This window comes from Bradyrhizobium sp. ma5 (assembly GCF_042258955.1).
Lineage (GTDB): Bacteria > Pseudomonadota > Alphaproteobacteria > Rhizobiales > Xanthobacteraceae > Bradyrhizobium.
This window is the reverse complement of the sequence record NZ_CP170156.1, coordinates 7,014,095-7,070,505: the sequence shown is the minus strand read 5'-3', so window position 1 is coordinate 7,070,505 and position 56,411 is coordinate 7,014,095. Positions and strand designations below refer to the sequence as shown.

At 65.3% G+C, this 56,411-nt stretch carries 51 protein-coding genes and 1 pseudogene (2 of these 52 running past the window's edge); 27 read left to right on the top strand and 25 right to left on the bottom strand.

From position 1 onward, the window contains the following. Both ACE103_RS33350 and ACE103_RS33345 read left to right on the top strand, forming a co-directional pair. Positions 1-2,072: the 3' portion of a cytochrome c1 gene (locus ACE103_RS33350; RefSeq protein WP_375776485.1), read on the top strand. 1 nt of this gene lie to the left of the window's left edge; 2,072 of the gene's 2,073 nt are visible here — the last part of the coding sequence; only part of the start codon is in view: it crosses the left edge, with 2 bases visible at positions 1-2; the stop codon is at positions 2,070-2,072. A gap of 198 nt (positions 2,073-2,270) precedes the next feature. Beyond that, positions 2,271-2,945, top strand: a complete 675-nt coding sequence (locus ACE103_RS33345; protein ID WP_223969411.1) for a dienelactone hydrolase family protein — start codon at positions 2,271-2,273, stop codon at positions 2,943-2,945. A gap of 150 nt (positions 2,946-3,095) precedes the next feature. Here ACE103_RS33345 and ACE103_RS33340 read toward each other — a convergent pair whose 3' ends face one another. After that, a complete protein-coding gene (locus tag ACE103_RS33340) occupies positions 3,096-4,091 on the bottom strand; it encodes a VOC family protein (RefSeq protein ID WP_375776484.1) in 996 nt (331 codons plus the stop codon). A gap of 343 nt (positions 4,092-4,434) precedes the next feature. Between ACE103_RS33340 and ACE103_RS33335 the strand changes: the two genes are divergently transcribed. Beyond that, positions 4,435-6,600: an anthranilate synthase component I gene (locus ACE103_RS33335; protein ID WP_375776483.1), complete on the top strand. Its 2,166-nt coding sequence runs from the start codon at positions 4,435-4,437 to the stop codon at positions 6,598-6,600. Positions 6,601-6,614: 14 nt separating this feature from the next. Beyond that, entirely contained in the window at positions 6,615-7,154 is a 540-nt protein-coding gene (locus ACE103_RS33330; protein ID WP_223969405.1) for an adenine phosphoribosyltransferase, read from the top strand. A 129-nt stretch (positions 7,155-7,283) separates the two neighbouring features. Here ACE103_RS33330 and ACE103_RS33325 read toward each other — a convergent pair whose 3' ends face one another. The 9 genes from ACE103_RS33325 to ACE103_RS33285 all read right to left on the bottom strand — a co-directional run bounded on the left by ACE103_RS33325 (position 7,284) and on the right by ACE103_RS33285 (position 17,883). Next, the gene (locus ACE103_RS33325) at positions 7,284-7,949 is read right to left on the bottom strand and encodes a hypothetical protein (RefSeq protein ID WP_375776482.1); all 666 of its coding nucleotides are present in this window, start codon (positions 7,947-7,949) and stop codon (positions 7,284-7,286) included. A gap of 131 nt (positions 7,950-8,080) precedes the next feature. Beyond that, a complete protein-coding gene (locus ACE103_RS33320; protein ID WP_092124553.1) occupies positions 8,081-8,824 on the bottom strand; it encodes a hypothetical protein in 744 nt (247 codons plus the stop codon). A 163-nt stretch (positions 8,825-8,987) separates the two neighbouring features. After that, positions 8,988-10,250, bottom strand: a complete 1,263-nt coding sequence (locus tag ACE103_RS33315; RefSeq protein WP_375776481.1) for a M48 family metallopeptidase — start codon at positions 10,248-10,250, stop codon at positions 8,988-8,990. A 133-nt stretch (positions 10,251-10,383) separates the two neighbouring features. Further along, entirely contained in the window at positions 10,384-10,944 is a 561-nt protein-coding gene (locus ACE103_RS33310) for a LemA family protein (RefSeq protein WP_092124555.1), read from the bottom strand. Between the two features lie 114 nt (positions 10,945-11,058). Further along, a complete protein-coding gene (locus ACE103_RS33305) occupies positions 11,059-11,622 on the bottom strand; it encodes a hypothetical protein (protein WP_375776480.1) in 564 nt (187 codons plus the stop codon). A gap of 87 nt (positions 11,623-11,709) precedes the next feature. Further along, positions 11,710-12,678: a small ribosomal subunit Rsm22 family protein gene (locus tag ACE103_RS33300; protein ID WP_375776479.1), complete on the bottom strand. Its 969-nt coding sequence runs from the start codon at positions 12,676-12,678 to the stop codon at positions 11,710-11,712. Between the two features lie 146 nt (positions 12,679-12,824). Then, positions 12,825-16,289, bottom strand: a complete 3,465-nt coding sequence (smc, locus tag ACE103_RS33295) for a chromosome segregation protein SMC (protein WP_375776478.1) — start codon at positions 16,287-16,289, stop codon at positions 12,825-12,827. Positions 16,290-16,624: 335 nt separating this feature from the next. Then, positions 16,625-17,281 carry a DsbA family protein gene (locus ACE103_RS33290; RefSeq protein WP_092124558.1) on the bottom strand — a complete coding sequence of 219 codons (657 nt, stop codon included), beginning with the start codon at positions 17,279-17,281 and terminating at the stop codon, positions 16,625-16,627. Between the two features lie 122 nt (positions 17,282-17,403). Next, complete coding sequence (locus ACE103_RS33285) at positions 17,404-17,883, bottom strand: DUF721 domain-containing protein (RefSeq protein ID WP_223969396.1); 480 nt, start codon at positions 17,881-17,883, stop codon at positions 17,404-17,406. Positions 17,884-18,083: 200 nt separating this feature from the next. Between ACE103_RS33285 and mutY the strand changes: the two genes are divergently transcribed. Continuing rightward, positions 18,084-19,196 carry an A/G-specific adenine glycosylase gene (gene mutY, locus ACE103_RS33280; RefSeq protein WP_375776477.1) on the top strand — a complete coding sequence of 371 codons (1,113 nt, stop codon included), beginning with the start codon at positions 18,084-18,086 and terminating at the stop codon, positions 19,194-19,196. 65 nt (positions 19,197-19,261) lie between these two features. Further along, positions 19,262-19,681, top strand: a complete 420-nt coding sequence (locus ACE103_RS33275) for a PaaI family thioesterase (RefSeq protein ID WP_375776476.1) — start codon at positions 19,262-19,264, stop codon at positions 19,679-19,681. Between the two features lie 159 nt (positions 19,682-19,840). On the opposite strand, the gene ACE103_RS33270 is transcribed toward ACE103_RS33275, so the two are convergent. Next, complete coding sequence (locus ACE103_RS33270; RefSeq protein ID WP_375776475.1) at positions 19,841-21,109, bottom strand: flavin-dependent oxidoreductase; 1,269 nt, start codon at positions 21,107-21,109, stop codon at positions 19,841-19,843. Between the two features lie 172 nt (positions 21,110-21,281). Between ACE103_RS33270 and ACE103_RS33265 the strand changes: the two genes are divergently transcribed. Beyond that, positions 21,282-21,902 (top strand): glutathione S-transferase family protein, encoded by a 621-nt coding sequence (locus ACE103_RS33265; RefSeq protein ID WP_375776474.1) that lies wholly within the window; start codon positions 21,282-21,284, stop codon positions 21,900-21,902. Positions 21,903-22,061: 159 nt separating this feature from the next. Here the strand turns inward: ACE103_RS33265 and ACE103_RS33260 are convergent, their stop codons facing one another. Beyond that, positions 22,062-22,976, bottom strand: coding sequence for a LysR family transcriptional regulator (locus ACE103_RS33260; protein WP_375776473.1), 915 nt, complete (start codon positions 22,974-22,976; stop codon positions 22,062-22,064). A 151-nt stretch (positions 22,977-23,127) separates the two neighbouring features. Between ACE103_RS33260 and ACE103_RS33255 the strand changes: the two genes are divergently transcribed. From ACE103_RS33255 to ACE103_RS33245, 3 genes and pseudogenes are all read left to right on the top strand, one after another. Next, the gene (locus tag ACE103_RS33255) at positions 23,128-23,571 is read left to right on the top strand and encodes a nuclear transport factor 2 family protein (protein WP_375776472.1); all 444 of its coding nucleotides are present in this window, start codon (positions 23,128-23,130) and stop codon (positions 23,569-23,571) included. A gap of 4 nt (positions 23,572-23,575) precedes the next feature. Continuing rightward, positions 23,576-23,656, top strand: a pseudogene (locus ACE103_RS33250) (hypothetical protein); the annotation flags it as partial. After that, on the top strand, positions 23,657-23,749 hold the full coding sequence (locus ACE103_RS33245) for a DUF1127 domain-containing protein (RefSeq protein ID WP_375776471.1): 93 nt from the start codon (positions 23,657-23,659) through the stop codon (positions 23,747-23,749). It begins immediately after the preceding pseudogene. A gap of 70 nt (positions 23,750-23,819) precedes the next feature. Here ACE103_RS33245 and ACE103_RS33240 read toward each other — a convergent pair whose 3' ends face one another. From ACE103_RS33240 to ACE103_RS33230, 3 genes are all read right to left on the bottom strand, one after another. Beyond that, positions 23,820-24,506 (bottom strand): glutathione S-transferase family protein, encoded by a 687-nt coding sequence (locus ACE103_RS33240; RefSeq protein WP_223969386.1) that lies wholly within the window; start codon positions 24,504-24,506, stop codon positions 23,820-23,822. Positions 24,507-24,640: 134 nt separating this feature from the next. Then, positions 24,641-24,964 carry a hypothetical protein gene (locus tag ACE103_RS33235; protein WP_375776470.1) on the bottom strand — a complete coding sequence of 108 codons (324 nt, stop codon included), beginning with the start codon at positions 24,962-24,964 and terminating at the stop codon, positions 24,641-24,643. A 179-nt stretch (positions 24,965-25,143) separates the two neighbouring features. Beyond that, on the bottom strand, positions 25,144-26,277 hold the full coding sequence (locus tag ACE103_RS33230; RefSeq protein ID WP_097672884.1) for a site-specific DNA-methyltransferase: 1,134 nt from the start codon (positions 26,275-26,277) through the stop codon (positions 25,144-25,146). A gap of 108 nt (positions 26,278-26,385) precedes the next feature. Here ACE103_RS33230 and ACE103_RS33225 point away from each other — a divergent pair, with 108 nt between their 5' ends. The 3 genes from ACE103_RS33225 to moaB all read left to right on the top strand — a co-directional run bounded on the left by ACE103_RS33225 (position 26,386) and on the right by moaB (position 28,330). Further along, positions 26,386-26,553: a hypothetical protein gene (locus tag ACE103_RS33225; RefSeq protein ID WP_375776469.1), complete on the top strand. Its 168-nt coding sequence runs from the start codon at positions 26,386-26,388 to the stop codon at positions 26,551-26,553. 103 nt (positions 26,554-26,656) lie between these two features. After that, entirely contained in the window at positions 26,657-27,586 is a 930-nt protein-coding gene (locus tag ACE103_RS33220; protein ID WP_375776468.1) for a neutral zinc metallopeptidase, read from the top strand. 180 nt (positions 27,587-27,766) lie between these two features. Then, positions 27,767-28,330 (top strand): molybdenum cofactor biosynthesis protein B, encoded by a 564-nt coding sequence (moaB, locus tag ACE103_RS33215; protein ID WP_375776467.1) that lies wholly within the window; start codon positions 27,767-27,769, stop codon positions 28,328-28,330. Between the two features lie 126 nt (positions 28,331-28,456). On the opposite strand, the gene ACE103_RS33210 is transcribed toward moaB, so the two are convergent. Together ACE103_RS33210 and ACE103_RS33205 are read right to left on the bottom strand one after the other, a co-directional pair. After that, a complete protein-coding gene (locus tag ACE103_RS33210) occupies positions 28,457-29,398 on the bottom strand; it encodes a GNAT family N-acetyltransferase (protein WP_375776466.1) in 942 nt (313 codons plus the stop codon). Positions 29,399-29,491: 93 nt separating this feature from the next. Beyond that, positions 29,492-30,061: a glycosyl transferase gene (locus ACE103_RS33205; protein WP_375776465.1), complete on the bottom strand. Its 570-nt coding sequence runs from the start codon at positions 30,059-30,061 to the stop codon at positions 29,492-29,494. Positions 30,062-30,225: 164 nt separating this feature from the next. Here ACE103_RS33205 and ACE103_RS33200 point away from each other — a divergent pair, with 164 nt between their 5' ends. The 4 genes from ACE103_RS33200 (at position 30,226) to ACE103_RS33185 (ending at position 34,578) form a co-directional block, all read left to right on the top strand. Next, a complete protein-coding gene (locus tag ACE103_RS33200; RefSeq protein ID WP_375776464.1) occupies positions 30,226-31,404 on the top strand; it encodes a PA0069 family radical SAM protein in 1,179 nt (392 codons plus the stop codon). Positions 31,405-31,511: 107 nt separating this feature from the next. Further along, positions 31,512-31,958, top strand: coding sequence for a VOC family protein (locus ACE103_RS33195; protein ID WP_375776463.1), 447 nt, complete (start codon positions 31,512-31,514; stop codon positions 31,956-31,958). A gap of 78 nt (positions 31,959-32,036) precedes the next feature. Then, positions 32,037-32,813 (top strand): ribonuclease HII, encoded by a 777-nt coding sequence (locus ACE103_RS33190; protein ID WP_375776462.1) that lies wholly within the window; start codon positions 32,037-32,039, stop codon positions 32,811-32,813. Positions 32,814-33,069: 256 nt separating this feature from the next. After that, positions 33,070-34,578: a glycosyltransferase family 39 protein gene (locus tag ACE103_RS33185; RefSeq protein ID WP_375776461.1), complete on the top strand. Its 1,509-nt coding sequence runs from the start codon at positions 33,070-33,072 to the stop codon at positions 34,576-34,578. A 100-nt stretch (positions 34,579-34,678) separates the two neighbouring features. Here the strand turns inward: ACE103_RS33185 and ACE103_RS33180 are convergent, their stop codons facing one another. Beyond that, positions 34,679-35,497 (bottom strand): uracil-DNA glycosylase family protein, encoded by an 819-nt coding sequence (locus tag ACE103_RS33180; protein WP_375781234.1) that lies wholly within the window; start codon positions 35,495-35,497, stop codon positions 34,679-34,681. 190 nt (positions 35,498-35,687) lie between these two features. On the opposite strand from ACE103_RS33180, the gene ACE103_RS33175 reads away from it, so the two are divergent. From ACE103_RS33175 to ACE103_RS33150, 6 genes are all read left to right on the top strand, one after another. After that, positions 35,688-37,346 carry an electron transfer flavoprotein-ubiquinone oxidoreductase gene (locus ACE103_RS33175; protein ID WP_375776460.1) on the top strand — a complete coding sequence of 553 codons (1,659 nt, stop codon included), beginning with the start codon at positions 35,688-35,690 and terminating at the stop codon, positions 37,344-37,346. 458 nt (positions 37,347-37,804) lie between these two features. Then, positions 37,805-39,592 carry a tetratricopeptide repeat protein gene (locus ACE103_RS33170; RefSeq protein ID WP_375776459.1) on the top strand — a complete coding sequence of 596 codons (1,788 nt, stop codon included), beginning with the start codon at positions 37,805-37,807 and terminating at the stop codon, positions 39,590-39,592. 298 nt (positions 39,593-39,890) lie between these two features. Continuing rightward, positions 39,891-40,778 (top strand): 4-(cytidine 5'-diphospho)-2-C-methyl-D-erythritol kinase, encoded by an 888-nt coding sequence (locus tag ACE103_RS33165; protein WP_375776458.1) that lies wholly within the window; start codon positions 39,891-39,893, stop codon positions 40,776-40,778. A 702-nt stretch (positions 40,779-41,480) separates the two neighbouring features. Then, positions 41,481-42,407: an SMP-30/gluconolactonase/LRE family protein gene (locus ACE103_RS33160; RefSeq protein WP_223969358.1), complete on the top strand. Its 927-nt coding sequence runs from the start codon at positions 41,481-41,483 to the stop codon at positions 42,405-42,407. A 132-nt stretch (positions 42,408-42,539) separates the two neighbouring features. Further along, positions 42,540-43,133, top strand: coding sequence for a GNAT family N-acetyltransferase (locus ACE103_RS33155; protein ID WP_223969356.1), 594 nt, complete (start codon positions 42,540-42,542; stop codon positions 43,131-43,133). Positions 43,134-43,161: 28 nt separating this feature from the next. Continuing rightward, positions 43,162-44,805: a GMC family oxidoreductase gene (locus tag ACE103_RS33150; RefSeq protein WP_375776457.1), complete on the top strand. Its 1,644-nt coding sequence runs from the start codon at positions 43,162-43,164 to the stop codon at positions 44,803-44,805. Positions 44,806-45,061: 256 nt separating this feature from the next. On the opposite strand, the gene ACE103_RS33145 is transcribed toward ACE103_RS33150, so the two are convergent. The 4 genes from ACE103_RS33145 to ACE103_RS33130 all read right to left on the bottom strand — a co-directional run bounded on the left by ACE103_RS33145 (position 45,062) and on the right by ACE103_RS33130 (position 49,850). After that, positions 45,062-46,564, bottom strand: a complete 1,503-nt coding sequence (locus ACE103_RS33145) for a flavin-containing monooxygenase (RefSeq protein ID WP_375776456.1) — start codon at positions 46,562-46,564, stop codon at positions 45,062-45,064. A gap of 64 nt (positions 46,565-46,628) precedes the next feature. Beyond that, complete coding sequence (locus ACE103_RS33140; RefSeq protein ID WP_223969350.1) at positions 46,629-47,471, bottom strand: MoxR family ATPase; 843 nt, start codon at positions 47,469-47,471, stop codon at positions 46,629-46,631. A gap of 105 nt (positions 47,472-47,576) precedes the next feature. Then, positions 47,577-47,822, bottom strand: a complete 246-nt coding sequence (locus tag ACE103_RS33135; protein ID WP_223969348.1) for a GlsB/YeaQ/YmgE family stress response membrane protein — start codon at positions 47,820-47,822, stop codon at positions 47,577-47,579. A 114-nt stretch (positions 47,823-47,936) separates the two neighbouring features. After that, the gene (locus tag ACE103_RS33130; protein ID WP_375776455.1) at positions 47,937-49,850 is read right to left on the bottom strand and encodes a diguanylate cyclase; all 1,914 of its coding nucleotides are present in this window, start codon (positions 49,848-49,850) and stop codon (positions 47,937-47,939) included. Positions 49,851-50,017: 167 nt separating this feature from the next. Between ACE103_RS33130 and ACE103_RS33125 the strand changes: the two genes are divergently transcribed. The 3 genes from ACE103_RS33125 to sseA all read left to right on the top strand — a co-directional run bounded on the left by ACE103_RS33125 (position 50,018) and on the right by sseA (position 52,685). Next, complete coding sequence (locus ACE103_RS33125) at positions 50,018-51,193, top strand: VWA domain-containing protein (RefSeq protein ID WP_375776454.1); 1,176 nt, start codon at positions 50,018-50,020, stop codon at positions 51,191-51,193. 121 nt (positions 51,194-51,314) lie between these two features. Beyond that, entirely contained in the window at positions 51,315-51,728 is a 414-nt protein-coding gene (locus ACE103_RS33120; RefSeq protein ID WP_016847778.1) for a rhodanese-like domain-containing protein, read from the top strand. A 99-nt stretch (positions 51,729-51,827) separates the two neighbouring features. After that, positions 51,828-52,685 carry a 3-mercaptopyruvate sulfurtransferase gene (gene sseA / locus ACE103_RS33115; RefSeq protein ID WP_375776453.1) on the top strand — a complete coding sequence of 286 codons (858 nt, stop codon included), beginning with the start codon at positions 51,828-51,830 and terminating at the stop codon, positions 52,683-52,685. Positions 52,686-52,695: 10 nt separating this feature from the next. Here sseA and ACE103_RS33110 read toward each other — a convergent pair whose 3' ends face one another. Beyond that, positions 52,696-53,529 (bottom strand): hypothetical protein, encoded by an 834-nt coding sequence (locus ACE103_RS33110; protein ID WP_375776452.1) that lies wholly within the window; start codon positions 53,527-53,529, stop codon positions 52,696-52,698. 328 nt (positions 53,530-53,857) lie between these two features. On the opposite strand from ACE103_RS33110, the gene ACE103_RS33105 reads away from it, so the two are divergent. Next, positions 53,858-55,093: a L,D-transpeptidase family protein gene (locus ACE103_RS33105; RefSeq protein WP_375776451.1), complete on the top strand. Its 1,236-nt coding sequence runs from the start codon at positions 53,858-53,860 to the stop codon at positions 55,091-55,093. A gap of 75 nt (positions 55,094-55,168) precedes the next feature. On the opposite strand, the gene ACE103_RS33100 is transcribed toward ACE103_RS33105, so the two are convergent. Both ACE103_RS33100 and ACE103_RS33095 read right to left on the bottom strand, forming a co-directional pair. Beyond that, positions 55,169-56,131, bottom strand: coding sequence for a D-2-hydroxyacid dehydrogenase family protein (locus tag ACE103_RS33100; RefSeq protein WP_375776450.1), 963 nt, complete (start codon positions 56,129-56,131; stop codon positions 55,169-55,171). A gap of 125 nt (positions 56,132-56,256) precedes the next feature. Next, a protein-coding gene (locus tag ACE103_RS33095) for a hypothetical protein (RefSeq protein ID WP_223969337.1) crosses the window boundary here: on the bottom strand, positions 56,257-56,411 show its 3' portion. It continues 88 nt past the right edge of the window; only the last 155 of its 243 coding nucleotides appear in the window; the start codon falls outside the window, past its right edge — the gene reads right to left on this strand; its stop codon occupies positions 56,257-56,259.

Sequence of the window (56,411 nt, the reverse complement as noted above, 5' to 3'; positions counted from 1 at the left end):
TGAGCGGACCATCTGATTTTCAACCGAGCAACCCCGCCTTGAAGTGGATCGAACGGCGTCTTCCGATCTTCGGCCTGATCCACTCCTCCTTCGTGGCCTATCCGACGCCGCGCAACCTGAACTACTGGTGGACCTTCGGCGCCATCCTTTCGATGATGCTGGCGCTGCAGATCCTGACCGGCGTGATCCTGGCGATGCACTACACGCCGCACGCCGATCTCGCCTTCAAGTCGGTCGAGCTGATCGTCCGCGACGTCAATTACGGCTGGCTGCTGCGCAACATGCATGCCTGCGGCGCGTCGATGTTCTTCTTCGCCGTCTACATCCACATGTTCCGCGGTCTCTATTACGGGTCGTACAAGGAACCGCGCGAGGTGCTGTGGATCCTCGGCGTCATCATCTACCTCCTGATGATGGCGACCGGCTTCATGGGCTACGTGCTGCCGTGGGGCCAGATGAGCTTCTGGGGCGCCACCGTCATCACCAATCTGTTCTCGGCCGTGCCGTATTTCGGCGAGAGCATCGTGACCCTGCTGTGGGGCGGCTATTCGGTCGGCAACCCGACGCTGAATCGCTTCTTCTCGCTGCACTACCTGCTGCCGTTCGTGATCGCCGGCGTGGTCGTGCTGCACGTCTGGGCGCTGCACGTCGCGGGTCAGAACAACCCGGCCGGCGTCGAGGCCAAGACCGAGAAGGACACCGTTCCGTTCACCCCGTATGCGACGATCAAGGACGCGTTCGGTGTGTCGTGCTTCCTGATCTTCTTCGCCTGGTTCATCTTCTACATGCCGAACTACCTCGGCGACGCCGACAACTACATCCCGGCGAACCCCGGCGTGACCCCGGCGCACATCGTGCCTGAATGGTACTATCTGCCGTTCTACGCGATCCTGCGCTCGATCCCGAACAAGCTCGCCGGCGTCGTGGCGATGTTCTCGGCGATCATCATCCTGTGCTTCCTGCCCTGGCTCGACAGCGCACGGACCCGGTCGTCGAAGTATCGTCCGCTGGCCAAGCAGTTCTTCTGGATCTTCGTGGTGGTCTGCATCCTGCTCGGCTATCTCGGCTCGCAGCCGCCGGAAGGCATCTATGTGATCGCCGGCCGGATCCTGACGGTGTGCTACTTCGCCTACTTCCTGATCGTGCTGCCGCTGCTCGCCCGCATCGAGACGCCGCGCCCGGTGCCGAACTCGATCGCCGACGATGTGCTGGCGAAGAGCAAGGGCAGGGCCGCGACCGCAGCCTCTGTCATGCTTGCGCTGGTGCTGGCCGGTGGCCTGTTCGCCGGCAGCACCCAGAACGCCAAGGCCGAGGAAGGTGGCAACGCGCCGCCGGCCCAGAGCTGGTCGTTCTCCGGCCCGTTCGGCAAGTATGACCGCGGCTCGCTGCAGCGTGGCCTGAAGGTCTACAAGGAAGTCTGCTCGGCCTGCCACAGCCTGAACTACATCGCATTCCGCAACCTCGCCGATGCCGGCGGCCCCGGCTATTCGGAGGCGCAGGCGGCGGCTCTCGCGGCCGAGTACAAGGTCAAGGACGGCCCGAACGACCAGGGCGAGATGTTCGAGCGTCCTGGCCGCCCGGCGGACTACTTCCCGGCGCCGTTCCCGAACGAGCAGGCGGCGCGCGCGGCCAATGGCGGCGCGGCACCGCCGGACCTCTCGCTGATCACCAAGGCGCGGTCCTACAAGCGCGGCTTCCCGCAGTTCGTGATCGACTTCTTCAGCCAGTACCAGGAGCAGGGACCGGACTACGTCGACGCCATCTTGCAAGGTTTCGAGGACAAGGTGCCAGCCGGCGTGACGATCCCGGAGGGCTCGTACTACAACAAGTATTTCCCCGGCCATTCGATCAAGATGCCGAAGCCGTTGTCCGACGGTCAGGTGACCTTCGACGACGGCTCGCCGGCGACGGTCAAGCAGTATGCGCACGACGTCACCACGTTCCTGATGTGGGCGGCCGAGCCGCACATGGAAGAGCGCAAGCGGATCGGCATGCAGGTGTTCTTCTTCCTCGTGATCTTCGCCATCCTGATGTACTTCACCAAGCGCAAGGTCTGGGCCGACGCGCACTGACCTCAGTTATCGCGAGTTTGAAAAAGCCCCTTCGGGGGCTTTTTTGTTTTGTGCGTGTCCGAGGCTTGGTTCACGAGAAGCGCGTTGGTGCTTCGGCAGTCATGACGAGTGCGCGAGGGGGCCGCAGGGCGATTGCGTCCGTCACCGAGTACGGACAAAATGCCGGCCAATCGGCCGGCAAACATCGCGGAGGAACTCATGGGTACCAGCATCAACTTCAAGCGTCCGGACGGCAAGGAAGCGTCGGGCTATCTCGCCAACGCCGCGCGCGGCAACGCGCCCGGGGTCGTCGTGATCCAGGAGTGGTGGGGGCTGCAGGACCAGATCAAGGGCATGTGCGACCGCTTCGCGCGGGCCGGTTTCGATGCGCTGGCGCCCGATCTCTACAAGGGCAAGGTGGTGCCGTATCACGACACCGACGCGGCCGGCAAAGAGATGAACTCGCTCGACTTCATGGATGCCACCACGCAGACGGTGCGCGGCGCCGCGCAATATCTCGGCAAGAACGGCGCCAAGGTCGGCCTGACCGGCTTCTGCCTCGGCGGCGCGGTGACCATCATCGGCGCCACCAAGATCCCGGAGCTGACCGCAGGCGTGGTGTTCTACGGCATTCCGCCGGAGCAGGCGGCCAAGCCGGCGGACGTGCGGATTCCGCTGCAGGGCCATTTCGCCACCAAGGACGATTGGTGCACGCCGGCGCTGGTCGATGGTTTCGAGAAAGCGATGAAGGCCGCCGGCAAATCGCTGGAGCTGTACCGCTATGACGCCGACCACGGCTTTGGCAACGAGCAGCGCCTGTCGGTGCACGACCGCCAGTGTGCGGAACTGGCCTGGGACCGGGCGACTGATTTCTTCAGGAAGCATCTGGGCTGAGTGGCGTTCGCGATCACCATCCGTCGTCCCGGCGAAGGCCGGGATCCATACGCCGCGGCCGTCGTGATCAAAGGAAGCTGGCCGACGGCTTTGCCAGACAACCACGCCCTGCCGTTATGGGTCCCGGCTTTCGCCGGGACGACGCAGCTTTTATGAAGCCTTCACCTCGTCCCACCACGGGCAGGTGCCCGACATCAGCTTGAAATTGCCTTCCAGCACCTGCACCGGCGCGCGCTTGCCCTCGGCGGCGGCGCGCATCCGCATCTCGCGCGCGACCGCGCGGTCCTCCGGCGACAGCCAGACACGTTCGTGGCCCCACAGGCTCGGGCCGTCGTACATTTCGAACGGCGTCCAGTTCTTAGGGTCGATCTCGCGACCGCCCCAGCCGCACTCGACCATGAAGGCTGATGGGGACTTGGCGTAGAACGACGTCATCAGGTCGTTGGTGTGGCGGCCGAGCGTGACGTTGACCCGGTCTTCCTTCGTCGCGATGTCGTAGGCTTGGCCGACATCGTCGAGCGAGAACAATTCCACCATCAGATGATGCATGCCGTTCGTACCGGTCTCGATCAGCGCGAGCGAATGGTGGCGGGCATTGACGTGGAAGAAATAGGCGCGGAACGGTTTTTCGATGTAGTCGCTGAGGCCGAAGCCGAGCACGTCGACATAGAAGCTCATGACAGGCGCGATGTTCTCGACGGTCAGCACCGCGTGACCGAGCCCGAGCGCGCCGGTGCGGAAGCCGGAGATGGATCGTCCGGGCCGGAACGGCGTGTCGTCGATCTCGGGGCCATGAAACGCCTCCAGACGGTTGCCGGCCGGGTCCTGGAATGAGATCAGTCGGCGGACCCGCCTGCTATCTGCGAGCGCCTGCGGTTCGGCAATCACGGCAACGCCGGCATGCTCCAGCCGCGCCGCCAGCGCGTCGAGGGCTGCGGCATCCGCCAGCTCCCAGCCGAAGAACCGCGTCCCTTCGCCCTGGGCGCGGTCGATCACGATGCGCTGCTTGCGGTCGTCCATCCGGAAGGCGAGCAGCGAGTTGCCGCGCTCGATCGCCTGCAGCCCGACCAGGCCGGTGCCGAACCGCCGCCAGTCGTCGAGCGCGTCGGAGCCGAAGCCGGCATATCCGAGACCCAAAATCGCCATCTGCGTCTCCACCGTCTGTCTGTTTTTTGGGCGGCTGGTCACCGTCATTTCAGCAAATCCTACGCGGATTCCGGTCGCTTCAAACCTCGAAAATGGCGTCCGAGAGGGCGTCCAGGATTGGGGCAGGGGTGTCGGGGCATCCCTTGACACGGCCCGCGCCCGGTGGTGAGTAGCGGCCATGAGCACCGTTGCCAGTCCATCCCGTCGTTGGTGGCCCACCTTCTCATAGGTGGCCGGTGCGTTTTCATTTCCCAAAAACGTCGAAGGTCGCCATCGCAGTGCGACGGTCTCCCTTCGTTTGTCCTGTGTGGCGCTCTCTTCCCAAGTTTCGTAAGAGGATCACATGAACAGGACAGTCTTCTCCCTGCCGGCCAAGAGCGAATACCTGACCAACGGCGGCCTCGCGGTCGCGCGCGTGGTCGAGCAGTTCACCGGCGGCGCCAACCGTCTCGACGATTTGATCGCGCTGCTGGACCGCCGCCGCGGCGTGGTGCTGTCCTCGGGCACCACAGTGCCGGGCCGCTACGAGAGCTTTGACCTCGGCTTTGCCGATCCGCCGCTGGTGCTAGAAACCTCAGGCACCGACTTCTCGTTGCAGGCGCTGAACCCGCGCGGCGAGGTCCTGATCGCCTTCCTCGGCGACGTGCTGCGCGAGCCTTGCGTCGTCATCTCCGAGCGCAGTGCCACGCGGCTCGCCGGCCACATCATCCGCGGTGCCGCGCCGGTGGAGGAAGACCAGCGCACCCGCCGCGCCAGCGTGATGTCGCTGGTGCGCGACATGGTGGCGGCGTTCACCTCCAATGCCGATCCGCTGCTCGGCCTGTTCGGCGCTTTCGCCTACGACCTCGTGTTCCAGATCGAGGACATCGTGCAGAAGCGCGCCCGCGAGGCCGACCAGCGCGACATCGTACTCTACGTGCCGGACCGGCTGCTGGCGTATGACCGCGCCACCGGCCGCGGCGTGGCGCTGAATTACGAGTTCTCCTGGAAGGGCAAATCCACCGCGGGCCAGTCGCACGAGACCGCGCCGAGCCTCTACGCCATGACCGGGCGGCAGGGTTTTGCCGATCACGCGCCAGGCGAATACCAGGCGACCGTCGAAGTCGCGCGCGCGGCGTTCGCCCGCGGTGACCTGTTCGAGGCGGTACCCGGGCAGCTGTTTGCCGAGCCCTGCGAGCGTTCGCCGGCGGAAGTGTTCCAACGGCTCTGTCGCATCAATCCGTCGCCCTATGGCGCGCTGATGAACCTCGGCGACGGCGAATTCCTGGTCTCGGCATCGCCGGAGATGTTCGTGCGCTCCGACGGCCGCCGGGTCGAGACCTGTCCGATCTCGGGCACCATCGCGCGCGGCTCGGATTCGATCGGCGATGCCGAACAGATCCGCAAGCTGTTGAACTCGGAAAAGGACGAGTTCGAGCTCAACATGTGCACCGACGTCGACCGCAACGACAAGGCGCGCGTCTGCGTGCCCGGCACCATCAAGGTGCTGGCGCGGCGGCAGATCGAGACCTACTCAAAACTGTTCCACACCGTCGACCACGTCGAGGGCATGCTGCGACCGGGCTTCGATTCGCTCGATGCTTTCCTGACCCATGCCTGGGCCGTGACCGTGACCGGCGCGCCGAAATTGTGGGCGATGCAGTTCGTCGAGGATCACGAGCGGTCGCCGCGGCGCTGGTACGCCGGCGCGATCGGCTGCGTGAATTTCGACGGCAGCATCAACACCGGCCTCACCATCCGCACCATCCGCATGAAGGACGGTCTCGCCGAGGTGCGCGTCGGCGCGACCTGCCTGTTCGACTCGGATCCCGCCGCCGAGGACCGCGAGTGCCAGGTCAAGGCGGCGGCGCTGTTCCAGGCGCTGCGCGGCGATCCGCCGAAGCCGCTGTCGGATTTCGCGCCCGATGCCACCGGCTCGGGCAAGAACGTCCTCTTGATCGATCACGACGACAGCTTCGTGCACATGCTGGCGGATTACTTCCGCCAGGTCGGCGCCAACGTCACCGTGGTCAGGCACATCCACGCCCAGGACATGCTGAAGCAGCGCGGATGGGACCTGCTGGTGCTGTCGCCCGGACCGGGTCGTCCGGAGGATTTCGGCATCGCGAAGACCATCGACACAGCGCTTGAGAAGAAGTTGCCGATCTTCGGCGTCTGTCTCGGCGTGCAGGCGATCGGCGAATATTTCGGCGGCCAGCTCGGCCAGCTCGGCCAGCCTGCACATGGCCGTCCGTCGCGCGTCCAGGTGCGTGGCGGCAGGCTGATGCACAATTTGCCGAATGAGATCGTGATCGGCCGCTATCACTCGCTCTATGTCGAGCGCGACAGCGTGCCCGAGGTGCTGGCGGTGACCGCGACCACCGAAGACGGCGTCGCGATGGTGATCGAGCACAAGACCCTGCCGGTCGGCGGCGTGCAATTCCATCCGGAATCGCTGATGTCGCTCGGCAACGAGGTCGGCCTGCGCATTGTCGAGAATGCATTCCGGCTTAATCCGCCGGCCAATTGAGGATTGCGAGACCAATGACCTTCGACCACGACATCAAGGCGACCGTTCGCACCATCCCGGACTATCCGAAGAAGGGCATCCTGTTTCGCGACATCACAACGCTGCTCGCCGATGCCCGCGCCTTCCGCCGCGCGGTGGATGAGCTGGTGCATCCCTGGGCGGGGGCGAAGGTCGACAAGGTCGCAGGCATCGAGGCGCGCGGCTTCATCCTCGGCGGCGCGGTGGCGCATCAGCTCTCGGCCGGCTTCGTGCCGATCCGCAAGAAGGGCAAGCTGCCGCACACCACGGTGCGGATCGCCTACTCGCTGGAATACGGCATCGACGAGATGGAGATGCATGCCGACGCCGTGCAGCCCGGCGAGCGCGTGATCCTGGTCGACGATCTGATCGCGACCGGCGGCACCGCCGAGGGCGCGGTGAAGCTGCTGCGCCAGATCGGCGCCAACATCGTCGCCGCCTGCTTCATCATCGACCTGCCCGATCTGGGCGGCGCCGCCAAACTGCGCGCGATGGACGTTCCGGTGCGCACGCTGATGGCGTTCGAAGGGCATTAGCGCCACGCGTCGTCCCGGCGAAGGCCGGTACCGATAACCACGATAGTGATTGTGGAACGACGCTGCAGCCCCAGCCTTCGCCGAACGCATAGCGGTGGTTATGGGTCCCGGCCTTCGCCGGGACGACAGTCATCGCTGCAGCAGCATGCTCAGTTCGAGATCGCGGAACGTGGTGTAGTTCTTCCGGATCCACTGATGCAGCTCGGTCGATGAGTCCCTCTCCTGGCGCAGATAGCCGGTGAACGAGAAGGTCAGCCGGTCGATATAGGTCTTCAGGAACACCGGCAGCGCCCGGAAGCGCAGCACCCGGCTGGCGGTCATGACGGGCGGCAGCTCGCCGCGCACCACGAATTCATTGTCGATCACGATGAGCGCGTTCGGCGGGATCATGCCCTGCAGCGTCTGGTAGCCGTGCACCGAGGCGCGGTCGGTATCGGCGACATAGAGGATCACCGGCGAGACGCGGCGGCGCAGCGCCTCCTTCATCAGCCCGATCTGGTCGCACATCCTAAAGAATTCGTCGAAGGCGTGATAACCGAGGTCGATCACCTTGCCGATGCCGTCATTGACGATGACGCGGTCCATCAGCTGCATCTTGCCGTAGGTGTCGATCACATCGGCGGTTTCCGTGATCCGCGGCAGGTAGTCGAGCAGCGACGGCTCCTTCAGGTTGATGTCGTAGCAGACGACATCGCCGTTCTTGAGCAGCAGGAATTCGCCGAGCAGCCGCGCGATCAGCGTCTTGCCGACCTGCGGGCGGGGCGAGCAGATGATGTAAACGGGCGTGGACGACATCGCCCGCTATATCAGGCCAAATTTTCGCCTAATCCAGCCCCATCGCCGCCTTGCGCGCGACTTTTTTCGCGTCCCCGGGCGCGACTCTTTCGCTGCGGCCGGGCGCGACTTTCGGTCGCCTTTGCGCGCGACTATTTTTCGCCCTTGGCCGCCTTGGCGCCGACCAGGTCGGTCAGCTTGATCCGGTCGAACTCGCTCCAGACGTTCGCAAGCCAGTGCCGGACATAGCCGCGCAGCACGAAGGAGTAGTTCGCGGCGTCGTCGTTGATGCCCTTGTTGGCAACGAATTTCAGGAACGGAACCGAGGAGACCTCGACCTGCTCGTAGGCCATTTCGTTGAGCTTGGGGATGGTGAGGTCCACGGCATCCTTGATGCGGTGGAAGTACGAATTGTAGGTGGCCTGGTCCCACTGGAAGAACTGGGTGTCGTTGATGAAGTTCTTCACCAGGAAATACTTCGCGCCGCTCATGAAGTTGGCGGTCTCGGCGATCTCGTCCAGCGAGGCGATCGACGGGCCCAGGATGTGGAACACGGCGAAGGTGATCTGGCCGGAGCGCGCCGCGTCGAGGAAGCCGATATCGCGCAGCGAGGCCAGCGCGGGCGACAACAGGCCGGCGCGGACGTCGATCACGGTGACCGAGGAACCGGCGTTCAGCGTATCGAAGATTTTCATCTGGTCCGCGGTCGTCGTCATGTCGACGATCTCGGTGATGTCGGGATGGAAGCGCTTCAGCGTGCCGCGCGGCGACTCGGTGTCGAACGCCCGGGTCTGCACATTGTTGGCACTGAAATAGTCCAGGAGCGTCCGCGAGACGGTGGTCTTGCCGACCCCGCCCTTGTCAGCGCCCACCACGATCACAACCGGCTTTGCCATGGAAGTCCCTTAAAGCGCGCTCCCGACCGCGATGGCGATCGGCAAGTCCCCACACTGCTTTGGGCGCGAACATGGCAGAAACGAGGGAGAATTCAATTCCTTAAGGTGCCCACATTGGGTTTGGTAGGGATTTCCTTAATGGACTGAGTGGCCTAGGGCACGATCAGCGGCGCCGGCCCCAAGGGCCTTGAAGCGGTCCCTGGAGCGGGCCCTGCAAAGGACCCAGCGGTCCCAATGGTCCCTGTGCGGGGCTGGTGCCCGGCAGCGGCGGCGGATTGTTCGGTTGTGCGGGCGGCGTGTCACCCCACGGGCCATGGGGTACCGGCGGGGGCTGGTCGCCTGCCATGGAAGGCTGGTCCTGCGTTCCCGTCTCCTCCGATGTCTCATCCGGCAGGGCCAGCGGTCCGGGGTCGTGGCCGCCGGCAAATTTCACCAGGGCATCGACCCGGGATTTCACCGACGGATGGGTGGCAAACAGGTCGGCAAAACCCTCGCGCGGATTGTCGACGCAGAGTTCCATCACCGCCGAGGTGGCGCCCGGCAACTCGCCGCGGTTCTCGATCTTGCGCAGCGCCGAGATCATCGCATCGGGATTCTTGGTCAGCTCCACCGATCCGGCATCGGCGAGAAATTCGCGCGATCGCGACAGCGCGAGCTTGACCACCTGCGACAGCAGCCAGGCCAGCATGATCAGAGCGACCGCGATGATGATCACGATGATCGCGCCGCCGCCCGAGCTCTTGCTGTCGCGGTCCGACGAGGACGACGACGATCGGGAGGATGACGAGGACGACCAGCCACCTCCGCCGCCGCCGCTCCACGACAGATTTGTGAACAGGCGGAAGAACAGCTCGCCGAAGAAGCCGACCACGCCGGCGATGATCACGGCGACCACCATCAGCTGTACGTCGCCGTTCTTGATATGGGTGAGCTCGTGGCCGAGCACGGCCTCGATCTCCTGGTCATCAAGCGCCTTCAGGAGACCCGTGGTGACCGTGATGGAATATTGCCGCGAGTTTAGTCCGGTCGCGAACGCGTTCAGCGCCGGGCTGTCCATCACCTTCAGCTTCGGCATCGGGATGCCGCGCGAGATGCAGAGGTTTTCCAAGAGATTGTAGAGCCGCGGCTGCTGCTGCCGCGTCACGCTTTCGCCGCCGGTGACGGCGTCGATCATCTTCTGGTGAAAGAAATAGGCGATCACGATCCAGGCCACCGCCGCGATCGTCGCCCATGGGAAGGCCGAGACCAGATCGCGCGAGGCATGGGTCAGATAGTAGTCGGCCGTGCGGCCACTATCGATCATCACCTCCGCGACCAGCGCGCCGGCATACACCAGCACGTAGATCAGCAGGAACAGGCCGGCAAGCAACAGCATCGAACGAAACTTGTTCGATGCGATATGCGTGTAGAGACCATAGGCGGCCATGACTAACCATCGTCATTCCGGGGCACGCCAACGGCGTGAACCCGGAATCCAGAGGTTTCTTGGTCGATCGAGACTCCGGGTTCGATGCTTTGCATCGCCCCGGAATGACAGAGCTGGCTGGATGCCATGCTGATCAGAACTTCACGCTCGGTGCCGCCTCGACCTCCGTGCGGCTGGCGCCGAGGTCGAAGAAATCCTTGCGGGTGAAGCCGAACATGCCGGCGAACAGCGCGGCCGGCATCTGCTGGATGCCGGTGTTGTATTCCTGGACCGCGTTGTTGAAGAAGCGGCGGCTGGCGGCGATCTTGTTCTCGAGGTCGGAAAGCTCGGAGGCAAGCTGCTGGAAATTGGCGTTGGCCTTGAGGTCCGGATAGGCCTCCGACAGCGCGATCAGCCGGCCGAGCGCGCCGGAGAGCTGGTTCTCCGCCGCCGAGACCTGGGCCGGGCCCTGTGCCGAGATCGCCGAGTTGCGTGCCTTGATGACGTCGTCGAGCGTGCCGCGCTCATGTGCGGCATAGCCCTTCACGGTCTCGACCAGGTTCGGGATCAGATCGTGGCGCTGCTTGAGCTGCACATCGATGTCGGCAAAGGCCTGGCTGACGCGCTGGCCGAGCGCGACAAGCCGGTTGTAGGCGCCGAACGCAAACAGCACGAGAAGGACGATGACGCCGATAACGATCCAGCTGGTCGACATGGCAGGGCAGCTCCTGATGGACGAGACGGCGGCACCGTAGCCCAAGATCGGGGCGCAGGGCAGCCCGCCGCGAAAAGGTGGGCATGAGTTGGTCGGCCGGTCCCCCGGATAGGTTCAACTCGAAGCTGACCAGCGCTCGGCCGCAGGCGCTTGGCCGACCCTACTTTGCAGGGGTATTCCAGTCGCTGCAGACAATTCCGCGGCGAGCCGACTGGCTTCGTCCAGCGACCACGATTGCACCGGAATCCTGTGCCTGCCGCCCCGCTTGAAGTCGACAATCACGTCGGTGCGGGACCAGCTCCACTGGCCCACCGTATCCGTATACGTCAGGATTCCGACTTCACTGCATTCGTCGAACGAGCAGTGCTCAATGACTTCGGTCCGCAGCACGACGCCGGTCCATCGCAGCGCTAAGGATCTTACGATCGTCATTCTCCGGTCATGCGGATCGATCCGGACGGTCCATCGCCGGACGACGCCGAGAACGACGATGCAGCCGAGCAATATGAGTATTGCGAATGTCCGGGCTTGATCTGCGGAAGGATCGATCGTCTTCCTAATGATGACCGCGAGTGCGGAAATTGCGACGGCGATAGTCCATAGCCCCCATCGTAGGCCAATGCCGTCCGACACGAACACGATTGTCTTGGATGATCCGCTGGGCTCGTGCTGAGCCATGATGGCTACGTTCCGTTCAACCGGCTGCGTTGGCAGGATCTGCAACTTGGCATTGCGGCAGGAGATGCTCAAGGACAGACGCGATTATCAGCCGGTCGCGTCGCCCCAGCGCCAGCGCCGGGCCCGGGCGTAATCGGCCTTCGCGCGCCGCGGCACTTTTGTAACAACAACGCCCTCGGGCGTGCAGAGCTTGGCCGCGACCTCGACCTTGCCGACATCCGGTTGCGCCAGCACCCGCGATAGCCGGTTCTCAACGCGCGCGCGGCTCAGCGCGACATAGGCGAAGCGCTCGTCCTCGAACGGCGCATCGGCGCCCTTGACCTGCTTGTGGGCGCGCGAGCGTTGCAGGCGCTGCGAGAAATGGCACCAGTCGGGCGCGACCAGCGGGCAGCCACCGTCATGCGGGCAGGGGGCTATGACATGCGCGCCGGCGGCGATCAAGCGTGCGCGCAGTGCGATGATCCGCGCATAGCCCGCTGGCGTGCCGGGTTCGACGACCAATAGCGTGTCGCGCGCTTTGGACCACAGCGCATCGGCCAGTGCTCCGCGCTCGGCTTCGCCGAGTTCGCCGATCATGTAGCTGGCAACGACGAGGTCGGCCGGATCGGCCTTGTCCAGCAAGGCGCGGGCCTGGCCGAGTTGGTAGCTGGTGTCGTGCAGGCGTGCGGTGCGTTGAAAAAGCTCCTGCGCCAGCGTTCTCAACGCGCCATTGGCATCGAGCAGGGTGAAGCCCCGCAGCGACGTGAACGTCTCGGAGGCCGCCCAGGTCGCGGTCCCGGGGCCGGCGCCGACATCGAGCAGGCTCGCCGGCGCGAAGTCCGGCCGGATCTCTGTCAGTGCATTGAGGCTCGCCACCACGGCCGCATAGGTTGCGGGCATCCGTGCCAGCGCATAGGCCAGCGCATCGGTCTCGGTCCGGATCGTCCCGGAGCCGCCGCCCTCGCGGTAGGTCTGTGAGATGATCGCCGCGCGACCGGCCGCGTCGTTGCGCGACAGGCCTTCGAGCCTGGCGTTGAGGGCGGCACGCAGTTCAGCGGGGAGATCGGGCGAGGTCATCCGCCATACTATCGCACGTCATTGCGAGCGGAGCGAAGCAATCCATCGCGCCGCTTGTGGAGGCGTGGATTGCTTCGTCGCTGTCGCGCCTCGCAATGACGGGGCCGAGAGGCCTCGCCTCAAGTCCGAGGTGCTTCGACGTAGCGTTACGCCACGTTCTGGTCGAGGATATCGACCGCGCCCTGCAGGTCGACCGACACCAGCTGCGACACGCCGCGCTCGGCCATGGTGACGCCGAACAGGCGGTTCATCCGCGCCATCGTGATCGGATTGTGCGTGATGATGATGAAGCGGGTTTCGGTCGACGACGTCATCTCGTTCAGCAGGGTGCAGAACCGTTCGACGTTGTGGTCGTCGAGCGGCGCGTCGACTTCGTCCAGCACGCAGATCGGCGACGGGTTGGTCAGGAACACTGCGAAGATCAGTGCGAGCGCCGTCAGCGCCTGCTCACCGCCTGACAGCAGCGACAGCGTCTGCGGCTTCTTGCCGGGCGGCTTGGCGATGATCTCGAGGCCGGCCTCGAGCGGATCGTCGCTCTCGATCAGATGCAACGCGGCCTCGCCGCCGCCGAACAGCTCGGTGAACAGCCGCTTGAAGTGGTTGTTGACGGTCTCGAACGAGGTCAGCAGGCGCTCGCGCGCTTCGCGGTTGAGGCTCTGGATACCCTGCCGCAGCCGCTTGATCGCCTCGACCAGGTCGTCGCGCTCGGTGGTCAGCGCAGTGTGCTGGGTCTCGACTTCCTTCAACTCTTCCTCGGCGCGCAGATTGACCGCGCCCAGGCGCTCGCGGTCGCGGCGCAGCTTTTCGAGTTCTTCCTCGACCTGCGCGACCGGCGGCAGCTCCGCGCCGGGCTCGATCTCGGCGAGTCCCACGACCGCCGGCGGCTCGACCTCGAGCATGTCGTGGATCTCGCGCTCGATATCGGCGAGGCGGCGGCGGGTGCCTTCCATGCGTTCTTCGGCGCGCGCGGTTGCCTCACGGGAATAGGAGAGGGCTTCGAGCGTAGCCTTGGCCACACGATCGGTTTCCGCCATCGCGGCTTCCGCGGTCGCCAGCGCATCGGCGGCGATCCGGCGATCGCCCTCGGCGTGCTCGATCTCCGTGATCAGCGCGCTGCGCTTCTCGGCGAACACTTCCGGCGCGTTGGCCAGTTCCTCGCGCTCGGCCGACACCTCGGCGATGCGCTCTTCGATGGTCCCGACCTGCGAGGCGGCGCTGGTCTTGCGGCTCTGCCACTCGTTGCGTTCGGCAACGATGGCCTGCACGCGGCGGTCGGCGAGTTCGGCCTCGCGGGCGAGCGCCTGCGCCTCGGCGCGGACTTGCGCCGCGGCACGGCGCTGGTTGTCGATCTCGGCGCGAACCGCGGCGAGCTGGGCTTCGGTCTCCACGCCCGGCGGCAGTTCGGACAGCGCGGCAACTGCGTTCTCATGGGCCGCTTCGGCTTCGGCGCGGTCGGCGGCGACGCGGCTGTGCGCCTCGGTCAGCGCCGATTTGCGCGCAGAGTGGCGATTGATCTCGCGTTCGGTCGCGGCATGGCGCTCACGGGCGGCGTCGGTTTCGCGGCGGGCGGCACGCACGGCTTCGCGCGAGGCACCCTCGGCGGCGGATGCCGAGCGCAATTCTTCTTCAGCCGTCTCCAGCGCCTGGCGCTTGGCGGCGGCATCGATGCGGGCCTGTTCCAGCTCATGCTCGATATCGACGAGGCGGGCGCGCTCGGCGAGGCGGCGGGCCGCGCCGGTCGGGGCATGGGCGTCGGCGACGAAGCCGTCCCAGCGCCAGACATCGCCTTCGAGCGACACCAGCCGCTGGCCGGTCCTCAGCTGCGACACCAGCGCGGCGCCGCGTTCCTTGGCCACCACGCCGATCTGGGCCAGACGTCGCGCCAGTTCCGGCGGCGCCTGAACGTGATCGGCCAGCCGTTCGACGCCATCCGGCAGCGCGGGGTCGCCCGCGGCTTCGCCGACATTGGTCCAGCGCATCGGCGCAGACGAATCCACGGGCGCGTCGAGGTCGTCGCCGAGCACGGCGCCGATCGCCTTTTCGTAGCCCTTGGCGACCGTGATGCCGTCGATGATCGGCGGCCACAGATTCTTGGTCTCGCTGGTGACGAGCTTGGAGATGGTGCGGGCTTCGGTCTCGAGCCGCTGCACGCGCTTCTCGGCCTCGGCGAGCGGATTACGGGAGGATTCCAGCGTCTGCCGTGCGGCGGCGTGATGCGCCTCGCTCTCCTGCACGGCCGCCTCGGACTCGGCGAGCGTCTGCTGCGCCATCTCCATGGCGGCGGCGAGCGCGTCGATGTCACCGAGATTGCCGGTCTCCTGCGCGAGCTTGGTTTCCTCGGCCTGGACGTTGGCGATCTCCTGATCGAGCCGGGTCAGCCGGTCGCGATGCGTGCGCACGCCGGCTTCGAGCTGGTTGCGCTTGGCGGTGAGGTCGGCGAGCTGCGTGGTCAGCTCGCTGAACTGGCGCTCGGTCGCGGCCAGGATCTCCTCGGCCTCGGAGACGCGCTCGTCGACGCCGGAGCGCTTCTCGACGCGCGACTTGATCTCTTCCTTCAGCTCGGCGTCTTCGGTGTCGAGCCGCTGCAACGCGATGTCGGCATCGGAGGTCTGCTGCTGCTCGCGCGCGATATCCTGGGCGAACTGGGTGAGGCGGCGATCGAGCTCGCCGACGCGTTCCTTGGCGCGCTGTTCCTCGCGGTCGAGCATCTCGCGCGCATTGGTCAGGCGCTGCAGGCCGGCGGCGGCGCGCGCCTCGGCATCGCGCAGCGCCGGCAGCTCGGTGGCACGGATCGCCTGGATACGCGCGGCTTCCGCTTGATGCTGGGTGCGCTCCGCCATCTCGCGCACGGCGAGATCATGCGTCCGCCCGGCGTCGTTGACGTCGGCATTGGCCCCGATCCAGCGCAGATGGAACAGCATGGCCTCGGATTTGCGTACCTTGGCCGCGACCTCGCGGTAACGAATCGCCTGGCGGGCCTGCTTCTTCAGGCCTTCCATCTGGCCGGTGAGCTGGCCGATCACGTCCTCGACGCGGGTGAGGTTGGTTTCGGCCGCCTTCAGCCGCAGTTCCGCCTCGTGGCGGCGGGCATGCAGGCCGGCGACGCCGGCGGCGTCTTCCAGCACGCGGCGGCGCTGCTCGGGCTTGGCCTGAATGATCTCGCCGATCTTGCCCTGGTGGACCAGTGCCGGCGACCGCGCGCCGGTGGCGGCGTCGGCGAACAGGATCTGGACGTCGCGGGCGCGCACGTCGCGGCCGTTGATGCGGTAGACCGAGCCGGCCTCGCGCTCGATGCGGCGGGAGATTTCGAGCAACTGGCTGTCGTTGACAGCGGCCGGCGCCGAGCGATCGGAATTGTCGATCGTCATCACGACTTCGGCGTGGTTGCGCGCCGGGCGGTTGCCGGAACCGGCGAAGATCACCGCATCCATGTCGGCGGCGCGCAGCGACTTGTGCGAGGTCTCGCCCATCGCCCAGCGCAGCGCTTCGACCAGATTGGATTTGCCGCAGCCGTTCGGTCCGACGACGCCGGTCAGGCCCGGCTCGATCATGAAATCGGTGGGTTCAACGAACGACTTGAAACCGTGCAGGCGGAGGCGCGTGAGCTTCATGTACACAAATCTCGTTTGGCCGGGCGCGAATCTCCCTGCCGTGACAATACCATGGTTGGCAATGTCGGTGTCTGGGGTGAATAGCTGCGTGCAGCTCTCATGAGCGGCGACAATGGCGATGCGAGTGCGTCAGGGCAACCGCTTGACCAAGCTTTTCCCAAGGGATTTGCAGGGGTTTTGTGGCCCCTGCATGTCCTCCAAGATTCGCATCGCGCGAATCAGGTTTTCAACAACCAAATTATGCGACGGCCGCATGCCGTGATCGCAAATCATCCACAATTATCGTGCCGCGACTCGAACGCGGGCACGACGACGTCGGATTCGCGGGCGCGTGATCAGCTCTTCAGCAGCGGATCGATGTGCTTGCTGAACTCCTCGAACGAGGTCTCGCCCTTCAGCATCTCGCCATTGACGAAGAAGGTCGGCGTCGAGTTCACCTTCAGCACGTCGTTGGCGTATTTCTGGTCGGCGGCGATCTTGTCGAGCAGCGTCTGATCCTTCAGGCAGTCCTCGACCTGCTGCTGGCTGAGGCCGGCCTGTTTGCCGATCCGCGTCAGCGTCTCGGTGGTGTTCTTGACCACCCAGTCGTTCTGCTGGCGGAACAGCAGGTCGATCACGGCGAAGAACTTCGGTGCGTCGTCCTTGGCGATGCAGCGCGCCAGCATCGAGCCGGCGGCGGCCTTGATGTCGAGCGGGAATTCGCGGAACACGTAGCGGACCTTGCCCGAGTCGATGTAGGTCGACTTGATCTTCGGGAACACGGTCTCGTTGAAATTGGCGCAGTGCGGGCAGGTCATCGAGGCGTATTCGATGATGGTCACCTTGGCGTCCGCCGGGCCGAGCCCCATGTCCGGCAGCGACTGCGGCTTGGCGACCTCGGCGGCGGTCTGCGCGAACGCGTCCGTGATCAGGCGCAGCGGCGACAGCCCGGCGAGAGCGGCAAGCCCGGTCAGCGAGAGAGCGGTGGTGAAAGCGCGGCGCGTGATGATCAAGGTCAGCTCCCGGATTGGCGCATTCACGCCAGAATGAAGGGGGTCCCGAAAAGAAGCCTTCGCTAGCTTGAAACGACCATTGTGGCAATGCCGGGGTCTTGCGGCCGTGCCTGCGAAAAGCGTCAATTTCGCTTGATCAAGGCACCCAGCCGGGCCAGCGCGGCGCGCAGATCATCGTCCTCAACGGCCGCAAGATTTGCCGCCTCCCGGGCCACGGCTTTGGCGTCGGGCGGGCGCGGCCGGGTCGGGGGGGCGCGGCGCGAAAGCGGCGCCTGCCGGATCGTCAGGCGGCCGACCGCGTGCCAGCCGAAGAAGCGGTTCACCCGCTCCAGGATGACGTCGGAGGAGTGCTGGATTTCCAGCGCCATCGGCCCCTCGACCCGCAGCACCAGCGTGGCCGGCTCCTGCGGCTGCCCCTCGACCGGCCGAGGCCACTGGATCTTCAGCGGCTCGCAATAGGCCGCGATCCGCTCGCCGGCGATCTCGGTCCAGCGCGTCACCAGTTCGCGAGCGGCAAAGCCCTGCTTGGCATAGGCGTCGGTGAAGACGTCGCTGAGCAGGATCGACAGGGGCTTTGCGCTGATCGGGCCGGGTCTGGGCATGGGTAGGGTTATAGCATCCCGCAATTCGTGTGAGGAACGTTCCTGCCGTCATGGTCGGGCTTGGCCGTCCGAAGGAGGGCGTCGCTTCCGCTCGCCTATGTCCCGGCCATACACGCCTTTGTTTCCCCGGACAAAGAAAGACGTGGATGCCCGGGTCAAGCCCGCCCATGACGGGGCAAGATTTGTCCTAAAGTAACATCATGAGCTCTCGCGCGGCCGCCAAAACCAAACCGACCGACCAGCAAGCCGACCGTCCGGCACGGCTGCTTGCCTGGTATGACCGGCATCGCCGGCGGCTGCCGTGGCGCGCGGAGGCGGGGGCGCGGGCCAATCCGTACCGTGTCTGGCTGTCCGAGATCATGCTGCAGCAGACCACCGTCCGGGCGGTCGGACCGTATTTCGAGAAGTTCCTGTCGCGCTGGCCCGATGTGTCAGCGCTCGGCCGCGCCTCGCTCGACGATGTCCTCAGGATGTGGGCCGGGCTCGGCTACTATTCACGGGCGCGCAACCTGCACGCCTGCGCGGTTGCGGTGATGAACGACCATGGCGGGGTCTTCCCGGACACCGAGGAGGGCCTGCGCGCGCTGCCCGGCATCGGGCCCTACACCGCGGCGGCGATCGCCGCGATCGCCTTCGACCGCCGCACCATGCCGGTCGACGGCAATATCGAGCGGGTGGTCAGCAGGCTCTACGCCATCGAAGAGGCGCTGCCGCAGGCCAAGCCGCTGATCAAGGAGATGGCGGCGACATTGCTCGTCCCGGCTCGCGCGGGCGACGAGAACTCTCGCGCCGGGGACAGTGCTCAGGCCTTGATGGATCTCGGCGCCACCATCTGCACGCCGAAGAAGCCGGCTTGTGCATTGTGTCCGTTGAATGACGATTGCGCAGGCCGTGCCCGCGGCGACCAGGAGACGTTCCCGCGCAAGGTGCCGAAGAAGACCGGCACGCTGCGCCGCGGCGCCGCCTTCGTGGTGACGCGGGGCGGCGAGCTTTTGGTGCGCTCGCGCCCGGAAAAGGGCCTGCTCGGCGGCATGACCGAAGTGCCGGGATCGCAATGGCTGGCCGGGCAGGTGGATGCCGCCGCGCTGGCGCAGGCGCCGGAGCTCAAGGGCGTCATGCGCTGGCACCGCAAGACCGGCGTGGTCACGCATGTGTTCACGCACTTTCCGCTCGAGCTCGTGGTCTACACGGCCAGCGTGCCGCAACGCACCCGCGCGCCGGCCGGCATGCGCTGGGTGCCGGTGGCGACGCTGGATGGCGAGGCGTTTCCCAACGTGATGCGCAAGGCCATCGCGCACGGGCTGGATCTCTAGGGGGCGACCTGCTGACACCATGCTGGCAGCAGGTCTCGGCTACGACGTCCAAAACGGAGGCCGCCATGATCGCAACCGCACTCGACCGCATCCCGATGCCGCCAGTCGCAAAGCTGCTGGGTTGGCGTGTGGCTGACGCACGTCCGCAGGACGGCTGGATCAGGATCGTGTTCGACGGCAAGCCGGACTTCTGCAATCCGGCCGGCTTCATCCAGGGCGGCATGTTGTCTTCGATGCTCGACGACACGATGGGGCCGGCGGTGTTCATCATGACCGAGGGCAGGCTGTTCACCACGACCATCACGATGACCGTCAATTTTCTCGCACCGGCGAAGCCCGGACCGATCACCGGCGAGGCGACCGTGACGCAGCTCGGCAAGACCATCGCCTTCGTCGAGGGCCGGCTGACCGCCGCGGATGGCACATTGCTTGCGACGGCGAGCAGCAGCATTCGGCTGGTCGAGGCGGCGCGGGCGCTGCGGTGATGCTGCGCGCGCTACAGCCAGTCCCGTCACCCTGAGGAGGCTGCGTAGCGACCATCTCGAAGGGTCGACGGTCACCAGACGAGCCGTTCATCCTTCGAGACGCCGCTTCGCGGCTCCTCAGGATGACGGGATATTGAGCTGCTTCAAGTCATGCAGCGCTTACGCACCCGTCCGTTGCACGATCGGCGGCTTGGCGTTCAGCCCCTCGACCTGGAAGCCGGCGACGCGCTTGTAGTTGGCGGCGATGTCTTCCAGTTCCTGCTGTGACAGCACCTCGGTGACGACGCCAAAGCCGTTGGGTGCGCGCTCCTCGACCAGCTGCATCACCTGCTCCGGGCCGTTGCGGCGGTTCAGCATCACGAGGTCGGTCGTCGCCGGGCGCCGTTCGGCCTCATAGGCTGACAGCGCCGCCTGCGTCGGGCCATGCGCCAAAATCTCGCGCGTCAGCGTGCGCGCATCCAAAATCGCCTGCGAGGCGCCGTTGGAGCCGATCGGGTACATCGGATGCGCGGCGTCGCCCATCAGCGTGACGCGGCCGAAGGTCCATTGCGGGATCGGATCGCGATCGACCAGCGGATATTCGTAGGCATGCGGACAGTTGCGGATCAGGCCGGGCACGTCGAGCCAGTCGAAATTCCAGTTCTCGAACCACGGCAGGAACTCGTCGAGCTTTGCGGTGCGGTTATAGTCCTCGCGGCGCCACTGATAGGTCGGCGGCATGTGCCGCTCGGCGACCCAGTTGATGTCGAACTTGCCGTCGGCGCCGGCCTCCTTCGAGATCGGATAGCAGACGAATTTCAGGATCTCGTGGCCGGCCATGATCATGGTGCGGCCGGTCAGGAAGGCATCGCCGCGGGTGATGCCGCGCCACAGGATGCGGCCGTTCCAGATCGGCGGACCTTCCTGCGGATAGAGTTTTTCGCGCACCGCCGAATGGATGCCGTCGGCGGCGATCAGGACCGCGCCGTCATAGCTGCCGGCGGGCTTGCCGGTCGCCTTGTCGATGAAGTCGGCGCGGACGCCGTCGGTGGTCTCGGTCCAGCCGGTGAGATGATGGCTGGTCAGGATGTTCGCAGCGCCCAGCCGCTCGGTCGCGGCATCGAGCAGCAGCTGCTGCAACCGGCCGCGATGGATGGAGAACTGCGGCCATTTATAGCCGGCCTCGAGCCCGCGCGGCTCGCTCCAGATCGGCTTGCCGTGCTTGGAGAAATAGGCGAGCTCGCGCGTGCGCACCGCTGATGCGTCGAGCACATCGTGCAGGCCGAGCTCGATCAATTCGCGCACCGCATGCGGCAGCACGTTGATGCCGACGCCGAGCGGCCTCAGCTCGGGCACGCTCTCAAAGACGCGACAGGGCACGCCGATCTGGTGCAGGCTGAGCGCCAGCGTCAGCCCGCCAATTCCGCCACCTGCAATCAGCACAGTCATGAAAAGCCCTCTCGATTGGCCATGGTCATCGCATGGCGGCCCCGCTGCGGGCAAGGTCCGCGGCGCCGCGCGGGGTGGACGGCAAGGGGTGCTGCGGCTAACGTCCGCTGCATCTCATAACAAGCCAGGCCGGGTTCGCAACGAACCGACAAGGCCCGCAGAGGACAACGACATGCTCAAGCTCTACACCGCCCCCGGCACCTGCGCGCTCGCGTCCCACATCGCACTGGCCGAGGCCGGCGCGCCCTATTCGGTCGAGCGGCTCGATTTCAAGGTCAACCAGCAGAACAGCCCGGAATATCTGAAGATCAATCCGAAGGGCCGGGTGCCGTCGCTGGTGACCGACCACGGCGTGCTCACCGAGACGCCGGCGATGCTGGCCTACATCGCGCAGACCTATCCGCAGGCGAAGCTCGCGCCGCTCGACGACGCCTTCGCATTCGCGAAGCTGCAGGCCTTCAATTCCTACCTCTGCTCGACCGTGCATGTCTGCCACGCCCACAAGATGCGCGGCGCGCGCTGGGCAACCCAGGAGACGTCGTTCGCCGACATGAAGGCGATGGTCCCGAAGACCATGGCCGCCTGCTTCAACCTGATCGAGCGCGACATGCTGAAGGGCCCGTGGGTGATGGGCGAGGACTATACGGTCGGCGACGCCTATCTCTACACGCTCGCGCTCTGGCTCGATGGCGACGGCGTCGACATCGCGACCCTGCCCAAGGTGAAGGCGCATCGCGCCGCGATGGAGCAACGGCCGGCGGTGCAGAAGGTACTCGCCGAGCAGAAGGTGTAAGGCCGCTAATAATTCGGTGTCGTCCCGGCGAAGGCCGGGACCCATAACCCCGAGTTTTGGTTGTGGTACGACGCTGGGGCCGCCGCCGTGCTCGATAGCGAACGGCGGTGGTGATGGGTCCCGGCCTTCGCCGGGACGACGTGTGGAGAGAGCGTGCTGTCACGCCTTCCGCGTCTCGAGCTCACGTCCGGTCTCCAGCATCAGCCGGCGCAGCCAGATCGAACCGGGATCCATCTGGGCCCGTGTCGGATAGAACATATGCTGCTCGTCGATCCCGGGATCGAGCGGCGGCGTCACCGTCACCAGCGATAGTTGTTTTGCCAGCGCAGAGATCAGCCGGCGCGGCACGAAGGCGACGAGGTCGGTGCGCGCGGTGACGTGCAGCGCCTCGATATAGCCCGGCACCACCAGCGCGATCCGCCGCTGGATGCCCTTGGCGCGCAGCCAGGTATCGATCAGATCCTCGTTATGACCGCGGATGATCACCGCGACATGCCGCGCCGCGAGGAACGCTTCGCGCTTCCTGAGCCTGGCGCCGGCGGGATGGCCGCGCCGCACTGCCAGCGCATCGATGTCGGTGTAGAGCCGCTGGCGGTGAAACCCCTTGAAGGAATTGCCGATCGAGATCACGAGATCGATGGTGCGGGCAAAGTCGGGCGTGAAGATCGTCGAGCTCCGCCACGGCACGACGTCGATGGTGACGTTCGGCGCCAGCTGCGTCACCTTCTCCATCAGCGGCGGCATCAGCAACTCGACGGCGAGGTCGGGCATCATCAGGCGGAAATGCCGCTCGCTGCGCGCCGGGTCGAAATCGTCGGAGACGAACAGCGTGCGCACCTGGTCGAGCGCCTGCGCCAGCGGTGAACGCAGCGCCTGCGCCCGCGGCGTCAGCTCCATCCGCGCGCCGTTGCGCACCAAGAGCGGATCGCCGATCAGGTCGCGCAGCCGCTGCAACGCGTGGCTGGTCGCCGGCTGCGACAGGTTGAGCCGCATCGCGGCGCGGCTGACATTGGCATCGCGCAGCAGGGCGTCGAGTGCGACCAGCAGATTGAGGTCAAGCGAATTCAAATTCATCAGGTGAATATATATCATACCACCTATCGATTGGAAGAATGTGCGCCGGCGCCGCATGATCCGCAGGCAAGGCGATCTCACGCGAAGCCAACAGCGCGTCGCGTGAGGAAATGCCTGGAATCAGAGCCAATCCATTGCAAGGAGACGCGCCATGAGCGCAGCCGACAACAAGAAACTGGTGCAGGAGATATTCGCGATCGCAGGCGATCCCGATCCCGCGGTGCGCGAGAAATCGCTGCTGGTGGCCAATCTCGCCGACGATGCGATCTGGACCGTGACCGGGCAATATTCCTGGTCGCACACCTTCACCGGCAAGCAATCGATCATGAACGACCTGCACGGCCACGTCCGCTCCAGGCTGGTCGAGCGCGGCCGCACCATCGCCCATCGCTTCATCGCCGACGGCGACATCGTCGCGGTCGAGGCCAAGGGCAACAACCTCACCAAGGAAGGTCAGCGCTACGACAACGACTATTGCCTGGTGTTTCGCTTCGACGGCGGCCGGATCAAGGAAATCCGGGAATATTGCGACTCGGTGCTGACCGAGGAGGCGCTCGGTCCGTTTCCGGCGGCCGCGGTTCGCGCGGCGAGTTGAAGCACTGACGGCCGCAGTCGCGGCAGCGCCGGCCTGGATCCGGCAGTGGCGTGAGAACCGGCGCGCATGGCGGCAACTTGCCGCCATGAGTGAACGCGAACTGCAGGACATCGGCGTCTGCCGCGCCGACATCGCCCATCATGGCCGGCACGACAACGGCAAGTACTGGCCGCCGTAAGTTGCATGCGAAAATGCGCAGGGTGGGCAACGCGTCAGCGCGCCCACCCTGCGCAGCGTCGTGGGATGGTTTACGCCACCTTGGACTTGAGGTGGCCGAACATGATGTCGCGGGCTGAGTCGTCCATCTCCGCCTTGAAGGTGTGCTTGTCCTTCAGCGCGATCGCGCGCGCCGCCGCCGGCCGGGCCGAGATCTCGTCGACCAGCCGCTTCACGTTCGGATATTTGGCGTAGCCTTCCTCGCCGAGAATGAACGGCGCCATCCGCGCCCAGCCCCAGAACGCCATGTCGACGATCGTATAGCTGTCGCCGACCATGTAGCGTGACTTCGCCAAATGATCGTCGAGGATCTTGTAGTGGCGATGCGCCTCGTACTGGTAGCGGTTGTTGGCGTAGTCGAGGTCCTTCGGCGCGAAATGCTTGAAATGCACCGCCTGGCCGGAATACGGACCGAGGCCGGTCGCGATGAACATCAGCCAGGACAGCGTCGCGGCGCGGTTGGCCGGCGTGTTGGCGGGCAGGAACTTGCCGTTCTCCTCGGCGAGGTAGAGCAGGATGGCGTTGCTGTCGAACACCAGCACCCCGTCGTCGTCGATCGCCGGCACCTTGCCGTTCGGATTGACCTTGAGGAATTCCGGCGCGAACTGCTCGCCCTTGCGGGTGTCGACCGGGATCGCCTCGAACGGCAGGCCGGATTCTTCCAGGAACAGGGCAACCTTGTTCGGGTTCGGCGCACCATTGAAATAGAATTTGATCATGAAGGGACTCCCTTGGTTCTTGTGACCGGCGAAATCGGGACGCGGCGGGCGAGGGCCGCTTGGCCCCTCATGCGCAAAATTCGCTGCAATGCGCAAGCGACGAGTTTGTGAATCAGGGTCGCGTGTCGCGCTGGTCAGCCCCAGAAGAAGCCCAGGATACCCGCGACGATCAGCGCAGCGCCCGCGACGTCCAGCACGGCGGCGGAACGGGTCGCGGCGTGCAGGTTGGAAAGCTGCGTCGCGCGCTCCGAGCCGCGGGCATAGCCGTGCACAATGATCTCTTCATTGAACTCGCCATGCGCCTCGAGGGCGAGCGTCAGGCCGACGCAGACCAGCAGGATGCCGAAAATGATCAGGCCGAAGAATCCGAGCAGGCCGATCAGCAGCATCGGAAACATGCCGAGCAGGAAGATCGGCAACAGCGGCACCAGCAGCAAGGTCTCGGATTGTCTTCGCATCGGGCGACCAATCGAAACGGCAAGTGACGAAGGTCAATGTACGCCCGCCGTCGCGGCGCAACAAGGCGGCCCATGTTCAAGACGGCGTCATCTCCGTCATTCCGGGGCGCCGCAAAGCGGCGAGCCCTCAGATGCGCAATTGCGCATCGGGGAATGACGAGGAAGATTAGTCGGCTTGCTCAGCCCACCGCCATCCCGGAGCGGATCTCGGCGCGCAGTTCGTCGATCAGCCTGAGGCCGGTCTTGGTCTCGACGTGCCAGAAGGTCCAGCCGTTGCAGGCGCCGGAGCCTTGCGCGACCGCGCCGATGCGGTGGATCGAGCCGACCTTGTCGCCGAGCATGATGGCGCCGTCGGCGCGCACCAGGGCGCCATGGCGCTTCTTGGCATCGACGAGTTTCGCGCCGGGCACGATCATGCCGCGTTCGATCAGTTCGGAGAATGCCACACGCGGCGCCTCGCGAGCGGTCATGAACGGGGCCAAGGTCTCGGCCGGCAGCGGCTCGATCGCGGCGATGCGGGCTTCGGCGGCGGCGGCATAGGTCCGGTCGCGCTCAAAGCCGATATAGTTGCGGCCGAGTCGTTTGGCGACCGCGCCTGTCGTTCCGGTGCCATTGAACGGATCGATCACGAGATCGCCGGGCTTCGACGACGACAGCAGCACGCGGGCGAGCAGCTGCTCGGGCTTCTGCGTCGGATGGACCTTCTTGCCGTCGTCGCCCTTGAGGCGTTCCTCGCCGGTGCACAGCGGGATCAGCCAGTCGGAGCGCGCCTGCACGTCCTCATTGGACGCCTTCAGCGCTTCGTAATTGAAGGTGTAGCCCTTGGCCTTCTCGTCGCGCGCGGCCCAGATCATGGTCTCGTGCGCGTTGGTGAAGCGGCGGCCGCGGAAATTCGGCATCGGATTGGACTTGCGCCACACGATGTCGTTCAGGAGCCAGAAGCCGAGGTCCTGCATGATCGCGCCGACGCGGAAGATATTGTGATAGGAGCCGATCACCCACAGCGTTGCCGACGGCTTCATCACGCGGCGGCAGGCCAGCAGCCAGGCGCGGGTGAAATCGTCATAGGCAGCGAACGACGAGAACTTGTCCCAGTCGTCGTTGACGGCATCGACATGCGACTCGTCGGGGCGCTTGAGATCGCCCTTGAGCTGCAGATTGTAGGGAGGATCCGCGAAGACCAGGTCGACCGAGCCGGCCTGAAGCTTCGACAACTCGGCCACGCAATCGCCAATGACGATGTGGCTCGACGGGGCACTCTCAAATTTAGTGCGGGGCGCCCTTGCAGACGCCCCGCGACGCGACACTACCATGACTCAAGAACTCTGACTCAGGCGACGCTGTCGGCGACGCGGGACTAAACAACCGACTGGCGTCACATTGACCCGGCAAAGTAAAAATCGACTTAATTGGAAATGTTCATGCAAAAGATTGCAGCATCTTTTGCGCGACATGGCGCAGTGTCGTTTGCGTTGTGCTGCAACATCAGCGCGTTCGGCGAAAAATTTTGCGGATCATCAAACCGGCACGATTCGGCCGGTAAATGGCCGCCGCTTGCAGTGTTCGCGGCCCGAAGGATGCGCGTCTAACGACTAGGCAATTTTTGCCGGGCAGGATATTGATTAACAGAATGGAAATTTTAGGTTGGTGTGTCCCGCATTGGGGCGCCGACCGGAGTGAAGGGAAACCGCCATGCGCTATGATGATTTCCGCCGCAGCGACGATGTCGAAGACCGTCGCGACGACAGCGGCGGCGGCGGTGGTGGCGGCTTCGGGCTTCCGATGGGCGGCGGTGGGCTCGGCATCGGCACGGTCATCGTGCTCGGGCTGCTCGGCTATGCCTTCGGCATCGATCCGCGCATCCTGATCGGCGGTGCCGAGATTCTCACCGGCGGCGGCCAGGCGCCGACCTACCAGACCGATCGCCAGTCGTCGGGCGGGCAGGCCAAGCGCGGCGCGCCGACCGACGAGATGGGCAGCATGATCGCCGGCATCCTCGGCGAGATCGACGATCGCTGGAGCGAGATCTTCCAGGCCTCGGGCCAGACCTACACCGGTCCGAAGATCGTGCTGTTCCGCAACGCCACCAATGGCGGCCGCTGCGGCATGGCGCAGTCGGCGATGGGACCGTTCTACTGCCCGCCGGACAAGACCATCTTCCTCGACACCAATTTCTTCCGCGAGGTCGAGACGCGCTTCCGCGGCTGCTCGGGCAACGCCTGCAAGTTCACCGCGGCCTATATCATCGCGCATGAGGCCGGCCATCACATCCAGAACCTGCTCGGCATCATCCCGCGGGTGAACCGGTTGCAGCAGCAGGCCGGCAGCAAGGCCGAGGCCAACGCGCTTCAGGTCAAGGTCGAGTTGCAGGCCGATTGTCTCTCCGGCGTCTGGGTCAACCGCGAGGAGAAGAAGCGGCCGGGCTTCCTCGAGGCCGGCGACATCGACGCCGCGCTGACCACGGCGAATGCGATCGGCGACGACACGCTGCAACGGCAGGCCACGGGCAGGGTGGTGCCTGATTCCTTCACCCACGGCTCGGCTGCGCAGCGCAAGCAATGGTTCATGACCGGCTACCAGCAGGGCACCGTGCAGGCCTGCAACACGTTCGGTGGGGGATAGCTGGGTTGATTGATTGCCGGGCGTAGCCGCGGTCTCGGTTTACCTCTCCCGCTTGCGGGGGAGGTCGCATCGCATCGTTAGATGCGATGCGGGTGGGGGCTCTCTCCACTATATGACTTGCGGTGACACCCCCACCCCAACCCTCCCCCGCAAGCGGGAGAGGGAGTGAGAGAGCAGGCCATGTCCTCGACCGACGAATCCAAAACCTTCGTCCCGCTCAACATCGCGGTGCTGACGATTTCCGACACCCGCACGCTGGCGGATGACAAATCGGGCACAACGCTGGCCGACCGTCTCACCGCGGCCGGCCACAAGCTCGCGGCACGCGAGATCGTCACCGACGATGTCGAGGCGATTAGGGCTGTGATCCGGCGCTGGACCGCGGACGCGGGCGTCGATGCCGTCATCACCACCGGCGGCACCGGTTTTACCGGCCGCGACGTGACGCCGGAGGCGGTCGAGCCGCTGTTCGAGAAGCGGATGGACGGCTTTTCGATCGCCTTCCACATGCTGAGCCATGCCAAGATCGGGGCATCGACGATCCAGAGCCGCGCCACCGCGGGTGTCGCGGGTGCGACCTTCATCTTCTGCCTGCCCGGTTCGCCCGGCGCCTGCCGCGACGGCTGGGACGGCATTCTGGCCGCGCAACTCGACTACCGCACGCGGCCCTGCAATTTCGTCGAGATCATGCCGCGGCTGGATGAGCACCTGCGCCGCCCGAAGGCGAAAGGCGCGAGCGCGTAGCCACTACCGTCATTCCGGGGCGCGCGAAGCGCGAACCCGGAATCCATTTCGCCGCGGGTTCTGTGGCCGGATGGATTCCGGGCCTGCGCCTGACGGCGCATCCCGGAATGACGGGAATGTGGAGTCCTAAAGCTCCATCTCCCACGTCTCCCCGATCAGGTCGACGCCAAAACTGTGGTGCTTCTCTTCCTTGACCCGCTCAAAGCCGGCGCGCGCATAGATGCCGCGCGCGGCGACCAAGATGCTCTGGGTCCACAGCGTCATCCTCCTGTAGCCCATCTCGCGTGCGGAGCGGATGCATTGCTCGACCAAGGCGCGGCCGACGCCGAGCCCGCGCGCCTTTTCCTCCACCGCCAGCAGCCGTAGCTTGGCAATCCCGTTACCGCCATTGACCAGGAAGACCGAGCCGACCCGCTCGCCGTCAACCTCCGCGATCCAGCAATGCTCGCAGCTCGGATCGAACGATCGCAGAAACTGCGCACAAATCTCGGCCACCAGCGTCTCGTAGCTGATGTCCCAGCCATACTCCTCCGCGTAGGCGCGACCCTGTTGCGAGATCACCCAGCCGATGTCGCCGACGCGGTGACTGCGCAGCAGGAAGGCCGTTGGCTTCTCGGCCGGCGGCTCCAGCGACTGCTCGATCGTGCCCATCGCGCGCACCACCGCTTCGCGGCGGTCGCCGTCCATCTGCTTGAGCAGCGCCCCGACCTCGCTGCGCGAGCGGCGGTCGAGATCGGCGGCAGCAGTGCGGCCCTTCGCGGTGAGCGCCACCTCATTGACGCGCTTGTCGGCCTTTGACGGCTTGCGCGTCACGATCTGGCGGCGCTGCAGCGCTGCCAGCGTGCGGCTGACGAAGCCGGCATCGAGGTCGAGATCGCGCACCAGGTCGGTCGCGGTGCAGTTCTCCCGATGCGCGAGCTCGTAGATGATCCGCGCTTCCTGCAGCGTGAATGTCGAGTGCAAGAGCTTCGGCTCGATGATGCCGAGCTTGCGGGTGTAGAACCGGCTGAAGCCGCGGACCGCGGCAACCTGGCTCTCGAGGGCGGTGTCATGGGAATTTGATTTCATCAAACATATTATTTGACGGAATCAAATAAATGGCAAGTGCTTTCCGGCGCGTTTTCTTCGCGAGAACCGGTGTCTGCTTCGCTTGAATATGCCCTACGCCACCATGATCCGGCTGCGCAGCATGGTGCGAGAGGAGCGGCCGAGCCGGCGCAGCAGCCGCGCCTCGGAGCGGCGGGCGTCCGGCCGGTAGCCGCCGATCCGCTCGTAATGCTCGCGCGCGATCAAGAGGCCCTGTTCGGCCGAGGGTCCGGTGATCATTCGGGCGACGAATTTGAGGCCGTCGCGCAGGCCGGGGTCGCTATAGGGCGCGCGGGCGTAGCGGAAGACGCCGGCGCGGTCCTTGCCGCTCGCCGCCACCATCTGGATGAACTGCGTGGTCTCCTCGATCCAGCCGGCGTCGAGCACCGCTCCCGGATGCAGGAACATCAGCCAGGGCGAACGCGCCTGCCGCGCGCCTGCCGCAAGCGCCGCGGCGCGGGTGCCCTCGAAACGCAGGAAGTGACAGCCGGCGATGTCGGCAACGCGCTCCATCACATCGCTGTTGGTGCGGTCGACCAGCAGCACCTCGCGGATGACGCCGGCGGCCGCACCCGGCACCAGCGCCGCCAATGTTGCGACCGCGGTGCGCTCGACTCCGTCGGTGGGAATGATCACGCTCAGCATGACTTTGAGGCTTCGCTGGCTCAAACAATGGAGAAACTCCGGCCGTGTTATCACCTTGTCATATTCAAAGCAGCCTTTTCGCCTGCAGATTTTTACGCCATCACTTTGTGGATTTCCTCAGTTCATGTTCTTGATTTGTTCTCAGGCTGTGTTAGCTTCAAAACATGAGCCGAGCATCCTCTCATGCCCTCAAGCACCCGCCGGTAACGGCGCCCTCCGATAACCCGGCGGGTGCACCTTCACCTGTTCCTGCCCCTTTTCCCGAGCTTGCGGTCGCGATCGAGCGCGAGCGGCGGCGCGGCCGCGGAGCGCAGTCCAACGCCAGCGGCCGCTACGAGGCCGAGGCGCGGGTTGCCTTCGACGATGGCTGGCAGAGCCTCGAAGACCTGCCGCCGTTTTCGACCAGCGTGGCGCTCGACACCTCGCGCAAGGTGATCACCCGCAACGATTCGCCCGACATCGGCTTCGACCGCTCGATCAATCCCTATCGCGGCTGCGAGCATGGCTGCGTCTATTGCTTCGCGCGGCCAACCCACGCCTATCTCGGCCTGTCGCCGGGGCTCGACTTCGAATCGAAGCTGTTCGCCAAGCCGGACGCGCCGGCGCTGCTCGAGAAGGAGCTGGCGGCGCCCGATTACGAGGCGCGGATGATCGCGATCGGCACCAACACCGATCCCTATCAGCCGATCGAGCGCGACCGGAAAATCATGCGCGGCATTCTTGAGGTGCTGGAGCGTGCCGGGCATCCGGTCGGCATCGTGACGAAGTCGGCGCTGGTGACCCGCGACATCGACATTCTGGCACGGATGGCCAAGCGCAATCTCGCCAAGGTCGCGCTCTCGGTGACGACGCTCGACCCGAAACTCGCCCGCACCATGGAGCCGCGCGCCTCGACCCCGTCGAAGCGGCTCGAGGCGATCAAGCGGCTGGCTGATGCCGGCATCCCGACCACGGTGATGGTCGCGCCCGTGATCCCGGCGCTGAACGATTCCGAAATCGAGCGCATCCTCGATGCCGCAGCCCATGCCGGCGCCAGGGAGGCGAGCTACGTGCTGCTGCGGCTGCCGCTCGAGGTCCGCGATCTGTTCCGCGAATGGTTGATGGCGAACTATCCCGACCGCTACCGCCATGTCTTCACTCTGATCCGCGACATGCGCGGCGGCCGCGACTACGACTCGCAATGGGGCACAAGGATGAAGGGCACCGGCCCGATGGCCTGGATGATCGGTCGCCGCTTCGAGATCGCCTGCGAAAAGCTCGGCCTCAACAAGCGCCGCACCAAGCTGACCACGGATCACTTCGCCAAGCCGAAGCGCAGCGGGGAGCAGTTGAGCCTGTTTTGATACCACAGGCGTCATTGCGAGGAGCGAAGCGACGAAGCAATCCACGCTTCGGTATATGCGGTACGTTGGATTGCTTCGCTTCGCTCGCAATGACGGGAAAGATAAACATGAGTAACGCCCCGGCAGCACGCTTCACCGTCCTCACGCTCGGCGTCAGCGACATGCGCGCCAGCATTGCCTTCTACGAATCGCTCGGCTTCGCCAGGAAGATGCGCGCGACCGGCGAGGAGGTTGCCTTCTTCGACACCGGCGGCAGCGTACTCGGGCTGTTCCCGTGGCATCTGCTCGCTGACGACGCCGGATTGCCCGATCAGCCGCGGCCTTCAGCATTCCACGGTGTGTCGATCGCCTGGAACTGCAACGACGATTCCGAGGTCGATCGCGTGATGGCGTTCGCGCTGTCGAAAGGCGCCAAACTGCTCAAGTCCGCGCAGCCGACCAGCTATGGCGGCTATTGCGGCTATTTCGGCGATCCCGACGGCCACGCCTGGGAAGTGGTGCGCGCGCCGGGTTTCGAGGTTCTCGAGAGCGGGCGGGTGTCGATCCCGGATTAGAGCCAGCCCGATTGAATAACGGGGAAGGGCGCCGGGTTCCCGGTTGCGCCGCGGGCCTTGCTTGACCACCATCCCCGCATGATTCGGGACAAGTCCAAAAGCGCGGCAAAGACCACGTCGAAGAAGGCGCCGGCCAAATCCGCCAAGCCGGGCAAGCGCGTCATAGCCGTGACGAGGCCGAGCTTTCGGCGCGAGCGCGCACTGATCAAGCGCGGCATCTGGCCGGTCGCCGGCTGCGACGAGGCCGGGCGCGGGCCGCTCGCCGGTCCAGTGGTCGCCGCCGCAGTGGTGCTCAACCCCAACCGCGTTCCCAAGGGGCTCGATGATTCCAAGCGGTTGACCGCCGAGCGCCGCGAGGAGTTGTTCGAGGAAATCTGCGCCACATCAGCGTTCTCGGTCGCGGTGGCTTCGCCGGCACGAATCGACCGCGACAATATCCTGCGCGCCTCGCTGTGGGCGCTGGCGCGCGCGGTGCATGCGTTGCCGGAAATGCCGAAGCACGTCTTCGTCGACGGCCGCGACAAGCTCGCCACGCCCTGCGACTGCGACGCCGTGATCGGCGGTGACGGCATCGTGGCCTCGATCGCCGCGGCCTCGATCATCGCCAAGGTGACGCGCGACCGCCTGATGTGCGCGCTGGCGCTGGATTGCCCCGGCTACGGTTTCGAGCAGCACAAGGGCTATGGCGTCCCCGAGCACCTCGAGGCGCTCGACCGGCTCGGCCCCAGCACCCATCACCGCAGCTTCTTCGCCCCCGTCGTCGCCGCGCGGCTGAAGCATTTCCCGGTGCCGGCCGAGCCCGATCTGTTCGCGGTGGACGCCGAAACCGAAGCCGCGGCATCCGCGGCCGCGTAGCGCGCATCGTCTCCAACCCACCCATAGCTGTCATCGCCCGGCTTGACCGGGCGATCCAGTATTCCAGAGACAGCCGTGCCTAACTCCACGGCCGCGGCGTACTGGATGCCCCGCTTTCGCGGGGCATGACATCTGTATTTGACTTTGCACTGTGGACTCATCGGCCCCGGTTGCCTCTCCCGCCGCCGCCCGTTATCAACTCCTCAGGGATCAGATGGCGCCGCTGACGAGGTGGCTGGGGCATTTCAGGCGTTTCATGCGGTTTACCTCCCTGGTTGTCGAACTGATCCGCGCCCGGCCGCGCCTCGTCGTGTGGGTCGTGGTGCTGGTGCAGGCCGCGATCTGGCTGCTCCTGCCGCTGATCTTCTACGGCAGCCCACCCGGCAATCTCGCCACCGTCCTCGCGTTCGGCCGTGAGTATCAGGTCGGCACCGATATGGGGCCGCCGCTGTCGTTCTGGCTCGCCGACATCGCCTTCCGCGCCGCCGGCAATCATGTGTTCGGCGTCTATCTGCTGGCGCAGGTCTGCGAGATCGTCACCTTCATCGCCTTCTACCAGCTGGCGCGGGCCATCGTCGGCGGCCCGCAGGGCGTGCTGGCGGTGCTGTTGTCGATGACGGTCGTGGTGTTCTCCTCGCCAAGCGTCGAGTTCGGCCCGCTGATCCTGGCGCGTCCGCTGTGGGCGCTGTTGCTGCTGCATTCCTGGCAATTGATCGGGCAGAACCGGCGCGCCGCCTGGTTCGCCTGGTCGATCGATTGCGGCCTCTTGCTGCTGACGACACCGGCGGCGCTCGGCATGATCCTGCTCGTGGTCGGCTTTGCGGTCGCAACCGAGCGCGGGCGCCGCACGCTGCGCGCGGTCGATCCGCTCTATGCGCTGTTGGTCATCGTCGTGCTCGCGCTGCCCTATCTGATCTGGCTGGTCCGCGCCGACGTGCTGGCGCTGCCGGCGTTGCCCGCGGCTGCCGATCTCAAGGCGCGCGCGCTGCGCTGGGGCGTCGTGCTCGGTGGGCTGATCGTGGCGACAGCTGCGATTGTGCTGCTGGCGGTCCTCAATTCGCGCTGGTTCGCCCGCGACCGTGAGGATGCTCCGATCATCTACCGTCCGCCGGTCAGTCCGCTGGCGCAGCACTTCGTCTATTTCTTCGCGTTCGCGCCGGCGATCGTGAGCAGCTTCGTCGCCGGGCTGTTCGATCTGGATCGCGCCTTTGGCGGCGCCGGCGTGGCGCTGTTGATGTCGGGCCTCGCGGTCGTCGTCGCGACCGGCGACCTGATCCATCTCAGGCGGCAGCGGCTGCTGCGCTCGGTGTGGGCCTTCGCTGTCGCTGCGCCCGCCGCGGTCGCGGTGGCGGCGGCGCTGTTCCTGCCCTGGACCAGCACCGCCGAGGTGCCGACCTCGCTGCCGGCAGCCGCGATGGGCCGCTTCTTCGACGACAGCTATGAACGCCGCACCAACCAGCGCCTGCGCGCGGTGGCCGGCGATCCAGAACTCGCCAGCCTGATTGCGATGAACGGGCGCCGTCCGCATCTCTTGCTCGACGCCACGCCACAACGGACGCCGTGGCTGTCGGTCGCAAAATTCAACGAGACCGGTGGCGTCGTGGTCTGGCGCGCGCAGGACACCGCCGGCACGCCGCCGTCCGAGCTCGCGCAGCGCTTCCCGGGCTTGGCGCCGGAAGTGCCGCGCTCGTTCGACCGGCTGGTCAACGGCCGGCAGCCGGTGCTGCGGATCGGCTGGGCGATCGTGCGGCCGAAGGGATCGTAAGGAACACGTCATTCCTGGGCGATGCGAAGCATCGAACCCGGAATCTCGAGATTCCGGGTTCGGTCCTGCGGACCGCCCCGGAATGACATCGTGTAGTTGGCTACGCCGTCGCGGCTTGCAGCACCTTCGCGATCGCGCGCAAATCCTGCCACGACAATCTCTTGTACGACGGCGAGCGCAGCAGATAGGCCGGATGGAAGGTCGCGACGGCGCGGATCGTGCGCGTGCCGGTGTCGTAGTCGATCCATTTGCCGCGCGTGCGCATGATACCCTCGCGCGTGCCGAGCAGCGCCTGCGTCGAGGGATTGCCGAGCGTCACCAGCACGTCGGGATTCACCAGCTCGATATGGCGCTGGATGAAGGGCAGGCACACCTGCGTCTCCTGCGGCGTCGGCGTGCGATTGCCCGGCGGCCGCCACGGGATGACGTTGGCGATATAGGCCTTGCTGCGATCGAGCCCGATCGCCGCGATCATGCGGTCGAGCAGCTTGCCGGAGCGGCCGACGAACGGCAGTCCCTCGATGTCCTCGTCGCGGCCCGGCGCCTCGCCGACGAACATCACGCGCGCCTGCGGATTGCCGTCGGCGAACACCAGTCGGGTCGCGGTGTGCTTCAGCGCGCAGCCGTCGAATGTCTCCATCAGTCCACGCAGCGCCTCGAGCGTCGGCGCGGTGCGTGCGGCCTCGCGCGCGGAGGCGATCGCAGCGTCCGGCGCGATGGTGATTTCGCTGCGCGGAACGGCCGGCATCGGCGGCGGGCGCAGCGGATTGAGTGCAACTGGACGCGGCGCGGCGGCGGCGGGAACTGGCTCGGGCTCGTCCAGCCGGTTGATCGGCTCGTCGCCAAGCACGCAATCGACCCCGGCCTCGAGGTAAAAGGCCAGCAATTGCTGCAGTGTAGGGGTGGGGTCGGGCATCAGGGCCATCGGCGCAATCTAGAGCATGGCGGAGAAAAGTGGAGGCTCGATTTCGGAAAAGATTATTCTCTTGAGGTATCCGGGCCGTGCAAAGCCATGGGAGCGCAATTCCATGGTTGTCCTTCCGCCAAAAATCGGAAACAACGACTTTTGAAAAGCTTAGAAGCGTTCTCAATGGGCTGAGATCAAGATCATGAGTGCTGAAGACCTTCCCCCGCGCGAGTCTATGGAATTCGATGTCGTCATCGTCGGCGCCGGTCCGTCGGGCCTGTCGGCCGCGATCCGGCTGAAGCAGCTCAATCCCGAGCTCTCGATCGTCGTGGTGGAGAAGGGCTCCGAGGTCGGCGCGCACATCCTGTCGGGTGCGGTGATCGATCCGGTGTCGCTCGACAAACTGATCCCGGACTGGCGCGACGACGCGGACTGTCCGCTGAAGACTCAGGTCAAGGAAGACCGCTTCTACTGGACGACGTCGCAGGGCTGGTTCCGCATCCCGAACTTCATCATGCCGCCGTTGATGCACAATCATCACAACTACATCGGCTCGCTCGGCAACGTCTGTCGCTGGCTGGCGCCGAAGGCGGAAGCGCTCGGCGTCGAGATCTATCCGGGCTTTGCCGCCGCTGAAGTGCTCTACGACGACAAGGGCGCGGTGCGCGGCATCGCGACCGGTGACATGGGCATCGCCAAGGACGGCAGCCACAAGGATTCCTACACCCGCGGCATGGAGCTGCTCGGCAAGTACACGCTGTTCGCCGAAGGCGCGCGCGGCTCGCTCACCAAGCAGCTGATCGCGAATTACAAGCTCGACGCCAACTCCGAGCCGCCGAAATTCGGCATCGGGCTGAAGGAGGTCTGGCAGATCGATCCGGCCAAGCACCGCAAGGGACGGGTCCAGCATACGCTGGGATGGCCGCTGAACGACAAGACCGGCGGCGGCTCGTTCCTCTATCACTACGACGACAACCGCGTCGCGGTCGGCTTCGTCGTGCATCTGAACTACACCGACCCGTATCTGTCGCCGTTCGACGAATTCCAGCGCATGAAGACGCACCCGGATATTCGCGAGCTGTTCGAGGGCGGCAAGCGGCTCGCCTATGGTGCGCGCGCCATCACCGAGGGCGGCTACCAGTCGGTGCCGCGGCTCTCCTTCCCGGGCGGCGCGCTGATCGGCTGTGCGGCCGGCTTCGTCAACGTCCCGCGCATCAAGGGCGTCCACAATGCGATGGGCTCCGGCATGCTCGCCGCCGAGCACGTTGCGGCCGCGCTCGGCGCCGGACGCGCCAATGACGAACTCGTCGACTACGAGAATGCCTGGCGTTCGTCCGCGATCGGCAAGGACCTGTTCAAGGTCCGCAACGCCAAGCCGTTGCTGTCGAAGTTCGGCAACCTGCTCGGAATGGCGCTCTCCGGCTTCGACATGTGGTGCAACACGCTCGGCTTCTCGCTGTTCGGCACCCAGTCGCACGCCAAGCCTGACCGCAAGACGCTCGATCCGTCGAAGCAGCACCAGCCGATTGCCTATCCGAAGCCGGACGGCAAGATCTCGTTCGACAAGCTGTCGTCGGTGTTCCTGTCCAACACCAACCATGAGGAGGACCAGCCGGTCCATCTCAAGGTCGCCGACATGAACCTGCAGAAGACCTCGGAGCACGACGTGTTCGCCGGCCCCTCCAACCGCTATTGCCCGGCCGGCGTCTATGAATGGGTCGAGGAGGGCGCCACTCCGCGCTTCCAGATCAACGCCCAGAACTGCGTCCACTGCAAAACCTGCGACGTGAAGGACCCCAACGGCAATATCACCTGGGTTCCTCCGGAGGGCGGCGGCGGTCCGAATTACGAGGCGATGTAAGGCCCGGAGGCGATTGAAGGGCAAGGCTGACGCGGCCGACCACATTTGCGTGAGGCCGCCGCCAACCTGCCGCAGCTTCCGCTTGGGCTTTCCTCGCTTGGAGCGGCCGGATTGCACGCCGGATACAGCTGGAGACGCGGAACAAGGGCCGCGGCGCCAGTATCCGGCGCATTTTGCTTCCGCACGCGAATATGCCGGGCCCGGTCACGATACCGCCATAGTGGGAGGGTCTTGCGGTGGGCTGGCTGGATCGGCGGGCCTAACGGCCTAATCTGCCAATCGATTCGGCATGGGTTACCTTTGGGCGATCCTTGCGGATAAACGCCAAAAGCGGCATTGTCGCTCGCCGTGATGCCGCCGCTTGGGTTCGCATTTTGAGACTGATCGCAAGACCTTGTCGCGAAGATCTTGGCCGTAAATCCTTCGTGGCCTTAAACCCCTGGAGCAAGGCGACCGTGATGCTGTCCACCCGTTTCAACCGCCTGACGATTGCCGTTCTTGCTGCCGCGGCGCTTGCCGTGCCTGCGCAGCTTGCGGCGCAGACACCCGACCATCCGACCGACAATGCCGCGCAGTTCCCGTCCAAGACCGACCTGAAGTCGCTGACCACCGCCGGCAGCTATCTGGCCGCCCGCCACGCCAGTGTCGAGCGCGATGCGGCCTCGGCTGCGGCATTCTACCGCTCGGCGCTGCGCACCGATCCGAAGAATTCCGAACTGCTCGACCGCGCCTTCATCTCCTCGCTCGCCGACGGCGACATCGATGAGGCGGTGAAGCTCGCCGACCGCATCCTGACCCAGGACAAGGCCAACCGCGTGGCCCGCCTCGTCGTCGGCGTGCGCGATCTCAAGCTGAAGAAATACGCCGCCGCGCAGTCCAACATCAATCAGTCGGTGCGCGGCCCGATCACCGATCTGGTGGCGACGCTGCTGTCGGCCTGGGCGGCCTATGGCGCCGGCGACAGCAAGGGCGCGGTCGCCTCGATCGACAAGCTGACCGGCCCCGAATGGTATCCGATCTTCAAGGACCTGCACGCCGGCATGATCTACGAGCTGTCCGGCAAGGAGAAGGATGCCGGGGCACGCTTCGAGAAGGTGTTCAAGCTCGACGATTCGATGCTGCGCACGGTCGACGAATATGCGCGCTGGACCTCGCGCAACAAGGATGCCGCTGCTGCGACCGCGATGTACGAGGCGTTCGACAAGAAGCTGCCGCGTCATCCGCTGGTGCTGGAAGGCATCAAGGAAACCAAGGCCGGCAAGAAGCTGCCGCCGCTGATCGATTCACCGCAGGCCGGCGCCGCCGAGGCGCTGTACGGCATCGGTGCGACGCTGACCCGCCGCGGCGGCGAGGACCTCGCGCTGGTCTATCTGCAGCTCGCACTCTATTTGCAGCCGAACCATCCGCTGGCGCTGCTGTCGCTCGCCGATCTCTATGAATCGGTGAAGAAGCCGCAGATGGCGATCAAGGTCTATGAGCGGATGCCGGCGTCCTCGCCGCTGAAGCGCAACGCGCAGATCCAGCTCGCGACCAATCTCGACGCCGCCGACCGCAGCGACGAGGCGATCAAGATCCTCAAGGAAGTCACCACGGATCAGCCGAAGGACATCGAGGCGATCCTCGCGCTCGGCAATATCGAGCGCGGCCGCAAGAAGTTCGCCGACTGCGCCACCACCTATTCGCAGGCAATCGACGCACTGCCGGCCGCCGGCGGCGACAAGAACGCCTGGGTCACCTACTACTACCGCGGCATCTGCGAGGAGCGCTCCAAGCAGTGGAACAAGGCCGAGGCCGACATGCGCAAGGCGCTCGAGCTGCAGCCCGAGCAGCCGCATGTGCTGAACTATCTCGGCTATTCCTGGATCGACCAGGGCATCAACCTCGACGAAGGCATGAAGATGATCAAGCGTGCCGTCGATCAGCGTCCTGATGACGGCTACATCGTCGATTCCCTCGGCTGGGCCTATTATCGGATCGGCAATTACGACGAGGCGGTGAAGAACCTCGAGCGCGCGATCGATCTGAAGCCGGAAGATCCGACCATCAACGACCATCTCGGCGACGCCTACTGGCGCGTCGGCCGCACGCTGGAAGCCAAGTTCCAGTGGGCGCATGCGCGCGACCTGAAGCCCGAGCCGGAAGAGCTGCCGAAGATCCAGGCCAAGATCGACAACGGCCTGCCGGACGACACCTCGAACGCCGCCTCCGCCGACAAGAAGAAGGACGACGACGGCAAGGGCGGTTGATCTGGCGCAATTCGCCAGCGTTGCATTGCCGATTGAGACGTCATGCCCGGGCTTTGTCCCGGGCATCCGCTTTTCTGGCTCCCGTCATTCCGGGGCGATGCGGAGCATCGAACCCGGAATTTCGAGATTCCGGGCTCGCCCTTCGGGCGCCCCGGAATGACGGAAGCAGACATGGCCGTGACGGTTTGCCCGCGCCCAGCGCATGCCAAGGGCGGAATTTCCGTGCAAACAAAGGGATAGGATCGTGAAGCGATTTACGCTAATCGCAGCACATGTTTGTTTTTAGGGGTTTATCGCCGTGCCGGCGCTGATTGAAGAAGGGCGTGCCAAGGTCAACCTGACGCTGAAGGTTGTCGGGCGGCGCGTCGATGGGTTTCACGACCTGGAGAGCGTCGTCGCGTTTGCCGATTGCGCCGATCGTCTCACGCTCGAGCCGGGCCCCGAGCTGTCGCTGTCGATGCTGGGGCCGCTGGCCGATGCCTGCGGCGATACGTCGGACAATCTGGTGCTCAAGGCCGCGCGGCTGCTCGGCGAGCGTGTCGCGGACCTTGAGGTCGGCCACTTCACGCTGGAGAAGGTGCTGCCCGTTGCGGCCGGCATCGGCGGCGGCTCGGCAGATGCCGCGGCCGCGCTGCGGCTTTTGGCGCGGCTCAACGAACTCTCGCTCGACGACAGCAGGATCATGGAGGTCGCGTTGCAGACCGGCGCCGACGTGCCGGCGTGCGTCGCCTCGCGCGCCTGCGACATGACCGGCGTCGGCGAGGGCCTGCTGCCGCTCGACCTGCCGACACTGCCCTGCGTGCTGGTCAATCCGCGCGTGCCGGTTGCGACCAGGGATGTCTTCAATGCGCTCGGCCTGCGCCATGGCGAGCTTTTGATCGGCGCCACCGATGTCGTGATGCAGGGGCCGTCCTGGCCGGACGCCGGCCGCGTGATCGACGATTGGATCACAGCGCTGTCGCGCGGCACCAACGATCTCGAAGCCCCCGCCGCGCGCATCGAGCCCGTCATCAGCGACGTCTTGTTCGCGCTGCGTGAGACCAGCGGCGCTCGCCTGGTGCGCATGTCGGGCTCCGGCGCGACCTGCTTTGCCGTGTTCGGAACCGACACCGACGCCCAGGCCGCCGGCGAAAAGCTCCGCGCCGCGCACCCCGGCTGGTGGGTGCATGCGGGTGCGCTAAGCTAGCGTTTCTCTCCGCCGCCATTCCGGGGCGTGCGAAGCACGAGCCCGCAATCCATTGATCCACATCTTGTGCGGCCTGATGGATTCCGGGCTCGCGCCAAAAGGCGCGCCCCGCTGGGGCCGCAGTCCTCTTCAACAACACAACCCTGTGGTTATGGGTCCCTGCTCCCGTGCGCAATTGCGCACTAGGCAGGGACGACGATTGTGGATGCAGGCCGTGCCACACAATCATCGTCGTCCTGGCGAAAGCCAGGACCCATTACCCCAGATGAGAATTGTTGTGCGATGCTGGGGCAACGATCCCATTCATCACCAAGCGCGGTGCTTATGGATCCCGGCTTTTGCCAGGACGACGAACAGAGAGAAGTGTGTACCTGGGCCCCATCACCGTCACCCTGAGGAGGCCGCGGAGCGGCCGTCTCGAAGGGTCGACGGCCACCAGCGGGGCCGTGCATCCTTCGAGACGCCGCTTCGCGGCTCCTCCAGCGACAAAGGCAAAGCCTTTGCGCGGGGATGACGGGCTTGATCATGTCGGCAGCGACGCCGCCGCTACTGCGGCATCATCCCACCTCAACGCCGGTCAGCGTTGCGCCCCGGATTGCTTGGCAAGCCAAACCCCGTTTGCCATAACAGGATGAAACAACAACGTTGCGCGTGCGGGACCGTTCGAAAATCCGCCTGCAGCAAATGAGCCGGGAGGATGCCATGGCCAATATCCGCGTACTCGCCACCGATCTGGAATTTCCCGAGGGTCCCGTCGTCATGCCCGACGGTTCGGTCGTGCTGGTCGAAATCCGCGGCCAGCGGCTGACCCGGGTGTATCCCGACGGGCGCAAGGAGATCGTCGCCAAGGTGCCGGGCGGCCCGAACGGCGCGGCGCTCGGTCCCGACGGCAAGATGTACATCTGCAACAATGGCGGCTTCTCCTGGATCCCGACCAAGAACATGATCATGCCGGGTCCGCAGCCGGAGGATTATCTCGGCGGCTCGATCCAGCGCGTCGATCTGCAATCCGGCAAGATCGAGACCGTGGTGACGAAGTGCGGCGAGCATGAGCTGCGTGGGCCGAACGATCTGGTGTTCGACAAGCACGGAGGCCTGTGGTTCTCCGATCTCGGCAAGCGCCGCGCCCGCGAGATGGATGTCGGTGCGTTCTATTACCTGAAGCCCGGCATGAACGAGATCGTCGAGGCCGTGCACGGCATCCTGCCGGCCAACGGCATCGGCCTGTCGCCGGATGAGAAGACCGTCTACATCGCGGAGACGCCGACCGCACGGCTGTGGGCCTATGAGGTGTCCGAGCCAGGCACCATCAAGCCGCGCGACGTGATCTATCGCGGCGAACGCGGCAAGCCGATCGCGGGCCTCGGCGGTTACCAGATGTTCGACTCGCTCGCCGTCGAAGCATCAGGCAATGTCTGCGTCGCGACGCTGATCTCCGGCTGCATCTCGGTGATCGCACCCGACGGCACATTGGTCGAACAGGTGCCGACCGGCGACCGCGTCACCACCAACATCGCCTTCGGCGGCCCCGACCTGAAGACCGCCTACATCACGCTGTCCGGCAAGGGCGAGCTGATCGCGATGGACTGGTCGCGGCCGGGATTGCCGCTGAATTTTCTGAATAAATGATGCACTCGCCGTCATTGCGAGCAGCGAAGCGACGAAGCAATCCATCTCTCCACATGTGCGGATAGATGGATTGCTTCGCTTCGCTCGCAATGACGGTTAAGGTGGCGTCGGACTACGTACAAAGGATGCACAATGCCCTGGCTTGAACCGGTCACCCTTCGCGGCGCGCATGCGCGGCTCGAACCACTTTCGCATGATCATCGCGACGGGCTCGTCGAGGCGGTGAAGGACGGCGGTCTGTCGAACCTCTGGTACACGGCCGTTCCGCAGCCGGAGAACATGGCCAAGGAGATCGACCGCAGGCTCGGCTTGCAGGCGGCCGGATCGATGCTGCCGTTCACGGTGTTCGACGCCGACGGCAAGATTTCCGGCATGACGACCTACATGAATGTCGACACGCCGAACCGCCGCGTCGAGATCGGCTCGACCTGGTACGCCAAGCGTGTGCAGCGCAGCGCGGTCAACACGCAGTGCAAACTGCTGCTGCTGCAACATGCCTTCGAGAAGCTCGATTGCATCGCGGTCGAGTTCCGTACGCACTTCTTCAATCACCAGAGCCGGCGCGGCATCGAGCGTCTGGGTGCCAAGCAGGACGGCATCCTGCGCAGCCATCAGATCGCGCCCAACGGTACGTTGCGCGACACCGTGGTTTACAGCATCATCGCCAGCGAATGGCCGACGGTGAAGGCGCATCTCAACTATCAACTCAACGAAAAGCCGCGCTGACATTTTGGTCAGCGCCAGAAACGAGACGATGGAAACGTTCGATTATGTGATCATCGGCGCAGGCTCCGCCGGGAGCGTGCTGACCAACCGGTTGAGTGAAGACGCGGGCACGCGGGTTTGCGTGCTCGAGGCGGGACCGAGCGACTGGCATCCCTACATCCATCTGCCGGCCGGCTTCATCAAGACCTTCCACATGAAGAGCGTGAACTGGGCCTACCAGCAGGAGGTGGGTCCCTACACCGGCGGGCGCAGCATCTACGCGCCGCGCGGCAAGACGCTCGGCGGCTCGTCGTCGATCAACGGCCACATCTACAATCGCGGCCAGCGCCAGGATTTCGACACCTGGGCGCAGCTCGGCAATCGCGGCTGGGGCTATCCCGACGTGCTGCCGTACTTCCGGCGCATGGAGAGAAGGATCGGTGAGGGTGACGACACCTATCGCGGCCGCGACGGCAATCTCACCGTCACCACGATGGACTGGCAGGACCCGCTCTGCGAGGCCTTCATGGCGGGCGCGGTCGGCCTCGGGATTCCGCGCAACCCTGACTACAACGGCCAGATCCAGGAGGGCGTGTCGTACTGCCAGCGCACCATCCTGAACGGCCGCCGGGTCAGCGCCGCGACCGCGTTCCTGCATCCGGCGCGAAAGCGGCGGAATGTCGACGTGCGCACGCATGCGCATGTCACCGGTATCATCTTCGAAGGCAAGCGCGCGGTTGGCGTGCGCTACAACCGCGGCGGCAAGCACGGTGATCCCTTGGAGATCCGCGCCACCAAGGAGGTCATCCTCTCCGGCGGCGCCTATAACTCACCGCAGCTGTTGCAGCTCTCCGGCGTCGGTTCGCCCGAGCTGTTGCAGTCGCACGGCATCGAGGTGCGCCACGCGCTGCCGGGTGTGGGTGAAGGCCTGCAGGATCATTACGCACCGCGCTCGGTGGCGCGGGTCAAGAATATCAGGACCATCAACGAAATGCGCCGCGGCTTCAGCCTGTGGGGCGAGGCGATCAAATGGGCGACGACGCGGCGCGGGCTGTTGTCGCTGTCGCCGACCATGGTCTACTGCTTCTGGCATTCCGGCGAGACCACCGAAAGCTCCGATTTACAGCTCACCTTCACGCCGGCGAGCTACAAGGAAGGGGTGCAGGGCCAGCTCGAGGACGAGCCCGGCATGACGGTGGCCTCATGGCAGCAGCGGCCGGAGAGCCGCGGCTATGTCCGCATCCGCTCCGCCGATCCGTTCGCGCCGCCGATCATCCAGACCAACTATCTTGCCGAGGAGATCGACCGCCGCGTCGTCGTCGCCGGCATGAAGCTGGCGCGCCGGCTGCTCGCCTCCGAGCCGCTCAAGCCGTATTTCGCCTATGAGGACTTTCCGGGTCCGAAGGTCACGAGCGACGCGGAGCTGCTCGCGGCCGCGACCCAGCGCGGCACCACCACCTTCCACCCCGGCTGCACCTGCCGGATGGGCCCGGCCGACGCGCCCTGGGCCGTCGTCGACGATCAGCTTCGGGTCCATGGCATGGAGGGCCTGCGCGTGATCGACGCCTCGATCATGCCGCGGATGATCTCGGCCAATCTCAACGCCTCGACCTTGATGATCGCCGACAAGGCCTCCGACATGATCCGCGGCAAGCAGCCGGAGGTGGCTGCGAAGCTGCCGGAGTATGCGTGAGGCGATTTCGTCATTGCGAGCGGAGCGAAGCAATCCATCTCTCCGCATCTGCGGATGCATGGACTGCTTCGTCGCTTCGCTCCTCGCGATGACGGCGGAGGTGCGCCGATGCTTCTCGATCGGCGCGCTGTGTCTAACACCGTCATGCTGAGGAGGCCGCGAAGCGGCCGTCTCGAAGCACAACGGCCGACGGGGGCCGTGCATCCTTCGAGACGCGCTACGCGCTCCTCAGGATGACGGGACTGCTATCGGGAGCTCAGCCGTAGACGAACGCCTTTTCCTTGAGGTCGATCGCCGGGAATTCGTCCTTCTCCGCCCAATAGTCCTGGTTGTGCTGCCATTCCGGCTTGTCGCCGCGCTTCGGCAGCAGGTGCATGCCGCGCATCATGTAGCCGGGGTTGAAGTTCTCCGGATCGATCCACGGCAGCAGCGGCATGTTGTGGTCTTCGGGGCGCAGCGCCGGCGTCACCTTGTTCACACCGGTGGCCTTCATGTGCTTGAGCATGCGGCAGACGAAGTCGCCGACCAGATCGACGCGCAAGGTCCAGCTGGCGCGGAAATAGCCGAACACCCAGACGAGGTTCGGCACGCCGGTGAACATCATGCCGCGATAGGTCACGGTGTCCTTGAACTCGAGCGGCTTGCCGTCGATTGCGAAGTCGATGCCGCCATTGGCGGAGAGGTGGAAGCCGGTCGCGGTGATGATGATGTCGGCCTCGAGCTCCTTGCCGGACTTGAGCAGAATGCCCTTCTCGGTGAAGCGCTCGATCTCGTCGGTGACGACGGAGGCCTTGCCGTCCTTGATGGCGTGGAACAGGTCGGCATCCGGAATGAAGGCGATGCGCTGCCGCCACGGCCGGTAGCGCGGCGTGAAGTGGGTGGCGATGTCGTAGTCCTTGCCGAGGACGGCCTCGACCGCCGCCAGCAGGTCCTTCTTGGCGCCCTCCGGCTCGGCGAAGGTCCGCCTGGTGAAGGCGTCCTGCTCGAACAGGATCTTGCGGCGGGTGATCTCGTGGATCCAGTGCTCGTCGACCTGCAGCCTGCGCAGCTCCTCGGCGATCTCGATCGCGTTGCGGCCGGTGCGGAAATAGGTCGGCGAACGCTGCAGCATGGTGACATGGCCGGCGTCATTGGCCATCGCCGGGATCAGGGTCGCAGCCGTGGCGCCGGAGCCGATCACGACCACGCGCTTGCCCTTGTAGTCGAGGTCGTGGGGCCAGGTCTGCGGATGCACGACCGTGCCCTTGAACTTCGCCATGTCGGTCCATTCGGGCGTATAGCCCGCGTCGTGGCGGTAGTAGCCCTGGCACATCCAGAAGAAATTCGTCGTAAAGCGCAGCTGTTCGCCGGTGTCGACGCGGACAGCATCGACGGTCCAGAGATTGGTCTCGTTCGACCAGTTTGCCGCGGTGATAGTGTGGCGATAGCGGATGTGGCGGGCGAGATCGTTCTCGTCGATCACCTCGCCCATGTATTTCAGGATCTCGGCCGCGCTGGCGATCGGGGCGCTGGTCCACGGCTTGAAGCGATAGCCGAAGGTGTGCAGGTCGCTGTCGGAGCGGATGCCGGGATAGCGGTGGGTGGACCAGGTGCCGCCGAAGGTCTTCTGCGTCTCCAGCACCACGAAGCTGGTGCCCGGGCATTGCGTGGTCAGGTGGTAGGCGGCGCCGACGCCGGAGATGCCGGCGCCTGCGATCAGGACGTCGAAATGCTCTGATGTGACGGGCTCGGCGGCGCGGATTTGGGTCTGGACGTTCATCTTCCCTGGTCTTCTTTTTGGTTGGAGCGGCTCAGCAAAACGCCGGAGCGAATGCCCCGGTGAACTAGACTTCGCGGCGGCTGAGGAACGCCAGCCGCTCGAACAGATGCACGTCCTGCTCGTTCTTGAGCAGCGCGCCGTGCAGCGGCGGGATCAGCTTGCGCGGGTCGCGCTCCCTGAGCATCTCGGGCGTGATGTCCTCGTTCAGCAGCAGCTTGAGCCAGTCGAGCAGCTCGGAGGTCGAGGGCTTCTTCTTCAGGCCCGGCACCTCGCGGACCTCGAAGAAGATCCGCAGCGCCTCTTCCACCAGCCGCTTCTTGATGCCGGGGAAGTGCACGTCGACGATCTTGTTCATGGTGTCGACGTCGGGGAACTTGATGTAGTGGAAGAAGCAGCGGCGCAGGAAGGCGTCCGGCAGTTCCTTCTCGTTGTTCGACGTGATCATCACGATCGGGCGCAGCTTTGCCTTGATGGTCTCGCCGGTCTCGTAGACGTGGAACTCCATGCGGTCGAGCTCGAGCAGCAGGTCGTTAGGGAATTCGATGTCGGCCTTGTCGATCTCGTCGATCAGGAGCACCGGGCGCTTCTCGTGGGTGAAGGCCTCCCACAGCTTGCCGCGCTTGATGTAGTTCTTGATGTCGGACACGCGGGCGTCACCGAGCTGGCTGTCGCGCAGCCGCGACACCGCGTCGTATTCGTAGAGGCCCTGCTGCGCCTTGGTGGTCGACTTGATGTGCCAGGTCAAAAGCGGCGCGTCGATCGCCTTGGCGACTTCCTCGGCCAGCACGGTCTTGCCGGTGCCGGGCTCACCCTTCACCAGCAGCGGGCGCTCGAGCACGATGGCGGCATTGACGGCGACCTTGAGGTCATCGGTGGCGACGTAGTCCTTGGTACCCGTGAATTTCATCTATCTGTTTGCCTTGTTTCGTTCGTTGGCCGCATGGGTCTCACCTTGGGCCTCAACATGAAACGACCGCTCTCGCAGCGGCCGTTGGAGATGCAAATTTTTCGATCACGCTCGTCTGATCATCGATACGATCACCAGCACGATGCAAGCGCCGATCGTCGCGTTGACGATGTCGCGGATCGCGCTGCCGCCGAGGCCGACGCCAAGGCGCGGCAGCAGCCAGCTCGCCACCAGCGCGCCGATGATGCCGACGACCATGTTGCCGATCAGTCCGAAGCCCGCGCCGCGCACGATCAGCCCAGCGAGCCAGCCGGCAATCGCACCGATCACCAGTGCTGCAATGATGCCCATTCAAACGTCCTGCCCAATGTCTTGTCAGACGCAATTGTAATTGAAAAAGCCGGGCGGTCTAGGGTGGATTCCGCAGCGCAGCGGTACCCTGAACGGCACAGGGCGCATAGTATGTCAGGCGTACTGTTTCCGTCCTGCGGAATGATTGTCACCCGCGAGCGACGAGGCGAGCACCGTGCGGTCGCGTCCCGAGCGTTTCGCCTCGTAGAGCGCAAGGTCGGCCTGGCCGAGCAATTCGCTCTCGTTGGCGGTCGCAGCCGACCGGCTGGCGATCCCGAGGCTGATCGAGACCACGCCGCGCCGCGCCGGCGGATTGGCGATCGCCAGCGATCGCACCGTGAGGCGCATTGCTTCGGCGACCTTCAGCGCGTCCTGCTCGCCGATCCCGGGCAGGATGATCGCGAACTCCTCACCGCCGTATCGCGCGGCGAGCGCCGTGGTGTTGATGGTGGCGTCCGCGATCACGCGGGCCACGCGCTTCAGGCATTCGTCACCGGCCTGATGGCCCAGCGTGTCGTTGAAACCCTTGAAGTGATCGATATCGAGCATGATGAGGGAGATCTGATCGCGGTCGCGGAACTCGCGCGGCAGCGCGCTGTCGAAGCTGCGGCGGTTGGCAAGCGCGGTCAGGCCGTCGGTGGTCGCAAGCTCCGACAGGCGCATGTTCAGCGCGTTGAGTTCATCCTCCATCTTGCGGCGTTCGGTCACGTCGCGCAGTACGCCGACGACCTCGATAGCCTGATGGTCTTCCGCAAGCCCGGCGAGCTTGAAGTTGATCTCGACCCAGATCTCGGTCCCGTCGGCGCGGAAGGTCTTGAAGTCCACGGTCTTGGTGGTCGTCCAGTTGGTCAATTCCGATGTCGCCCTGGCGACGTCGGCGAGGTGATCGGGATGCACGAACTCGAAGCAGGATTTGCCGATCAGATCGTCCGGCTTGCGGCCGAGGATGGTCTCGACCGACTGCGACACGAACAGGAAGCGGCCGTCGCGGTCCAGGAGGATCACGACGTCGGCGATGTTGTCGGCAAGCAGCCGGTAGCGCGCCTCGCGTTCCCTGAGCATCCGCGCGACCCTGGTCCGCTTGGCGAACTCCTTGCCGAGCAGGATGGCGAACAGGATGACGCTCCCCATCAGGATCACGGCGACAAACAGGTCGTTGCGCAGATCCTCATGCCAGGCGGCGAGCACCTGGGCTTCCGGCAACGCGACGGTGATCACGATCGGATATTGCGACGCGCGTTCGAAGCCGAGATATTTGACGCGTCCGTCGAACGGCGATGTGGTCTTGGTGTAGCCGGTGCGGTCCTGCTCGATCTGTGCCCTGAAAGCCGCGGACACCTCCTTGCTCCACTTGCCCGCCGGCCAATGCGCCAGAACGATGCCGTCGAGACGGAGCAGGGTAATTCCGGCGTGCGGACCGAATTCGAAGGCCTGGTAGAAATTGTCGAAGTAGCTGCTTTCGATGGTCGCGAACAGCACGCCGCCGAAGCTGCCGTCTTCCCTGGTGACGCGCCGCGACAGCACGATGGTCGGATGCCCGGTCAGCCGCGACTGCAACGGCTCGCTGATATGCAGCGTCGCATCCGGCGAGTCGCGATGGCCGATGAAATAGCTGCGATCGGCATTGTTGTGGGCCGGCAACTCCGCGGCCGACGAGTAGATCCGGTTGCCATCGGGATCGATCACGCCGATTTCCCGGATCTGCGGCAGCGCGTCCGCGGTCTTGCGCAACGCCGCGTTGAAGCGGTCGACACGCGGCTTCTGGTATTTCAGCAGGTCGACCATGGCGTTCATGGAGACATCGATCGCCTGGACCGAATGCGAGGCGTGTTCCGCCAACGAATGGGTGAGGTTGCGGATGTCACGCTCGCCCTGGGCGAGCGCCATGGTGCGCGCCTCGACCGCCTTCCAGATCAACAGACCCAGCACGAATATGCTCATCGCCGTCACCACGGCGGCGACGATCGCCGTCGGCGAGAACAGTTTCGGCAGCTTGGCAGGGCTGTTGGGCAAGTCGATCGGGTCCACGGGCGGCGCGCTACCTCCAGTGATCAACGCCCCATCTTAACGTCACGTTTCGTCCCCGGGAGCCGAAGCCGGCCGGGGTGGTTAAGTGAAAGTGAATGGCTGATCCGCAGCCGCAACCGGGGCAGGGGCCCTTGACGGCACCGGCAGGGCGGGCGATTTAAGTAAACATGTTCCTGCAGTTCTTCACATCGCTGCGCGACGCCCAGGTCCCCGTGACGCTACGGGAATATCTGACCTTGATGGAAGCGCTTGACGCCGATCTCGCCGAACAGACCGTCGAGAACTTCTATTATTTGTCGCGCGCCGCCCTGGTGAAGGACGAGCGCAATCTCGACAAGTTCGACCGGGTGTTCGGCACCGTGTTCAAGGGGCTCGAGAGCCTGCTCGACGCCATGGGCAAGGCAGAGATCCCCGAGGAGTGGCTGAAGAAGCTCGCGGAGAAGTATCTCACCGAGGAAGAGAAGAAGCAGATCGAGGCCCTGGGCTGGGACAAGCTCATGGAGACCTTGAAGAAGCGGCTCGAGGAACAGAAGGGCCGTCACCAGGGCGGCAGCAAGTGGATCGGCACCGCCGGCACCTCGCCGTTCGGCGCCCACGGCTATAATCCCGAGGGCGTGCGGATCGGCCAGGAGAAGAACCGCAACAACCGCGCCGTGAAGGTGTGGGACAAGCGCGAGTTCAAGGATCTCGACGGCAATGTCGAGCTCGGCATCCGCAACATCAAGGTCGCGCTGCGGCGGCTGCGCAAGTTCGCGCGCACCGGCGCGCCCGACGAGCTCGACCTCGACACCACGATCAAGGAGACCGCCAACCACGGCTATCTCGACGTGCACATGCGGCCCGAGCGGCGCAACGCGGTCAAGGTGCTGGTGTTCTTCGATATCGGCGGCTCGATGGATTCGCATATCGAGCAGGTCGAGGAGCTGTTCTCGGCCGCCAAGAGCGAATTCAAGCACATGGAATATTTCTACTTCCACAACTGCCTCTATGAAGGCGTCTGGAAGCAGAACAAGCGGCGCTTCACCGATCGTACGCCGACCTGGGACGTGCTGCACAAGTATCCGCACGACTACAAGGTGGTGTTCGTCGGCGATGCCTCGATGTCGCCTTACGAGATTATGGTGCCCGGCGGCTCGGTCGAGCATGTCAACGAAGAGGCCGGCTCGGTCTGGCTCGACCGCATCACCCGCACCTATCCGCATGCGGTGTGGCTCAATCCGGTGGCGCAGAAGCACTGGGACTATTCGGAATCGACCACCATCATCCGCCGCCTGTTCTCCGAGCGCATGTATCCGATCACGATTGAGGGTCTGGAGCACGCGATGCGGGAGCTGGTGCGGTAGTCAATTCCGTCATTCCGGGGCGATGCGAAGCATCGAACCCGGAATCTCGAGATTCCGGATCAGCCGCTTCGCGTCTGTCCGGAATGACGGTGGCAAAAGATAAAGACAAAGGGAGAGCCCCATGCCCCAGAACATCCACCGCGGCATCAAGGTGATGATCGACGAGGCCAATGCCGAGATCGAGACCATCAGCGCGGCCGATGCGATCACGCTGATCGGCAAGAACGATGTCGTGATCGTCGACATCCGCGACCCGCGCGAGATCGAGCGCGACGGCAAGATCCCCGGCGCGTTCTCCTGCACCCGCGGCATGCTGGAGTTCTGGATCGATCCGAACAGTCCCTATGCCAAGCCGATCTTCCAGGAAGACAAGAAGTTCATCTTCCACTGCGCCGGTGGCCTGCGCTCGGCACTTGCCGCCAAGACCGCGAAGGACATGGGCCTGAAGCCGGTCGCCCATATGGGCGGCGGCTTCGCTGCGTGGCGCGAGGCCGGCGGTCCGATCGAGGCGTGGGAGCCGAAGAAGAAGGGCTGAGCAAGATGTCACACGCGGGCTTGACCCGCGTGTCCATCGTTTCGAAACAAGATGGATTGCCGGATCAAGTCCGGCAATGACGATGGAGAGACAGGCAAGATGACCACCACCGACGATCCGCTCGTTTCGACCGAATGGCTGGCTGCGCATCTCGGCGACGCCAACGTCAAGGTGCTCGATGCGACCTTCAAGCTGCCCGGCGTGCTGCCGCTGCCGAAGGACGACTATCTCGCCGCGCATCTGCCCGGTGCGGTGTTCTTCGACGTCGACGCGGTGTCCGATCATTCCAATCCGCTGCCGCACATGTTTCCGAGCGCCGAGCAGTTCGGCCGCGACATCGGCGGGCTCGGCGTCGGCAATGCCGACACCGTCGTGATCTATGATTCCGGCGGCTGGGTTGCCGCGCCGCGCGCCTGGTGGATGTTCCTGTCCTACGGCCATCGCAACGTGCGCATTCTCAACGGCGGTCTGAAGAAGTGGCGCGCCGAGGGCAGGGCAGTCGAGAGCGGCGAGGTGAAGGCGAAGCCCGCGACCTTCAAGGCGAGCTACGATCCGAAGCGCGTGCGCAGTATCGAGCAGATGATCGCCAATGTCGAAAGCCATGCCGAGCAGGTGATCGATGCGCGTGCCGCCGAACGCTTCGAGGGCCGCGCGCCGGAGCCGCGGCCGGGCATTCGTGCGGGCCACATTCCGGGCGCCCGCAACGTGCCCTACAACCAACTGTTCGATGCAGCGACCGGCGAGATGAAGCCGCTCGACGATCTGCGCAAGTCGTTCAGCGGCGCCGGCGTCAAGCTGGACGCGCCGATCGTCACGAGCTGCGGCTCCGGCGTCTCGGCCGGCGTGCTGACGCTCGCGCTCTACCGGCTCGGTGTCACCGAGAGCGCGCTCTATGACGGCTCGTGGTCGGAATGGGGACAGGCGAGCGGCCCGCCGATCGCGACGGGTCCGGCTTGAGAAATAGCTTCTAGCGTCGGGTGAGCGGCACCGAGGTGGGGTTGCCGAACGGATCGAGCTGAACGGCCTGCCGCACCGGTGGCGCGCTGACGATCCGCCGACGCTCCTTGCGATGGGCGGGCTTGCTGGTCGCGTTGCGCTCCGGCTTCTTCGCTTCAGTGGCCTTCGGCGCGGCCGGCGCTTCGACGACAACTTCGGGTCCGCCCAGCGTTGCGATCCTCGTCGCGGCTGCGATGGCCTCGGGTGACGGCGGTGCTGGGTCTGGCGCAGCCATCGCTGGTGCCGGGGTCGCGAGCGCGGGTTCGCTGGGTGTGGCAGGCGAGTCGGCCACGGCGGCGACCTTGGCCTCGGCTGGCGCCGGTGCCGCTTCCGTGGAAACCGGCGCGGGCTGCGATGCAGGCGACGGATCCGCGGCCGGAGGTTGCGGAGCAACTTCGTCCGACTGCGCTGGTGCGGGAGTTTCGACGGTCTGGGCTTCCAGCTTCGGCGGAGCAGGCGGTGCGTCATCCGCCGTCACCGCGGCGAGCTTCGCAGGCTCGGCTGGAGGAGAGGCTTCGGCAGGAGCAGCCGGCTCGGAGGCGGCGACTGGCTCCGAGGGTGTCGAGGGGACCGGGCCGTCGGCCGCCGCCTTGTCTGCGGCTGATGGCTCGACCCGCACCATAGCGAGCACCGGCGGCGTTTCGGGCTGCTGCGCAAATTGCGGCTCGGGCGGAGCCCGGCGGGCCGGAATGCTGGCGAATTCCTCATGCGCCGCGCGAAACAGCGCGGCTGCCCCTAACCCGAACACCAGAAGCGACGTCGCCAGCACGATCGCGGCGAACAGAAAACGAAGGCCGGGGAGCATGGGCGCGGGTTCCCCCTTCTGCGGGAGGGTCTTTGATGTCGAGGGAACGCGGTGACCACACAAGAGAGCCGGCGTCGCGAACGCGAATCAGGCGGATTCGAAGATATCGCAACCCCCGGAGACTGTTTGTTACAAAATGCGGGTGATTGATGACTTTGGGCAGGTGGACAATCATTCCCGACCCATGAGACATCTTTGCCGCAGCGTTGACGGCAAATCACAAATGCCCGAAATGGCCCGGGTTTCGCGGATTTGTCTTGAATGCGCCGCTATCTTCCTGCATTGGGCCGTTAACAGTCCGGTGTGGCTTGGGGACTATAACAGAGCAATGATGATCAACCGCATTCTGACGATTTGCGCTGCCGCGGCTCTCGGCGTGGCGGGAACCTCGCTTGCGCATGCGCAGCAGGGGTATCCGGTTCCCCAGGGCCCGGCCTATTCGGCCGCGCCGCAGCCCTACTCGCAGGGCAACATGCCGGATTTCGACTCGCTCGACGATGAAGATGCGCCGCGCAATTCGGCCGGGCTGCCGCCGCCCGGCCCGGTGATGTCGCCGGATGACCCGCGCTATGGCCGCCCGACGAATGCACCGGTCTATTCCGATCGTGGTGCGCCGGCCGGTCCCGTGATGTCGCCGGACGATCCGCGCTACGGCCGTCCGATGAATTCCCAGCCGGTCTACTCCGACCGTGGTGCGCCGACCGGTCCGGTGATGTCGCCCGATGATCCGCGCTATGGCCGGCCGATGGGGCCGCCGCCGGTGATCTATGGCGATCGTCCGGGCGCGCAGCAAGCCAATCGCGACAATGGCGTTCCGGCAGCCGGCGTGTCCTATGGCGACGACCGCGGCGGCATGCGTCCGCCCGAGGGCGTGACCGGAGCGGTGCCGCAGCAGCAGGCGCCCGTCGATGCCAACGGCAAGCCGCTGCAGATCGCGTCGCTGCCGGCGGACGAGCAGCCGGAAGACGGCCCGGCGCAACTGGCCCCGAATCTGCGGCGCCAGGAAGTGGCGTTCGCGACAAAGGAGCCGGCCGGCACCATCGTCGTCGATACGCCGAATACCTACCTGTATTACATCCTGGGCAATGGCCGGGCGATCCGCTACGGCGTCCGTGTCGGCCGCGACGGCTTCACCTGGACCGGGGTGCAGAAGATCACCCGCAAGGCCGAGTGGCCGGATTGGCATCCGCCGACGGAGATGATCGAACGCCAGCCCTATCTGCCGCGCTTCATGGCCGGCGGACCCGGCAACCCGCTCGGCGCCCGCGCGATGTATCTCGGCTCGACCGTGTACCGTATTCACGGCACCAACCAGCCGTCGACCATCGGCAAGTTCGTCTCGTCGGGTTGCATCGGCATGCTGAACGAGGACGTCTCGGACCTGTTCGAGCGCGCCAAGGTCGGCACCCGTGTGGTTGTGCTGCCCGGCGGCGCAGCCCCGGGCACGACGACGGCTTCCGCCGCGCCGCCGCCCAACCCGATGGCCCCCGCTCAGGCCGCGCCGCTGCCCGGCACGCAGCCGACCTCGGTCCAGCCGCTGCCCGCACCGGTCACGGTGCGCTAGGCCAACCGGCAAACTCATCATTGAAAAAGGCGCGCGAACAGCGCGCCTTTTTTGTTTGCCGATCGATGTCCGATCTCAGGCCAGCCGCCGCGGCGGCTCGCTGCCCTTGGTGAAGGCGTCGATGCACGCGACCATCTGCTGATAGTGCGCCTGCAAGCTCTCGCGCGTCGCATAGCCGAGGTGCGGCGTGATCACCACGTTGTCGAGCTTGCGGAGCGGGTGGTCTGATGGCAGCGGCTCGACCGAGAACACGTCGATGCCGGCGCCGGCGATCTTCTTGTCGCGCAGCGCCGCAAGCAGGGCGTCTTCGTCGACGATCGGCCCGCGCGCGGTGTTGACGAGATAGGCAGACGGCTTCATGCGGGCGAGATCGGCAGCGCCGACCAGTCCGCGTGAGCGCGGGCTCAGCACGACATGGATGGTGATGATGTCTGATGTCGCGAACAGCTCGTCCTTGCTGGCGTAGCCGACGCCGGCCTCCTTGCATTTCTCCGGCGTCAGGTTGGGGCTCCAGGCGATCACGTTCATGCCGAACGCCTTGGCCATGCCGGCGACCTTGCTGCCGAGCTTGCCGAGGCCGATGACACCGAGCGTCTTGCCCTCGATCTCGGTGCCGGCAAAGCTCTGCCACGCCTCGCCGGCGTGCATCCGCGCATTCTCGCGGCCGATGCCGCGGGTCAATTCGAGGATCAGGCCCATGGTCAGCGGCGCGGTGGGATCGCGGCTATATTGGGTGCCGCACAGCACCACGTTGCGCTGCTTGGCGGCCTCCATGTCGATCGCGGCGTTGCGCATGCCCGACGTGATCATGAGCTTCAGCTTCGGCAGCGCGTCGAGCAGGCTGCGCGGGAACGGCGTGCGCTCGCGCATCGCGCAGATGATCTCGAAGTCCTTCAGCTTGGCCGCTGCCTCCGCCTCGCTCGCGAACGGCTGGTCGAACACGGTGACCTCGACGCGATCCGTGATCGCCGGCCAGTCGGCCAGCGAAAGCGCGATGTCGAAATAGTCGTCGAGGATTGCACAGCGGAGCCGCGTCATCGGAAAGGTCCATTCAGGGTGAGGCGACGGCGGAAAATCAACCGTCGGGGAGCCCCGGATGGTCGCGCGCAATCGGCAGGCGCGCAAGCGGCCGCAGGTTCAAAATGCGGCGATTGCCGAACGGCTCAGGATGGCTTGCGCGTCTTCGCGGTGCGGATATCGACGAGCATCGAGCGGACCGCCGGCGACAGCGCCATCTGCTTGGCACGGCAGGCCGGACCCGGGCCGCGCATATAGTGCAGTTCCGGCCGGTAGGGATGGAAAGCCTTGGCAACGAAAG

Coding starts and splice junctions, on each gene's coding strand:
- ACE103_RS33345 (WP_223969411.1), top strand. CDS start 2,271: ATGGGTACCAGCATCAACTTCAAGCGTCCGGACGGCAAGGAAGCGTCG.
- ACE103_RS33340 (WP_375776484.1), bottom strand. CDS start 4,091: ATGGCGATTTTGGGTCTCGGATATGCCGGCTTCGGCTCCGACGCGCTC.
- ACE103_RS33335 (WP_375776483.1), top strand. CDS start 4,435: ATGAACAGGACAGTCTTCTCCCTGCCGGCCAAGAGCGAATACCTGACC.
- ACE103_RS33330 (WP_223969405.1), top strand. CDS start 6,615: ATGACCTTCGACCACGACATCAAGGCGACCGTTCGCACCATCCCGGAC.
- ACE103_RS33325 (WP_375776482.1), bottom strand. CDS start 7,949: ATGTCGTCCACGCCCGTTTACATCATCTGCTCGCCCCGCCCGCAGGTC.
- ACE103_RS33320 (WP_092124553.1), bottom strand. CDS start 8,824: ATGGCAAAGCCGGTTGTGATCGTGGTGGGCGCTGACAAGGGCGGGGTC.
- ACE103_RS33315 (WP_375776481.1), bottom strand. CDS start 10,250: ATGGCCGCCTATGGTCTCTACACGCATATCGCATCGAACAAGTTTCGT.
- ACE103_RS33310 (WP_092124555.1), bottom strand. CDS start 10,944: ATGTCGACCAGCTGGATCGTTATCGGCGTCATCGTCCTTCTCGTGCTG.
- ACE103_RS33305 (WP_375776480.1), bottom strand. CDS start 11,622: ATGGCTCAGCACGAGCCCAGCGGATCATCCAAGACAATCGTGTTCGTG.
- ACE103_RS33300 (WP_375776479.1), bottom strand. CDS start 12,678: ATGACCTCGCCCGATCTCCCCGCTGAACTGCGTGCCGCCCTCAACGCC.
- smc (WP_375776478.1), bottom strand. CDS start 16,289: ATGAAGCTCACGCGCCTCCGCCTGCACGGTTTCAAGTCGTTCGTTGAA.
- ACE103_RS33285 (WP_223969396.1), bottom strand. CDS start 17,883: ATGCCCAGACCCGGCCCGATCAGCGCAAAGCCCCTGTCGATCCTGCTC.
- mutY (WP_375776477.1), top strand. CDS start 18,084: ATGAGCTCTCGCGCGGCCGCCAAAACCAAACCGACCGACCAGCAAGCC.
- ACE103_RS33275 (WP_375776476.1), top strand. CDS start 19,262: ATGATCGCAACCGCACTCGACCGCATCCCGATGCCGCCAGTCGCAAAG.
- ACE103_RS33270 (WP_375776475.1), bottom strand. CDS start 21,109: ATGACTGTGCTGATTGCAGGTGGCGGAATTGGCGGGCTGACGCTGGCG.
- ACE103_RS33265 (WP_375776474.1), top strand. CDS start 21,282: ATGCTCAAGCTCTACACCGCCCCCGGCACCTGCGCGCTCGCGTCCCAC.
- ACE103_RS33260 (WP_375776473.1), bottom strand. CDS start 22,976: ATGAATTTGAATTCGCTTGACCTCAATCTGCTGGTCGCACTCGACGCC.
- ACE103_RS33255 (WP_375776472.1), top strand. CDS start 23,128: ATGAGCGCAGCCGACAACAAGAAACTGGTGCAGGAGATATTCGCGATC.
- ACE103_RS33245 (WP_375776471.1), top strand. CDS start 23,657: ATGAGTGAACGCGAACTGCAGGACATCGGCGTCTGCCGCGCCGACATC.
- ACE103_RS33240 (WP_223969386.1), bottom strand. CDS start 24,506: ATGATCAAATTCTATTTCAATGGTGCGCCGAACCCGAACAAGGTTGCC.
- ACE103_RS33235 (WP_375776470.1), bottom strand. CDS start 24,964: ATGCGAAGACAATCCGAGACCTTGCTGCTGGTGCCGCTGTTGCCGATC.
- ACE103_RS33230 (WP_097672884.1), bottom strand. CDS start 26,277: ATGGTAGTGTCGCGTCGCGGGGCGTCTGCAAGGGCGCCCCGCACTAAA.
- ACE103_RS33225 (WP_375776469.1), top strand. CDS start 26,386: ATGCAAAAGATTGCAGCATCTTTTGCGCGACATGGCGCAGTGTCGTTT.
- ACE103_RS33220 (WP_375776468.1), top strand. CDS start 26,657: ATGCGCTATGATGATTTCCGCCGCAGCGACGATGTCGAAGACCGTCGC.
- moaB (WP_375776467.1), top strand. CDS start 27,767: ATGTCCTCGACCGACGAATCCAAAACCTTCGTCCCGCTCAACATCGCG.
- ACE103_RS33210 (WP_375776466.1), bottom strand. CDS start 29,398: ATGAAATCAAATTCCCATGACACCGCCCTCGAGAGCCAGGTTGCCGCG.
- ACE103_RS33205 (WP_375776465.1), bottom strand. CDS start 30,061: ATGCTGAGCGTGATCATTCCCACCGACGGAGTCGAGCGCACCGCGGTC.
- ACE103_RS33200 (WP_375776464.1), top strand. CDS start 30,226: ATGAGCCGAGCATCCTCTCATGCCCTCAAGCACCCGCCGGTAACGGCG.
- ACE103_RS33195 (WP_375776463.1), top strand. CDS start 31,512: ATGAGTAACGCCCCGGCAGCACGCTTCACCGTCCTCACGCTCGGCGTC.
- ACE103_RS33190 (WP_375776462.1), top strand. CDS start 32,037: ATGATTCGGGACAAGTCCAAAAGCGCGGCAAAGACCACGTCGAAGAAG.
- ACE103_RS33185 (WP_375776461.1), top strand. CDS start 33,070: ATGCGGTTTACCTCCCTGGTTGTCGAACTGATCCGCGCCCGGCCGCGC.
- ACE103_RS33175 (WP_375776460.1), top strand. CDS start 35,688: ATGAGTGCTGAAGACCTTCCCCCGCGCGAGTCTATGGAATTCGATGTC.
- ACE103_RS33170 (WP_375776459.1), top strand. CDS start 37,805: ATGCTGTCCACCCGTTTCAACCGCCTGACGATTGCCGTTCTTGCTGCC.
- ACE103_RS33160 (WP_223969358.1), top strand. CDS start 41,481: ATGGCCAATATCCGCGTACTCGCCACCGATCTGGAATTTCCCGAGGGT.
- ACE103_RS33155 (WP_223969356.1), top strand. CDS start 42,540: ATGCCCTGGCTTGAACCGGTCACCCTTCGCGGCGCGCATGCGCGGCTC.
- ACE103_RS33150 (WP_375776457.1), top strand. CDS start 43,162: ATGGAAACGTTCGATTATGTGATCATCGGCGCAGGCTCCGCCGGGAGC.
- ACE103_RS33145 (WP_375776456.1), bottom strand. CDS start 46,564: ATGAACGTCCAGACCCAAATCCGCGCCGCCGAGCCCGTCACATCAGAG.
- ACE103_RS33140 (WP_223969350.1), bottom strand. CDS start 47,471: ATGAAATTCACGGGTACCAAGGACTACGTCGCCACCGATGACCTCAAG.
- ACE103_RS33135 (WP_223969348.1), bottom strand. CDS start 47,822: ATGGGCATCATTGCAGCACTGGTGATCGGTGCGATTGCCGGCTGGCTC.
- ACE103_RS33125 (WP_375776454.1), top strand. CDS start 50,018: ATGTTCCTGCAGTTCTTCACATCGCTGCGCGACGCCCAGGTCCCCGTG.
- ACE103_RS33120 (WP_016847778.1), top strand. CDS start 51,315: ATGCCCCAGAACATCCACCGCGGCATCAAGGTGATGATCGACGAGGCC.
- sseA (WP_375776453.1), top strand. CDS start 51,828: ATGACCACCACCGACGATCCGCTCGTTTCGACCGAATGGCTGGCTGCG.
- ACE103_RS33110 (WP_375776452.1), bottom strand. CDS start 53,529: ATGCTCCCCGGCCTTCGTTTTCTGTTCGCCGCGATCGTGCTGGCGACG.
- ACE103_RS33105 (WP_375776451.1), top strand. CDS start 53,858: ATGATGATCAACCGCATTCTGACGATTTGCGCTGCCGCGGCTCTCGGC.
- ACE103_RS33100 (WP_375776450.1), bottom strand. CDS start 56,131: ATGACGCGGCTCCGCTGTGCAATCCTCGACGACTATTTCGACATCGCG.